The 41,442-nt window shown below is 43.8% G+C and carries 36 protein-coding genes; 21 read left to right on the top strand and 15 right to left on the bottom strand.

The genetic code is table 11. The annotated features are described in order from the left end of the window. Positions 1–170: 170 nt before the first annotated feature. The 3 genes from ACE1CD_RS06290 (at position 171) to ACE1CD_RS06280 (ending at position 2,240) form a co-directional block, all read left to right on the top strand. Entirely contained in the window at positions 171–638 is a 468-nt protein-coding gene (locus tag ACE1CD_RS06290; protein ID WP_374799042.1) for a hypothetical protein, read from the top strand. Between the two features lie 117 nt (positions 639–755). Further along, on the top strand, positions 756–1,667 hold the full coding sequence (locus tag ACE1CD_RS06285; RefSeq protein WP_374799040.1) for a hypothetical protein: 912 nt from the start codon (positions 756–758) through the stop codon (positions 1,665–1,667). Between the two features lie 21 nt (positions 1,668–1,688). Beyond that, a complete protein-coding gene (locus ACE1CD_RS06280; RefSeq protein ID WP_374822448.1) occupies positions 1,689–2,240 on the top strand; it encodes a pentapeptide repeat-containing protein in 552 nt (183 codons plus the stop codon). A gap of 167 nt (positions 2,241–2,407) precedes the next feature. Here the strand turns inward: ACE1CD_RS06280 and ACE1CD_RS06275 are convergent, their stop codons facing one another. The 5 genes from ACE1CD_RS06275 to ACE1CD_RS06255 all read right to left on the bottom strand — a co-directional run bounded on the left by ACE1CD_RS06275 (position 2,408) and on the right by ACE1CD_RS06255 (position 6,811). Continuing rightward, positions 2,408–3,052 carry a hypothetical protein gene (locus ACE1CD_RS06275; RefSeq protein WP_374822445.1) on the bottom strand — a complete coding sequence of 215 codons (645 nt, stop codon included), beginning with the start codon at positions 3,050–3,052 and terminating at the stop codon, positions 2,408–2,410. Between the two features lie 76 nt (positions 3,053–3,128). Continuing rightward, positions 3,129–4,313, bottom strand: a complete 1,185-nt coding sequence (locus tag ACE1CD_RS06270) for an AAA family ATPase (protein WP_374799034.1) — start codon at positions 4,311–4,313, stop codon at positions 3,129–3,131. Between the two features lie 31 nt (positions 4,314–4,344). Continuing rightward, on the bottom strand, positions 4,345–5,436 hold the full coding sequence (gene ychF, locus ACE1CD_RS06265) for a redox-regulated ATPase YchF (protein WP_374799032.1): 1,092 nt from the start codon (positions 5,434–5,436) through the stop codon (positions 4,345–4,347). A gap of 44 nt (positions 5,437–5,480) precedes the next feature. Further along, the gene (locus ACE1CD_RS06260) at positions 5,481–5,714 is read right to left on the bottom strand and encodes a hypothetical protein (RefSeq protein ID WP_374822441.1); all 234 of its coding nucleotides are present in this window, start codon (positions 5,712–5,714) and stop codon (positions 5,481–5,483) included. A gap of 215 nt (positions 5,715–5,929) precedes the next feature. Further along, a complete protein-coding gene (locus ACE1CD_RS06255) occupies positions 5,930–6,811 on the bottom strand; it encodes an RNA-guided endonuclease InsQ/TnpB family protein (protein WP_374799028.1) in 882 nt (293 codons plus the stop codon). Positions 6,812–6,999: 188 nt separating this feature from the next. Between ACE1CD_RS06255 and ACE1CD_RS06250 the strand changes: the two genes are divergently transcribed. Beyond that, positions 7,000–8,475: an aminotransferase class I/II-fold pyridoxal phosphate-dependent enzyme gene (locus tag ACE1CD_RS06250; RefSeq protein ID WP_374799026.1), complete on the top strand. Its 1,476-nt coding sequence runs from the start codon at positions 7,000–7,002 to the stop codon at positions 8,473–8,475. Positions 8,476–8,533: 58 nt separating this feature from the next. On the opposite strand, the gene ACE1CD_RS06245 is transcribed toward ACE1CD_RS06250, so the two are convergent. Next, positions 8,534–9,628 carry a tetratricopeptide repeat protein gene (locus ACE1CD_RS06245; RefSeq protein WP_374799024.1) on the bottom strand — a complete coding sequence of 365 codons (1,095 nt, stop codon included), beginning with the start codon at positions 9,626–9,628 and terminating at the stop codon, positions 8,534–8,536. A gap of 659 nt (positions 9,629–10,287) precedes the next feature. Between ACE1CD_RS06245 and ACE1CD_RS06240 the strand changes: the two genes are divergently transcribed. The 6 genes from ACE1CD_RS06240 to ACE1CD_RS06215 all read left to right on the top strand — a co-directional run bounded on the left by ACE1CD_RS06240 (position 10,288) and on the right by ACE1CD_RS06215 (position 20,739). Then, positions 10,288–10,512, top strand: a complete 225-nt coding sequence (locus ACE1CD_RS06240; protein WP_374799022.1) for a hypothetical protein — start codon at positions 10,288–10,290, stop codon at positions 10,510–10,512. A gap of 97 nt (positions 10,513–10,609) precedes the next feature. Further along, the gene (locus ACE1CD_RS06235; RefSeq protein ID WP_374799020.1) at positions 10,610–11,443 is read left to right on the top strand and encodes a polysaccharide deacetylase family protein; all 834 of its coding nucleotides are present in this window, start codon (positions 10,610–10,612) and stop codon (positions 11,441–11,443) included. Between the two features lie 379 nt (positions 11,444–11,822). Further along, on the top strand, positions 11,823–14,051 hold the full coding sequence (gene pflB, locus ACE1CD_RS06230; RefSeq protein WP_374822438.1) for a formate C-acetyltransferase: 2,229 nt from the start codon (positions 11,823–11,825) through the stop codon (positions 14,049–14,051). 156 nt (positions 14,052–14,207) lie between these two features. After that, positions 14,208–14,945, top strand: a complete 738-nt coding sequence (pflA, locus tag ACE1CD_RS06225; protein WP_374822435.1) for a pyruvate formate-lyase-activating protein — start codon at positions 14,208–14,210, stop codon at positions 14,943–14,945. Between the two features lie 455 nt (positions 14,946–15,400). Continuing rightward, positions 15,401–18,124, top strand: coding sequence for a bifunctional acetaldehyde-CoA/alcohol dehydrogenase (adhE, locus tag ACE1CD_RS06220; RefSeq protein ID WP_374822456.1), 2,724 nt, complete (start codon positions 15,401–15,403; stop codon positions 18,122–18,124). Positions 18,125–18,441: 317 nt separating this feature from the next. After that, positions 18,442–20,739: an ABC transporter substrate-binding protein gene (locus ACE1CD_RS06215; RefSeq protein WP_374822432.1), complete on the top strand. Its 2,298-nt coding sequence runs from the start codon at positions 18,442–18,444 to the stop codon at positions 20,737–20,739. 303 nt (positions 20,740–21,042) lie between these two features. On the opposite strand, the gene ACE1CD_RS06210 is transcribed toward ACE1CD_RS06215, so the two are convergent. The 6 genes from ACE1CD_RS06210 to msrB all read right to left on the bottom strand — a co-directional run bounded on the left by ACE1CD_RS06210 (position 21,043) and on the right by msrB (position 26,847). Continuing rightward, positions 21,043–21,525 carry an adenosine-specific kinase gene (locus ACE1CD_RS06210; protein WP_374799012.1) on the bottom strand — a complete coding sequence of 161 codons (483 nt, stop codon included), beginning with the start codon at positions 21,523–21,525 and terminating at the stop codon, positions 21,043–21,045. A 70-nt stretch (positions 21,526–21,595) separates the two neighbouring features. Continuing rightward, entirely contained in the window at positions 21,596–22,210 is a 615-nt protein-coding gene (locus ACE1CD_RS06205; RefSeq protein WP_374822430.1) for a hypothetical protein, read from the bottom strand. A 100-nt stretch (positions 22,211–22,310) separates the two neighbouring features. Next, on the bottom strand, positions 22,311–25,085 hold the full coding sequence (locus ACE1CD_RS06200; RefSeq protein ID WP_374799008.1) for a bifunctional acetate--CoA ligase family protein/GNAT family N-acetyltransferase: 2,775 nt from the start codon (positions 25,083–25,085) through the stop codon (positions 22,311–22,313). Positions 25,086–25,375: 290 nt separating this feature from the next. After that, on the bottom strand, positions 25,376–25,654 hold the full coding sequence (locus ACE1CD_RS06195; RefSeq protein WP_374799006.1) for a hypothetical protein: 279 nt from the start codon (positions 25,652–25,654) through the stop codon (positions 25,376–25,378). A gap of 310 nt (positions 25,655–25,964) precedes the next feature. Next, complete coding sequence (locus ACE1CD_RS06190; RefSeq protein WP_374822427.1) at positions 25,965–26,420, bottom strand: YihY/virulence factor BrkB family protein; 456 nt, start codon at positions 26,418–26,420, stop codon at positions 25,965–25,967. 25 nt (positions 26,421–26,445) lie between these two features. After that, positions 26,446–26,847, bottom strand: coding sequence for a peptide-methionine (R)-S-oxide reductase MsrB (msrB, locus tag ACE1CD_RS06185; RefSeq protein WP_374822424.1), 402 nt, complete (start codon positions 26,845–26,847; stop codon positions 26,446–26,448). A gap of 819 nt (positions 26,848–27,666) precedes the next feature. Here msrB and gap point away from each other — a divergent pair. From gap to ACE1CD_RS06140, 9 genes are all read left to right on the top strand, one after another. Next, positions 27,667–28,668, top strand: coding sequence for a type I glyceraldehyde-3-phosphate dehydrogenase (gene gap / locus ACE1CD_RS06180; protein WP_374822421.1), 1,002 nt, complete (start codon positions 27,667–27,669; stop codon positions 28,666–28,668). A 366-nt stretch (positions 28,669–29,034) separates the two neighbouring features. After that, positions 29,035–29,904, top strand: a complete 870-nt coding sequence (locus ACE1CD_RS06175) for a hypothetical protein (RefSeq protein WP_374798998.1) — start codon at positions 29,035–29,037, stop codon at positions 29,902–29,904. A gap of 264 nt (positions 29,905–30,168) precedes the next feature. Next, positions 30,169–32,577, top strand: a complete 2,409-nt coding sequence (locus ACE1CD_RS06170) for a CHAT domain-containing protein (protein ID WP_374822418.1) — start codon at positions 30,169–30,171, stop codon at positions 32,575–32,577. Between the two features lie 171 nt (positions 32,578–32,748). After that, the gene (gene ppsA, locus ACE1CD_RS06165) at positions 32,749–35,181 is read left to right on the top strand and encodes a phosphoenolpyruvate synthase (protein ID WP_374822415.1); all 2,433 of its coding nucleotides are present in this window, start codon (positions 32,749–32,751) and stop codon (positions 35,179–35,181) included. Positions 35,182–35,229: 48 nt separating this feature from the next. After that, positions 35,230–35,481: a hypothetical protein gene (locus ACE1CD_RS06160; protein ID WP_374798992.1), complete on the top strand. Its 252-nt coding sequence runs from the start codon at positions 35,230–35,232 to the stop codon at positions 35,479–35,481. A gap of 134 nt (positions 35,482–35,615) precedes the next feature. Then, entirely contained in the window at positions 35,616–36,611 is a 996-nt protein-coding gene (locus ACE1CD_RS06155; protein ID WP_374798990.1) for an L-lactate dehydrogenase, read from the top strand. A 302-nt stretch (positions 36,612–36,913) separates the two neighbouring features. Beyond that, positions 36,914–38,500, top strand: a complete 1,587-nt coding sequence (locus tag ACE1CD_RS06150; RefSeq protein WP_374822411.1) for a BamA/TamA family outer membrane protein — start codon at positions 36,914–36,916, stop codon at positions 38,498–38,500. Between the two features lie 184 nt (positions 38,501–38,684). Then, positions 38,685–39,191: a photosystem I reaction center protein subunit XI gene (locus ACE1CD_RS06145; RefSeq protein ID WP_374798986.1), complete on the top strand. Its 507-nt coding sequence runs from the start codon at positions 38,685–38,687 to the stop codon at positions 39,189–39,191. A gap of 63 nt (positions 39,192–39,254) precedes the next feature. Continuing rightward, positions 39,255–39,374: a photosystem I reaction center subunit VIII gene (locus ACE1CD_RS06140; RefSeq protein WP_374798984.1), complete on the top strand. Its 120-nt coding sequence runs from the start codon at positions 39,255–39,257 to the stop codon at positions 39,372–39,374. A 115-nt stretch (positions 39,375–39,489) separates the two neighbouring features. Here ACE1CD_RS06140 and ACE1CD_RS06135 read toward each other — a convergent pair whose 3' ends face one another. After that, the gene (locus ACE1CD_RS06135; protein WP_374822408.1) at positions 39,490–39,975 is read right to left on the bottom strand and encodes a hypothetical protein; all 486 of its coding nucleotides are present in this window, start codon (positions 39,973–39,975) and stop codon (positions 39,490–39,492) included. A 120-nt stretch (positions 39,976–40,095) separates the two neighbouring features. On the opposite strand from ACE1CD_RS06135, the gene ACE1CD_RS06130 reads away from it, so the two are divergent. Together ACE1CD_RS06130 and ACE1CD_RS06125 are read left to right on the top strand one after the other, a co-directional pair. Then, complete coding sequence (locus ACE1CD_RS06130; RefSeq protein ID WP_374798980.1) at positions 40,096–40,314, top strand: helix-turn-helix domain-containing protein; 219 nt, start codon at positions 40,096–40,098, stop codon at positions 40,312–40,314. 137 nt (positions 40,315–40,451) lie between these two features. Next, positions 40,452–40,646: a hypothetical protein gene (locus ACE1CD_RS06125; protein WP_374798978.1), complete on the top strand. Its 195-nt coding sequence runs from the start codon at positions 40,452–40,454 to the stop codon at positions 40,644–40,646. Here ACE1CD_RS06125 and ACE1CD_RS06120 read toward each other — a convergent pair. Together ACE1CD_RS06120 and ACE1CD_RS06115 are read right to left on the bottom strand one after the other, a co-directional pair. Next, the gene (locus tag ACE1CD_RS06120) at positions 40,643–40,765 is read right to left on the bottom strand and encodes a hypothetical protein (RefSeq protein ID WP_374799178.1); all 123 of its coding nucleotides are present in this window, start codon (positions 40,763–40,765) and stop codon (positions 40,643–40,645) included. The genes ACE1CD_RS06125 and ACE1CD_RS06120 overlap by 4 nt on opposite strands. Positions 40,766–40,800: 35 nt before the next feature. After that, positions 40,801–41,268, bottom strand: a complete 468-nt coding sequence (locus tag ACE1CD_RS06115) for a hypothetical protein (protein WP_374822405.1) — start codon at positions 41,266–41,268, stop codon at positions 40,801–40,803. Between the last annotated feature and the right edge of the window lie 174 nt (positions 41,269–41,442).

Raw genomic sequence — 41,442 nt, 5'->3', positions numbered from 1 at the left:
AAAAACTCAAAAAGCTAACTTATTTTTCTCTTAAATCCTGATTAAATCAATCTTTTTTTACTCAGCTAAAAGCTGAGCTATTTTGCCTTGTATAGGAGTTTAGACTAACCGCGCCCTAAAGCGCGGTTAGTCTAAACTCCAGAAACTAATACAGAACCAGAAACAATTTTATGACAGAACATTCCAACATTCGTAAGCTGCTATGCGACCAGAATCTAGGGCTGTTACCACACATAGATAGGTGGCTTAAGGATATACAAATCCAATTGGGAGATAAGCAAGAAAATTTTCGCTTGGACGCTTATGATTTAGAATTCGGTGAATGCCAAACTCATGTGACACCTAACGATGTTAAACCGATTGTGACGCAGTTAGTTTCCATTAGATTTCCGCTATTTGGGCCAATCAAAGATAAGTTTAAACTGCTGATGTTAGCGGCGGAATTTCAGAATTCGCTTGATGCGGCAATTATCGATTGGAGTACTCGCGAAAGGAGTCAGTACGATAATAAACCTTTACGGCGACCGATCAGCACGATTACGGGTAAGTTAGATTGCGAATCATTGGGAGAACCGACTAATTCTTGTCGGATTACTATCTATCGGGATTTTGAGTTAACTTACGCGGCAAGTTTTTGATTTTTGCAGTTGCGATGGCGTAGCCTAGATAGTAGGTTATAAACGAGCTAAATACAGCGAGGTGTGTTAAGCTGAAAAGCTAACGCACCTATTTATGTATATTGTTTCTAAATTAATATGCGTCGATTTTTAAGCTTATTGATAATCTTGACAATTTTAGTGATATCATTGCCGATCTCCCAGCAAGTGTTTGCACAGGTGTGGCGTCCCGTTAAAGGAGGAATTTTTTTTGGTATTAGCGGGATGGCTTTAGTTAAGCAGCAAAGCAATACGTTGGACTTACTAATTGTTCACGATAACAAAGAAAAAGATCGAGGTCGTCTAGCAATTATTAGAATTCAGGACAAGAATCAACCTGAATATTTTCCGTTGCAATGGCCCAGCAATATAGATTTGCCGATTGATTTAGAAGCTGTCACATCTGTTACAGAAAAAAATAATCTTTCTTTTATGGCTCTCAGCAGTTTCGGTAAGGTCTATCATTTGAAGATAACTAACGATGACAAAAATGTCGAAATTATCAAAGTATTCGATTTGCCGAATGTTCCTCAAGGAAGCAATTTTGAAGGATTTGCTTTGCAGGAAATTGATGGTAAATTATTAGCTGTGTGGGCACATCGGGGTGATGGTAAAGAATCGGCAATAATATACTGGGGGGTGCTTGATTTGGCTGGATATCAAATTGGACAAATTGGTTTTACTAATCTAATAGTGCCGTGGCCCACGAGTAATGTTCGCCATATTTCCGATTTGAAAATAGACTCAGCGGGAATACTTTTTATTTCTTCAACAAGCGATCCGGGAAATGATGGGCCATTCGATTCGGCTGTTTACGTTGCAGGTGCGTTTGGGGTAAGCGGGAATGCGATCGCATTTCGTCAAAATCCCCAACTCGTTCCCTTGTATCGCTATAAGTATCATAAAGTGGAAGCGATCGAACTCGTACCGGGTGCGAATGGTGGTGTTATAGTCGGTACAGATGATGAAAATATGGGTGCGTCTATATATATTTCCGGTAGTAGTGACTAAGACTATAGGAGTTTTAGCAATATGGATGCGGATGAACTTCTGAGTAGATACGCAGCAGGCGAACGGGATTTTCGCAATGCGGATCTTTCTCAAGCGGATTTAAGTAAAGTTAATTTAAGTGATATAAAACTGATTAATGCTAAGTTGGGAAGTGCTTATTTGATGGGTATTAATTTGAGTAATGCTAACTTACGAGATGCAGACTTAAGCGGTGCTTACTTGAATGATGCTAATCTGAGTAATGTTAATCTCAGCGATGCAGATTTACGGATTGTTAATCTTAATGATGCGAACTTGAGTGACGCGGACTTAAGTTGTGCCAATCTTCATAGTGGCAATCTCAATTGTGCTAATTTGAGTGGAGCTAAGTTAAAAAACGCCAACTTGAGTCATGTTGACTTGATTGGTGCTAATGTAAGTAATGCTAACTTGATTGGTGCCGATTTGAGCGGTGCGAATTTGATTGGTGCTGACTTCAGTAATGCAAATGTGAAAGATGCTGTTTTCAAAGATTGTTTAGGAGTAAGTCAAGATATGAAGCATGAATTGCAAGGACGTGGGGCGATTTTTTGAAAGTGCGATCGCCTGAAAAGGGACAAATACAAAATTGGAAAAACGAAGCAAAAAATAAGAAATAAAAAGATGGATTTTGAGAGCGATCGCTCTCTTCATTGGATGCGATGCGTGAGTTCGATCGCACTTTCCCTCGTCACTGCTTACTCCTTAACTTACTAATAGGACTATATCTCTCCGTTGTCTGACTCAGCCAATACCTGTAAACGCCTCGCAAATTCTTCTAAAGACTCGTTTCTCTTAATCGTTTGACTGCTAATTTCTATATACTTCGCGACTTCGGGGGATTTATCCTCACGATACTGACGCTCTTTTAGATTCTGAAGCTTATTTTTAAGTTTCGGATTTATTTTAATTAGAATTTCTTGCGAAAGACTTTCTAGGTATTCTTTTGCATTTTTACCTCCAAGCTCAGCTTCTTCTATCAAATTCGTCTTACCAGGTTGTTTGCGCTTGGCAAATTTTATCCATTCCTCACTACTCCTAGTCTCTGCATTTTTTGTAAAGTAGCAGCAAATACCTAGACAGTCTACTAAAAGCCAAGCTTCCAGTTCTTGAAGCATAAGAATTAATATAGCTTTTCCTGCTGAATTGTTAACTACTGCTTGTATTCGGTTCACTAAAGAATTTCTTTCCCCACGTCGTTGAGCTTGCGATTTGGCGCTGTCTGCATCTATCAAAAATATTACTAAATCATTGCGTTTGAGGTAAGCGTCAACTGCTTTCTTTAATCCATCTGGTTCCCGTGCTGCATCATTAAATCCTTGTTTAGTTCCATATACAATTGTTACATTGCATCCATAGTATTTCACTATCTTTTGAGCAATACAGCAAACCGCATCTCGATCGTAGTCAGATTCCGGAGTCCAGATCCGCACGCTGGGCATACTAACTACCCACAATTTCTTCTATTAAGTGACTGTGATAAATTGCGCTACCTAATCCGAAATCATTCATCCAATCTAAGAGATCGTCACGATTTTCAGCTAGCTTATCCAGTAAACAGGCTTTTGTGCCAGAGTCATCTTTCTTACTCAAAAGAATTACTGATATTTCAGATGATATTTCTTCTGGCATAAAGCAATCCAGTAGTTGAGAACTATGCGTTGTAAAAACTACTTGAGTCCTTTTAGATAGTCTTTTCATTATAGAAGCAACATCTTTTAGAATACCTGGATGAAGGTTTCTTTCAGGTTCCTCAATACCAATGAGAGGGGGTATCTCGGACTGATAAAGCAGTATAAAATAAGCTATCAATCGGAGAGTACCATCTGACATACTGGACAACGGCATTAGTTTACCATGTGGCTCTAAAACTTTTACAATTTGCTCTCCCTCTTCAACTAGGCTTAAGCTTATATTGAGACACTCTTTGAGTTGTTCACTAATCCCTTCAAAAGTATCTCTTTCATTTTGAGCCCAGTAGTTCAAAACTTCTTGAACTTCACCAGCTCGATCGTCCAGACTTGGTATACTCTCACTGGGTTTACTTCGTTGCGAGATACCTTTAATCATGCCCATCAAATGAGGATATTGTCTTATTATATCGGGGTCTATATCATAAAATTTCCATTCTCTAATATAACTGGCTAGTTTTTTTGTAAAAGGTTTATTTCCGAAGTTTCCCGCCGACCTTAATGCCAACCCTTCTATACTTTCCGGGTCTGACTGATATTTTTGAGTGTTATTACCATCTTCATCACTTACTTCTCCTTCACCATTTATAATGTTAATTACCTCGTTTCCGTTTACTTTCAGATTTTCATGAGCTAGCAGAGGTTTTCGTCTATTAGATGCAAGAGATAAACTATATTCTGCTGCCTTACCACCATCCTCTACAGTAACGCTATAACAGATATTGTCATTACCGTATCTTAAAGATCTCTGCATTCCTTCTACTGCCGGAAGAGATTCTCTAACAAGGAGAGTGCTTAGAAAACGTAAGGCTTCTAAGGAATTTGACTTACCGCTAGAATTTGAACCGACAAGAATTGTTAAGTTTCTGAAGCTTAAGTCAATGTCGCCCAAACTCTTAAAATTTTTGATTCTTGCCGATCGAAGTTTCAGGGTCATAAGTCCACAACCTACTGTATGAGCGAAAATTTTACACATTAAAGCGGAACAACATCACATCCCCTTCCTGCACCAAGTACTCTTTTCCTTCACTACGAACCAAACCTTTCTCCTTGGCACCATTCATCGAACCTGTTGCTACCAAATCTTCATAAGCAACTGTTTCAGCGCGAATAAAACCGCGTTCAAAATCGGTGTGAATTACACCCGCAGCTTGCGGTGCGAACATACCCGCTTTAATCGTCCAAGCGCGAGTTTCTTTCGGCCCAGTTGTAAAGTAAGTACGCAATCCCAAAAGTTCGTAAGTAGCGCGAATCAAAGATTTCAATCCGCCTTCTTCTACCCCAAGAGATGCTAAAAATTCAGCCCTTTCTGCTTCTGGCAATTCGACTAATTCCGATTCAACTTGGGCGGAAACAATTACTACTTGCGCTTTTTCTGGCGCGGCTATTTCGCGCACTTGTTCTACATATTTATTGCCAGTTGCCAAATCATCTTCAGATACGTTAGCAGCATAAATGATCGGTTTGCCTGTGAGCAAACCCAAACCTTTAATCGATTCAGCTTCTTCTTCAGTTAAGCTGGCTTGACGAGCTGGTTTACCCTCATTTAATACAACGCTTAATTTTTCCAATGCCGATAATTCAATCTGAGCTTCTTTGCTGGTACGAGCCATTTTGCGCGTGCGATCGATCTTGCGTTCGATTTGGGCCAAATCGGATAAACCCAATTCCAGATTGATGATTTCAATATCTCGCGCTGGGTCAACAGAACCGGCGACGTGAATAATATCATCATTTTCAAAACAGCGTACCACTTGGACGATCGCATCCACTTCCCGAATATGGGATAAAAATTGATTGCCCAGTCCTTCCCCCTGGCTAGCACCTTTCACCAAACCGGCGATATCGACAAACTCGACGCGAGCGGGTACAATTTGTGCGGAATCCGACATTTTAGCCAGAACGTTTAAGCGCTCATCTGGCACTGCGACGACGCCGACATTCGGTTCGATCGTACAAAATGGAAAGTTAGCGGCGTGGGCTTTGGCGTTAGCAACCAAGGCATTGAATAGGGTGGATTTACCAACGTTAGGAAGTCCAACAATTCCGGCTCTTAGCATCTTAGTTCGGGGGTAAAAACTGGGTTAATTTTATTTGAAATTGGTTAGGGAACTGTTTGAGGAATTGGCCCGGGTACTGGCTGGGGAATTGGCGCAGGTACTGGTTCTGGGACAGGTTCGGGAATCGGTTCCGGTACTGGTGCTGGTACTGGTTGAGGTACTGGCCCGGGTACTGGTTCCGGGGATGGCGGTGGCTGAGGAACCGGATTTGGTATGGGTTCTGGCACCGGACTGGGAATTTGCGGTTCGGGAAAAGGAAGAGGGCCGGGATTAATCATGATTATATTTATTCGATCGTGCGACCCTATCAAATTAGATAAAAGCTGATAAAATAACATCCTCCTGAATAGTTACGTCCTGCCAGATTCCCTTTCAAAATATATCCGAATTTAGTGACATCCTCCCACACTAACCGCAAGCGGTATAGTGTAAGCTCTCCAAAACTCACATTTTGGATTTCCTGGTTTTTCCCTTTCGGGGTTTCGACACTTGCCTAGACTAGAGTTTCCCCAGTCCCCGGTAGATCGTCTGCACAGGCTGTTTCCTTTCCCGTCTGCCCAACGGTACTAATGAGAACTATTCCTCGGTTTCTAATGTTTTGACCTGCGGCTACGTCCCTATCGGTTCGATGCTTCTCGTAATTTTTAGACCGTTTCTGTTTTCTCGACAATCTACGTTGCAGCACTTTCAGCCTACCTTGCAGACTTTTAAAGAATTTAGGCGGTTTTACGATCGCACCATCACTGGTTGCCAAAAACTTCTCCAATCCGATGTCCACACCCACAGGATGACCATGAGGGGTTGGATCGGGGATGCTGACATCGCATTGCAGGCAGATAGATGCGTACCATCGGTCAGCTTTCCTCAAGATTCGCACCTGTTTGACCGCAAACCCTGCGGGAATAGGGCGATGCAAGTTGATAGGGATTTTTCCCAGCTTGGGCAGCTTAATATTAAGGTTAGTTACGGGATTCTCCTTGAATTGAGGAAACAGCAACGACTTCAACTGCCCGTACTTTTTGAACCTGGGAAAGCCAAATCCTCTCTCTTGGAAGTATTTCCACGCTACGTGCAATTGTTTAATAGCTTGCTGAAGAACCTGAGAAGGAACTTCACCCAATCTGGGGAATTCCTTCTTGGCTTTAGGCAAGTTGTTAAGTTGTTGAATTTCGTTGGGAAACTTCAGTTCACCAGAGAGAATGTACTCTTTTTCAAGAGAGCATCTATCCACCAAACACTTACGACTATCGCACCAATCTTTTATCTCTCCCCTGGCATAGTTATATGCACCACGACAGATATCCATCCACTCATTCAGTATTTGTTCTTGAGCGGTATTTGGGTAGATTCGGTAGCGGTAGTTTACAGTCAGCATTCCTTAATTATATAGAGTTTACTGAACACAAGTCAAACTTTAAATGTTAATTTGAGGGTTTCAACACCCCTTAAATTAACTTGGGGGAGTCCATGTATCCCACACCAAATTAAAAATTATGGCGTGGGTCTAGAGCTTCCCCCAAACCCCCACGAAAAGATAATTTAGCAGATAAAAGTTATTGAATCATGCCCTTTGCCTCAAATCCTCAAGCGAAAACGCCATTGCTGGACGCTCTCCGGAATTATGTTAACAATCCTCACGCTGCGTTTTACACGCCGGGACACAAGCGGGGAGAGGGAATTTCTCAGTCTCTAGGAGAATTGCTGGGTATAAAGGTTTTTCGATCGGATTTAACTGAGTTACCCGGTTTGGATAATTTGTCCGCGCCAGAGGATACGATTCAGGAAGCGCAAGAACTGGCAGCAGCCGCTTTTGGGGCGGAAAGTACCTGGTTTTTGGTGAATGGTTCCACTGCTGGCGTAATGGCGGCGATTTTAGCGACTTGCGGCACTGGCGACAAAATTATCTTACCTCGGAACGTACACAGTTCGGCGATCGCAGGTTTAATCCTTTCCGGTGCTATCCCGATTTTCGTCAATCCAGAATACGACTCGATTTTAGATATCGCCTACAGCATTACACCACAAGCTGTTGCGGCGGCGTTGGCGAAGCATCCAGATGCAAAGGCGGTGATGATGGTTTACCCAACTTATGATGGCGTGTGTGGGGATGTGGAAGCGATCGCACACCTTGCCCACCAGTACAATATCCCTTTGTTGGTAGACGAAGCCCACGGCCCTCATTTTACCTTTCATCCGGAGTTACCTATTTCTGCGTTATCCGCTGGGGCGGATTTGACGGTGCAATCTACTCACAAAGTACTCAGCGCCTTAACTCAGGCATCGATGTTGCACCTACAGGGTCACAGGATCGATCGCGATCGCCTCACTAAAGCGTTACAGTTAGTGCAATCTACCAGTCCCAGCTATTTGTTATTAGTTTCCCTAGATGCAGCGCGTCAGCAAATGGCATTGTACGGGAAAGAGTTGATGGCGGAAACTTTGCGCTTAGCCGATGAAGCGAGAATTCAAATTAGTGAAATTCCGGGATTATCTATTTTAGAAACAGCACATACTCCTGGTTTTGTCAATCTCGATCGCACGCGCTTAACTGTAACTGTTTCTGATTTAGGTTTGACGGGATTTGCAGCCGATGAAATTCTTACTCAAGGCGGTGTATTGGCAGAGTTCCCATCTATGGAACATCTAACATTTATAATTAGTCTGGGTAATAAACAGGCAGATATTGTGCAATTAGTGCAAGCGTTCGCGACATTAGCCAAACAGTATAAAGCACCAAGTCTGCGAATGAGTCAGCCAAGAGTTACGAATTTGGTTCAAATATATAATTGTGACGAGATGCCCCTGATTTCTCCTCGCGAAGCTTTCTTTGCCGCGACGGAAACATTACCGATCGAAACTGTAAGCGAACGCATTAGTGCTGAACTGATTTGTCCTTATCCACCTGGGATTCCTTTGTTAATGCCTGGTGAACTGATTACCCCAGTCACCCTGGAATATTTATTGAATATCCAAGCAATGGGCGGAAAAATTAGCGGTTGTACAGATCTAACGTTACGAACGTTAAAAGTTGTCAAATAGCGATATATGTCATTTGTCAAAAGTAGTTTGTGATTCTCTCGTGACCGATGACTGATGACTAATGACTGACGTTAGATGCCATAGTCGATCGCACTTCTTGATATTTAAATGCTTTAGCGTAGTCTCCCAGAGCGTAGCAAGCCACTTTCAGGCTGCCCAGCGCCTGCTGTTCAACGCGGTTATCGGGGATCTGTCGTCCGATTGCCAAGCGGCGTTCGTAGCAGTCGATTGCTGCATCGAAGTTTCCCAAAGCTTCGTAAGCGACTCCCAAACTTCCCAAAGCTTGCTCTTCTACCCGCAGGTCTTGAGTTTCTTTTGCTAAAGCCAAGCGCTGCTGATAGAATTCGATCGCTTGAGTGTAATTACCCAAAGCGTAGCAAGCGCTGCCCAGATTTCTCAGCACCTGCCCTTCTCCGCGCAAGTCTTGGATATCCCGCGCTAAAGCTAACCGCTGCTGGTAATATTCTATGGCTGTGGTGTAGTCGCCAAGCGCGTAGAAAGCATTGCCCAAATTTCTCAGCAATTGCCCTTCACCTTTACGGTCTTGTAGTTTCCGCATCAGTTTCAAGCTTTGCTGCTGGTATTCGATCGCTTTGGCATAATCTCCCAATGCTTTGTAGGCAAGTCCCAGGTTATTCAGGGCTGCCACCTCGCCTCGGCAGTCTTGAATTTCTGTGGTAATGATTAAGCTTTGCTGCTGATATTCGATCGCTTTAGCGTGGTCTTCCAGGTGACGGTAAGCGTTGCCCAGATTTCCCAGTGCCAGCCCTTGGGCACGGCGGTCTTGGATATCTGTGGCGATCGTCAACCACTGCTGGTAGTAATTTATCGCTTTGGGATAGTCTCCCAAGGCGTAGTAGGCATTGCCGATATTTCCCAACACCTTGCCTTCTAAGAGGCGGTGTTGTATGTCCCGGTAGATGGGGAGTGCCTGTTGGAAAAACTGTAATGCTGCTTTAAATTGACCGAGCTGATGCTGTTCGATTGCTTGTTCGAGTAGTTTGGTTGCCTGGGCGAGTTTGCTATTGTTGTCCGTTTCTTCAACCGATTTGCCTGACCCGTCTGCATCTAGGGAGAAGGCGATCGTTGTGCGTTCGTGTTCGGAAAGACCTTTAATTGGATTGCGGTCTGGTTGATGACCCTGGCTCTCCATATCTGCTACCTCTCAACAACTTCCTTTCTGGCAGTATCCACATCTTTAGGCTTAGAGGGCATGACCTGGATCACTCAAGAAATGTTAACTTCGTAAGTTTACAGGCATAAATTTAACTCTTTGTTGTATTATTCCCAGGTTTGAGGGCCGATCGCTCAATCGGAGGTAGGAGTTAGGGGTTAGGGGTTAGGAGTTAGGGGTTAGGAGTTAGGGAAGAGGAAAAAGAGGACTTTTGACTTTTCTCAACGATATAATCCCAAGTTCAAACTATACATTTATTAATATTTATTTGAAAATTTTAACTTCCATATTGATGAGTTAAATTCTACTTAAATTAAGCAATAAATTTGGGAAGTTAAATTTACAAAAAAAAGTAAAAAATATTTAACTAAAAAATAAGCTTCCGTAGAAATTTTTATAACATTAGTTATAGATGGAGGATAGGAGCAATTCGTTATGAGTACTATCACTCAACGCCGACCGGAAATTGATATTTTCAAACCGTGGGAAAGGTGTTGCGAGTGGTTGACATCCTCCCCGGCGTGAACGCACGGGGATTCCAGAAATCACTTTCTGAGTTGCCTCACTCCTTGCAGAGGTCGATGTCTCCAGAGGCGTTAGTTCCCGTGTGCCCCACGGTACGAAGTCCCAACTCAAGTATGTCGATCCATCCAGTATCTGAGACAACAATTGCGGAAGAATCTAGCGGTACGAATAGCTTCATCGAGCTTCTCGTACTGCTGTTTTGTCCCCTCAAGTTTTGCCTCAAATACAAGCATATTTACGCCGACATTTCTAGCGTAAGTATATCACAGTTAAAGAAAGCCGTCCTAGAAGGACGGGGCTTTAGACCCAGTTTTTTCGGTAATTTGAAGAAAAATTAAGTTATTCCTGGGTGTCGTAAAAATACTGCGTTAGGCAAATAAGATTTTCTGCCAGAGCGTCCTTATAATAGGGACGTTTTTTTATACAAACTGTAAGATGAAGACTAGATATGCCTTGTTTTGGTATCCCAGGTTGTTTCCAACGCTGGTGACGGTTTTTGGCTTGTTAGGCAGCTATATGGCGCTGCCGGGACGCCTATCTGACTCGCGGCGGCCCAGTTTGGCGATCGCACAACCGGTAAAAGTAACTAATCTGGTTTTTTCCGTACCGACACAATATCAAGGCAAAACGGTTCGGAAAGTGGATTTAGGTACTTCAGAAAAGGTGGTGGCGCTGACTTTTGATGACGGCCCCTGGCCGAAAACTACCTTGCAGGTGCTGGAAATCTTGAGGAAAAACAACATCAAGGCCACGTTTTTCTGGATCGGACGGAATCTGAAAAATTATCCGGATATTGGGCGAAGGGTAGTGCAAGACGGTCACGTTATTGGCAACCATACGTGGCATCACTGGTATTTTCGCATGAATCCGGCGATGGCTGCTGCCGAAATTGAAAATACAGCCGCCCTGATTTACAAGACGACTGGCGTCAAGACATCGCTTTTCCGTCCGCCTGGAGGCTTCCTAAACAACGGCGTAGCAGCTTACGCCCGCTCTCAAAAGTATGCGATCGTGATGTGGTCGGACGATCCGGGGGAGAACCATATCGGCAGATCCGCGCCTGTATTAGCCAATAATGTCCTCAAAGCTGCCCGACCGGGAGAAATTATACTACTGCACGATATTCACCCCAGAACGGTGCAGGCTTTGCCAATAATTATTGCCGGACTCAAACAGCGGGGATATCGATTTGTGACCGTACCGCAACTGTTGGCGATGCAGAAGCAGGCACAGAAGCCGAAGACTGAGCCCCCAAAGGCGGCTAACTAAGAGCGAGAGACTGGGAGAGTGGGGGAGCAAAACTATCTCCCCTCTTTGTCTCTGCTAAAGTGAGAAGCGCGGAACAAGCATAAGAGTTTGGCGATCGCACTGATAAAAATACTGAATTTCTTATTTTTATCTAACAATTAACTACTTAATAATATTCGTATTATAGCTTACTTTTTTATGAAAAGTATCAAAACCCACAATATATTTATAATAGCGGATAAAACAACCTAGAAATTGTTTTAATGAGAAACTAAAACGTCATGGAAGTTGTTTATTAAATAAAGTGATACTTTTTGGCCAACATCCCCCCAAACTTTGTAACATAGTATTAGCGCAGAAAGAAAAGATAACTGTGCAAAGTAACGGGGAGAAAAAAGCCATGTTGGAGCAATGGAAAAATTTTGTTCCAGGAAAATGGACAGAAGAAATAGATGTTCGGGATTTTATCCAAAAAAACTACACTCCTTATGAAGGAGACGAGTCCTTTTTGGCTAGCCCCACCGAAAGAACTCACCAGCTTTGGAATCAAGTACTGGATTTAATGAAGCAAGAACGACAAAAAGGCGTTTTGGATGCCGATACAAAAGTCGTTTCAACTATCACTTCACATCAGCCCGGTTATATTGACAAAGAGCGAGAACAAATTGTCGGTTTGCAAACAGAAAAACCGCTGAAGCGAGCAATTATGCCCTTGGGCGGTATCCGCGTGGTAAAAGCCTCCCTAGAAGCTTACGGCTACAAACTCGACCCAGAAACGGAAGAGATTTTCACCAAATATCGCAAAACTCATAACGATGGAGTTTTCGATACTTACACTCGTGAAATGAAACTGGCGCGGCATTCTGGAATTATCACCGGATTACCGGATGCCTACGGTCGGGGTAGGATTATCGGCGATTATCGCCGCGTAGCTTTGTACGGCGTTGACCGCTTAGTTGCTGACAAAAAAGCACAACTCAAAGAACTGGAACTCGACTCGATTGTAGAATCGGTTATTCAGTTAAGAGAAGAGATTGCCGAACAAATTCGAGCGCTGCAAGAACTCAAACAAATGGCAGCTAGCTACGGATTCGATCTTAGCAAACCCGCAGCGAATGCCAAAGAAGCCGTACAGTGGACATACTTCGCTTACCTGGGTGCCGTGAAAGAACAAAACGGTGCGGCGATGTCCTTGGGGCGAGTTGCCACATTCTTGGATATTTATTTTGAGCGCGATTTGCAAAATGGCGATGTCACAGAAGCGCAATTGCAAGAAATTATCGATCATTTTGTGATGAAGTTACGCATGGTGCGCTTCCTGCGGACACCAGATTACAACGAACTGTTTTCGGGCGACCCAACTTGGGTGACAGAATCGATTGGCGGTATGGGTGAAGATGGGCGCACTCTCGTCAGTAAGAACAGTTTCCGTTTGCTGCACACACTATATAATTTAGGCCCTGCGCCAGAACCGAATTTAACGATACTTTGGTCGGAAAGATTGCCAGAAAGCTTCAAACATTTCTGCACCAAAGTTTCGACCGATACCAGTTCGCTGCAATACGAAAACGACGATTTAATGCGTCCGTATTACGGCGATGATTATGGAATTGCCTGCTGTGTATCCGCGATGCGTATCGGTAAGCAAATGCAATTCTTCGGGGCACGCGCCAACCTTGCCAAAGCTTTACTGTATGCGATTAACGGCGGCAAAGATGAAAAAGCGGGAGATCGAATTGCGCCTGAATTTGAACCGGTGACATCGGAATACCTGGATTATGATGAGGTGAAAGCGAAGTTCGATATCCTGTTAGATTGGTTAGCGAAACTGTACGTTAACACCCTCAACGTCATCCACTATATGCACGACAAATACTGCTACGAACGGCTGGAATTTGCGTTGCACGATCGCGAAATTGTTCGCACTCTAGCTTGTGGCGTTGCAGGTTTATCTGTAGTAGCAGATGCTTTCTCGGCGATGAAATATGCCAAAGTGAAAGTACTGCGAAATGAAAGCGGTTTGGCAGTGGATTATCAAATCGAAGGCGATTTCCCGAAATACGGAAATAACGACGATCGCGTAGATAGCATTGCGGTTAACTTGGTCAAGGATTTTATGGATAAGATCCGCCAAAACAAAACATACCGGAATGCGGTGCCAACTCAGTCTGTGTTGACAATTACTTCTAACGTTGTTTACGGTAAGAAAACGGGAAATACACCCGACGGACGCAAAGCTGGGGAACCGTTTGCACCTGGGGCAAACCCAATGCACGGACGGGATACCAAAGGTGCGATCGCATCTTTAGCCTCAGTTGCCAAACTACCTTACGAACACGCCCAAGACGGCATTTCCTACACCTTCTCAATTGTGCCGAAAGCCTTGGGTAAAACAGAAGACGATCGAGTCAAAAACCTGAGTGGAATGTTAGATGGTTATTTCCACGATGGCGGACATCATATTAATGTCAACGTACTCGATCGCGAAACGTTACTAGATGCCATAGACCATCCAGAAAAATATCCGCAACTCACAATTCGGGTATCGGGATACGCAGTTAACTTCATCAAATTAACTCGCGAACAACAACTCGATGTAATTAAGCGGACATTCCACGATCGGATTTAATTATTAAACGCAAAGGAACGCAAAGGTTTCCGCAGAGGAACGCAAAGAAAGTAAAGAGTACAAAGTACCAAATGAAAAATCCTCTCCTTTCCTCGGCGTCCCTTTGCGATTACCTCGGCGTCCCTTTGCGTTAAAAAACTCTTTCCTGTCTTACTTATGACTATTTGCGGACAAATTCATTCTGTAGAAAGTTGCGGAACAGTTGATGGCCCAGGTATCCGCTTTGTTATTTTTACAAAAGGTTGTCCTCTGCGTTGTTTGTATTGCCACAATCCCGATTGTCGTCCCATGACCGATGGCAAACAAGTCACCGTCGATGAATTAATTGCAGAGATTGAAAAGTACAAATCTTATATGCGCTTTTCTGGTGGTGGCGTTACTGTCAGCGGTGGCGAACCTTTGATGCAGCCTCATTTTGTCGCGGAAATCTTCAAACGCTGTCAAAAACTCGGTATCCACACTGCGTTAGATACTTCCGGTTATGCGGATTTAGAACACGCCGCCAAACCAGTGCTTGTGTACGCTGACTTGGTGTTATTGGATATCAAATCCTTTGAACCGGAAACTTACTTTAAGGTTACCAGCGTTCCCATCGAACCAACCCTAAAATTAGCCAAATATCTGAGTGAAATTAACAAACCAACTTGGATTCGGTTTGTTTTGGTTCCGAATCTCACTGATGACCCCGCTAACGTTGAAGGACTTGCTAGTTTTATCTCCACTTTGGGAAATATAGAAAAGGTGGAGGTACTGCCTTTTCACAAGATGGGTGAGTATAAATGGGAACAGTTGGGTTATGATTACCAACTCAAAGATACTCAACCGCCAACAGCGGAGTTAGTGCAACGCACTGTAGATATCTTTAAAAAACACGGTCTGACAGTTGTATCGTGAAATTCGCACTTAATATCTGGGGAAATCTGGAGAAATTCGTCCTAAAAAAAAGAATGCCAAACCTGGATTGAAGATAAAAGCAAAAAGTAGGCGATCGCAATTACTCCACCCCCTAGCTTTTGACCCGCTGACAGGGAGCGTATACTGCATCAAAAGCTTAAATTTTGCTAAATACGCTCGCCAACTGAAAAATGCCTATAAAAGCGTTTTCAACTATAAATAAATATGGAAGATAATTCCCAGATGTGGAAAAAGTAATATATACTTAGAACAGAAAGATAGATAGGAAACTAAAAAAAGTTCAAGAAAAAGTTAGTCGGATAGTTTCACTGGGTAAAATATAAATAGATAAACAGGCAAGACGTTATCCAGAGAAACAAAGCCAGCCCAAAAAATTTCCATCCTCAACATCAATATAGCCAGAGCGTTCTGGTTGTAAACCCTATCTCCATCACATCCAGCCAGATCCCAAAGGAATCCTCATGACAGTCACAAACATAACCGAACTAGAAGCATTAATTGCACGAGTCAAAACGGCGCAAGAAAAATATGCCACCTACACCCAAGAACAGGTGGATGTTATCTTCAAAAAAGCCGCACTTGCAGCCAATACCCAACGCATCCCGTTAGCCAAGATTGCGGTTTCCGAAACAGGAATGGGAGTGGTAGAAGATAAGGTAATTAAAAACCACTTCGCTTCCGAAATTATCTACAACAAATATAAGCACGAAAAAACCTGCGGCGTTATCGAAGAAGATAAATCATTTGGATTCCAAAAAATTGCGGAACCAGTGGGAATCCTGGCAGGTATTGTGCCGACAACAAACCCAACTTCGACGGCAATTTTCAAAGCCCTTCTCGCCCTAAAAACGCGCAACGCGATTATCTTTTCTCCTCACCCACGGGCGAAGAAATGCACGATCGAAGCCGCCAAAATCGTCCTGAAAGCAGCAGTAGAAGCTGGTGCGCCGGCAGATATCATCGGTTGGATTGACGAACCCACCGTACCACTTTCCCAAGCTTTAATGCAGCATCACGATATCAAACTGATTCTCGCTACAGGTGGTCCAGGGATGGTGAAAGCTGCCTATTCTTCAGGACACCCATCTTTGGGAGTAGGCGCGGGAAATACCCCGGCGGTAATTGATGAAACTGCCCATATTAAAATGGCCGTATCTTCAATTTTGTTGAGTAAAACTTTCGATAACGGCATGATTTGCGCCAGCGAACAATCGGTGGTGGTTGTCGATTCAGTTTACGAAACAGTGAAAGAAGAATTTCTGGAAAGGGGCGCTTATTTCCTCAATCCAGAAGAACGAGAAAAAGTCGCCAGCAAAATTAGCGTCAACGGACGTTTGAATGCGGAAATCGTCGGACAATCGGTAGAAACTCTCGCTAAATTAGCTGGAATTACCGTTCCGCCAGAAACCAGAGTGCTGATTGGGGAAGTAGAAGAAATCGGTCAAAACGAACCTTTCTCGTTTGAAAAACTATCGCCAATTTTGGCAATGTATCGGGCGAAAAATTACCAAGAAGCGGTAGAAAAAGCCGATGCTTTAATTACTTTTGGCGGACACGGACATACTTCCGTATTGTATACAGCGCCATCCAATCAAGAACACATCAAATATTTTGAATCGAAGATGGAAACAGCGCGGGTGCTGATTAATACGCCATCTTCGCAAGGTGCGATCGGCGACCTCTACAACTTCCGCCTCGATCCTTCTTTGACCCTCGGTTGCGGTAGCTGGGGCGACAATTCGGTATCGGAAAACGTTGGCCCTCAACACTTACTGAATATCAAAACCGTCACCGAACGTCGGGAAAATATGCTGTGGTTCCGCATCCCGCCCAAGGTGTATTTCAAATACGGTTGTTTGCCAGTGGCGTTGCGGGAATTAGCGGGGAAAAAACGGGCATTTATCGTTACCGATAAACCGCTATTTGACTTGGGCCTAACTGATAAAGTTACTGACATCCTGGATGAAATCGGCATCAAACATCAAGTTTTCTTTGATGTGGAACCCGATCCCTCTTTGGAAACAGTCAATAAAGGATTGCATGAAATCAAAATCTTCCAACCCGATATCATCATTGCGATCGGTGGCGGTTCGCCGATGGATGCTGCCAAAGTTATGTGGTTGATGTACGAACAACCGGATACCGAATTTGAAGGTTTGGCGATGCGGTTCATGGATATCCGCAAGCGGGTTTACGAACTGCCAAGTTTGGGTAATCAAGCCATCTTTATTGCTATTCCTACTACTTCGGGAACAGGTTCGGAAGTAACGCCTTTTGCAGTAGTGACAGATAACAAAACAGGAATTAAGTATCCTTTGGCAGATTATTCGCTAACTCCTACTATGGCGATCGTCGATCCCGAATTAGTGATGAATATGCCGAAGAAGCTGACAGCTTACGGCGGTATCGACGCACTAACTCACGCGCTGGAAGCTTACGTTTCCGTATTAGCTTCGGAGTTCACCAACGGACAAGCATTAGAAGCAATTCGCTTGCTGATGAAATATCTGCCTTCTGCTTATAAGAATGGTGCTAACGATCCGAAAGCGCGGGAAAAAGTTCACTATGCGGCGACGATGGCAGGGATGGCATTTGCTAACGCTTTCCTGGGAGTTTGTCACTCAATGGCGCACAAATTGGGTTCTACTTTCCACGTACCCCACGGTTTAGCAAATGCGTTGATGATTTCTCACGTCATTCGCTACAATGCTACCGACGTGCCCTTCAAGCAAGCGATTTTCCCGCAGTACAAGTATCCGAATGCCAAATGGCGTTATGCCCGAATTGCGGATTACTTAGGTTTGGGTGGCAAGACGGAAGAAGAAAAAGTTGAAAAGCTGATCGAAGCGATCGAAAATCTCAAGAAGGAATTGGATATTCCGCTGACGATTAAGGAAGCTTTGCCGGAACAAGAAAAAGCTTTCTACGAACAAGTAGAAGAAATGGCAGACCAAGCTTTCGACGATCAATGTACTGGTGCTAACCCACGCTATCCGCTGATTCGCGATTTGAAGGAATTGTACATTTTAGCTTACCGTGGTTGTCAAGTTGGTGCAACTCTATATCATCAAGATGATGAAGTTGTGACGGCGAACGGTAACGGTAAATCTGATGAAAACGATGAAAAAACGGATTTGCCTGTGCTGTTAAATGTGTAGTTTTGGATTTGGTTGATTGCGTTAAACTCTCCAATAGGTAAACAACTGTAGGGTGGGCAATGCCCACCTTTTTTTTACCGCAAATATTTACAGATAAACGCTAATTAAAATGGGGGATTATTTATGATGGAAAAAGATAGTGCGATCGCTCAGTGAGAAAAAATGATAAAAAATCCGTATCTACTGCTCTCTTTATTATAAAGTGCTTTTTTATACTAAAGGTGCAAAATTGGCAGGCAACCAAAAGTAAACAATAAAGGTAATGTTATAATTCGGTTTATGTTTACCTACCCTACCTTTTGGCTGCTTGGATAAGTATGCGTCGGAGAAAGACGATCGTCTGGTTAACTCTTGTCCTGTTAGGAATAGTGGCGAGTATAGGTATTGCTATATTCAACGCGCAAAACCAAGAAAATATAACTATAGCGATCGCCGTTCCCTTAACCAATACGGGCGAAGCAACGCAAGCCGCAGGCAAATCAATGCTTCAGGGTGTAGAACTATACATCAACAAAGTAAACCAGGCTGGCGGTATTCAAGGTAAACCGCTGAAGTTACAAGTCTATGACGACCAAGCCAAGCCGGAGGTAGCGGAGAAAATAGCTGGAGACATTGTGCGATCGAAAGCAGTCGCCCTCATCGGTCACTATTCCAGTAGCACATCCAAAGCAGGGGGAAAAATTTATCAAGCCGCCGGTATTCCAGCGATCAGCGGTTCGGCGACTGCTGATTCAGTAACCGAAGGAAATGAGTGGTATTTTCGCACCATTTTTGCCGACAGCTTTCAAGGGAGATTTATTGCTTATTACCTGAAAAAGGTGCTGGGATATTCAAAAATTTTCCTCATCCACGGCTACGATGCTTATGGTTTAGGTTTAGGCCAAACCATTGAAGCTGAATTCCGACAATTGGGGGGAAACATCGTAGCAAAGTGGCAGTTAGAACCAAATCAAACGAAAGCCACAGACGAGATTATTATACAGGATTTACAAAAACTCAAAGATAGCGGTCAACCTCCCGATGCGGTTGTCTTGGCGACTAATCGCGATCAAGTGACGAATTTGATGGTGGAAATGAAAAAGCGCAATCTGGATTTTCCCCTATTTGGTGGTGATGATTTAGGTGATGTGGCTATTGATGAAAGCCTTGCTAACCTTCCTGAAGAAAAGGAAAGTCCCGGCTTTTTTACAAACGGTCTTTACGCTACAGTCCCACTGATTTATGATGTTGCGGACGATCGAACTCAACAATTTAGGACAACATTTGAACAAACTTACGGAACTCCTCCAGGTTGGTCTGCGGCTTCTTACTATGATGCTGTCAGTGCGATTGTAGAAGCAATCAATCGGACTTTATTGACGAAGAAAGACTTACCGAAAACGGCTTTTACGGGGAAAGATGTCAAAGCAGACCGTTACTTGATTAAAGAGGGTTTGGCTGCTATTAATAGCCCAGAAACAGCTATCCAAACAGGAACAAGAACGTTTTACTTGAATGACCAACGAAATGCGGTTGTCCCTATAGCTGTAGGGCTGTTTGATAAAGGGAATCTTGTCTCGGCTTTTACGCAATTGCAAACAATACGCAATATCAAGAAAATTGCCGATTTTGAGGAACAAATCAAGAAAGGCGAGATTTTGCAAGTTGGCGATCGATATCTACGCAAGACCGACATCGTTTACGTGGGTATCGATATCAATAAAGTTAGTTACCTAGATGAAAAGACATCAAGCTATTTGGTTGATTCTTATCTGTGGTTTAGATATAAAACAACCCTAGATGCCGATAATATTGAGTTTATTAACTATGGGATAAATCGTCTGGATTCAGGGGAAAGATTAAAACTTGGCGAGCCGATCAAATCAGGACAAGAAGCTGGTGTAAAGTATAAAGTATATCGGATTAAAGCCGATTTTCATGAGGAGTTTGATTTTCACAATTACCCGTTCGACACTCAGCTTTTATCGGTGAGATTTCGACACGCCAACCTCACAAGAGACAAGTTGATTTACGCGATAGACTTTGTAGGAATGCGGGATAAGTCCTCTACCACTAAAGAATTACCTAAACAATGGAAACAGGAGGTTTTTAAGGAAATCAGCGCTTGGACTCCTGAAAAGGTTACCTTCTACCAAGATACCTTGGTTAATAAATCTACTTTAGGCGATCGCAGAGTTATTGATACCAACTCGGATTTAGAATATTCCCAGTTCAATACTGTCATCTCCATCACAAGAGACTTACTCGGTTTCAGCATCAAAAATTTGCTGCCCCTCTGGTTCTTTGTGGTTGTGGCATACTTATTATTGTTTCTTCCCTTCGAGAATCTCTCCGCTGAGGTATTGAGCGGTTTGTTGCTAGCAGTGGTATTTTACCATCTCAGCTTGCTAGAGTCCCTACCAGATGGGGTGGGTTATGTTGTTGCTCTCGACTATGCTTTTTACTTAGTTTACTTGCTACTTGGTTTAGAACTGCTGCTAGTCATAGTGGGGCATAAAGAGCGTTTCCAAAAGGATAAAATCAAACTCGATCGATTAATTACGTTTGGAAGAATCTCTTTTCCTGCGATTATTTTGATTTTCTTTGCTACGTTTTACTCCCTGTATTTAAGGTGAATAACTACCTCAGTAGGGTGTGCGAGCGATAAATGGTAGCCGAATCGAGCAAACTAAGCTAAAAATAGATAGGGCTTGCTGAATAAGTTGGCGATCGCACCTGATTTAAATTTTGGGATTTAGTGCGATCGCAATTAGGTACGTTGTTGCGCTTCAGTGCTAAAATGTAATGCGATCGCTTTAAAGTTTCTTACTTTTTCATTCTTCACGATCGCAGCAATAAACCATTAACCATTACCTATTAACCATGAACAAACCTTTTCTTATTCTACCGCCACTAGCTCCGTACCAATGGAACTTTTTTCAAAGTTTATAACCTATCTTCCGTAAAAATTCCTGACGCGCTTTCACATCATCGGCAGTTTCCACACCTTTGGGCGAAAATCCATCCACAACGCCCAAAATACCGCGTCCTTGGTCTGTTTCCGCGACAATTACTTGCACGGGATTGGCTGTAGCGCAATGAATTCGGCAAACTTCTTGGCACTGTTTTATAGCATTCAAAAAATTGATCGGAAAGGCTTCTTTTAGTAGAATAACAAATGTGTGTCCGGCTGCAATATTCTCTGCATTCTTCGTCGCTACTTGTTGTAAATTCCCATCATTTCCCGCTACTCTAATCAAGCATGGCCCAGATGCTTCGGAAAAGGCAATGCCAAATTTCACTTGCGGCGAACTTCCGACCATAATTTCATATAAATCTTCCACTGTTTTGATAAAATGGCTGTGACCTATGATAATATTACTTCCCTCTGGAATTTCCACTTGGACTAATTTTAGTTCCATAGTTTCCTCCTTTATCTGCATAACAGTATGAACTGACTATGCGCCCAAATTGTCAGTTTGGTAATAAAAATTAATCTGCGCTTAAATTAGCCTTTATTGGTTCTAAAAGGATACCCAAAATTTTATCTATTTCTTTAACATAATACTCAACTCGATCGATAAATAGCGTTTTATCTTCTAACTTTAAAAATTTCCAAACTGTTCCTGTTGTGACCGTTCCGTAAATAGTTTTAATCTCATTATTTGCCCGTTGGTTAAATAATTGCGCTCCTACCATACTCGCTACGCATTGACCTAAACCACCAGTGATATTTTCATTTTTTGCTTCAGCAATAGTAATCACTGGAACCGTAATAAAATATTGTTCTGGAGAGCAACTAATCAGAAAATCGCAATAACCGTTAAGTCCCAATTTTTCATCCACATTAAAATCAGTTCCAGAAAATAAACTAATTCGGTAATTTAATTGTCGTCTGACATCTGCTAATACTTGAGAAATCAGTAATTCTGAGCGGGCTTTTTCGGTATTAATTGCTGTGGCTAAAGGAATATACTCTTGTAAAATTATCGATAAAATCTCGGAGGGTTTAACAGCCTCAACTTCGCTAAACAGGTTTTGATTTTCCTCTATAGTTAAATCAAAGGCTTGTTTGACGTTAGATAAAGTAAAATTACTGTATGCCATATTTTGACAAAAAGGTGGGCGATGCCCACCCTACTTTTTACTTTGTAGTATTGCACCCCCTCCCCGTGGACGGGGAGGGGGCTGGGGGGTGGGGTGATTTTTACAACTCAAAAATTGCTTTCACCATCGGTTCGCCGATAATGCGTTCCAGCCGGAAACCCAACTTTTCAGAAATGCGCTGCATCGCCATATTATTGCTGAGAATATCAGCAGTAATGCGATCCAATTTTTCATCGCGAGCAATTTGCACCAAGCGGCGCAGCAACTCAGTTCCCAGACCTTGACGTTGGAAGCGATCGCTCACTAACATAGAGAACTCAGCCTCAGACGTACCGTGCAATTTACTTAACCTACCGATACCGATAATCTGCGCTTGTCCGGTTTCGGGATTGACGTACTCGGTCACTAACGCCATTTCGCGATCGTAATCAATAAAGCACAGACGCGACAACCGTTCGTGTGCAGTCCGCTGACTTAGTTTTACCAAATGAGCGTACCGCAAATAAACAGTTTCTTCCGATAGCGTTTGATGGAATTTAACCGATAACGGCTCATCTTCCGGACGAATTGGGCGGATAGTCACCTCCGCGCCATTTTTCATCTGCCAAGCGGCGACATATTGCGTCGGATAAGGACGAATGGCAGGTTTCGGTAACTCCGAAGCGCTGATATTCGGTTCGTGCAATACCACACGCGCATCTAGCGCAATTAACCTTTGCGGGGAAGCGAGTAACGGGTTAATATCAATTTCCTTGATCCAAGGTTGTTCGACAACTAGCTGGCTGAATTGCACTAACAGCTGTTCGAGTGCGGCAATATCCACAGGGTCGCGTCCGCGCACACCTTTAAGAGCGGTGTAAATTTTGGTTTGTTCCATCATTCGCCGCGCTAGAGTGCTGTTAAGCGGCGGTAGTGCGAGCGCTCGGTCTTTAAATACTTCTACCAGTTGTCCGCCAGTACCGAATAACAGCACTGGGCCAAATTGCGGATCGACACTGCTACCCAGGATAATTTCGTAGCCTTCCAGTTTCAGCATTGGCTGAACTGTGACGCCTAAGAAATGTTCTTCACCAACCTTTTCGATGACAGAATGTTTGATACCGTTATAAGCACCTGTGACTGCGATCGCATCTTGTAACAACAAGCGCACACCGCCGACATCTGTTTTATGGGTGATGGTTTCGGAATAAAGTTTGAGAACAACCGGATAGCCAATTATTTCTGCTAACTCTACAGCTTCTTCTGGAGTCTTGGCTATTTTGGTTTCTACGGTGGGGATGCCGTAGGCGCTCAAAAGTTGTTTGGATTCGTACTCAGTTAGAATTGTGCGACCGGCAGAGTGTGCCATCCTAATAATTGTTTCTGCCAAAACGCGATCGCACGCCTTGTCTCCACAATTGTCCGGCAGCAGTGGAGTTTCGTAAATCCCGCGCAAGTTATAACTGTAGCGCCACATCAAATTAAATACATGAGCTGCTGTATCCGGATAGGGAAAAGTAAAGATACTAGCACGGTTGAGAATTTCTTCCCCAGGCGCAACTTCTGCACCTCCCATCCAGCTAGCCAGCACAGGTTTGCTTTGTACAGACTTGGACTTTAACTTTTCTGCTTCCAAAGTCTTGACAAGTTGTTCCGCAGTCTGGGTAGGATCGCTCATCGCTTGTGGAGTCAGGATTGCCAGCAAACCATCGCTGTTGGGATCTTTAGCCACAATTTCCAGCGTTTTGGCATATCGCTCTGGTTCCGCATCTCCTAGAATATCGATCGGGTTGTGCGTACTCGCCGCCGGTGGCAGAATTGCTTTCAGCTTTTCGACTGTATCTGGCGATAATTCTGCCAATTCTCCGCCTTCGGTAATTAAGGCGTCGGTCGCCAGTACGCCTGGGCCACCCGCGTTGGTGACAATGGTGAGGCGTTTTCCTTTGGGACGCGGTTGCTTTGCCAGCACCTCTGCCATATTGAACAAGTCATCGATACTGTTGACGCGCAACACGCCAGTACGTCGGAATGCGGCATTGAGTACTTCATCGCTACCGGTCAGCGAACCGGTGTGAGAAGCTGCTGCTTTTGCTGCTGCCTCGGTTTGTCCTACTTTAATGACAATAATCGGTTTGGTGAGGGCAACTTCTCGTGCGGCGGAAAGGAACGATCGCGCATCGCCGATCGACTCCATATATATAACGATACTTTCCGTGCGGGGGTCGTCTCCCAAATAGTAAATCAAGTCGCCCCACCCCACATCCAGCATAGAACCAATGGAAACAAAGGCGCTGAAACCGACGTTTTCGCGGAAACTCCAATCTAAAATTGCTGTGCAAAGTGCGCCGCTTTGACTGATGAAGCCGACATTGCCGGGACGCGCCATTGCGCTGGCAAATGTGGCGTTCAGTCCCGATATCGGACTCATGACGCCCAGGCAGTTGGGGCCAATTAGTCTCATTCTGCCGCGACGCGCTTGTTCTAGCACTTGTCGCTCTAATTCGATCCCCGATGGGCCTGCTTCTTTGAAACCGGCGGAGATAATAATTGCTCCTTTCACACCGGCATCGACGCATTCACTAATTACTCCCGGCACTGTTGAGGCGGGTGTGACCACAACGGCGAGGTCTACTTGTTCGGGTACGGCGGCGATGTTGGCGTAAGCTTTAATTCCCAATACGCTGGGGCGTTTGGGGTTAACTGGAAAAACTGTACCGCCGAAGGGATTGCTAATTAAGTTCCACAGGATGGTGCGTCCGACGCTGCCTGCTTTTTCAGTTGCGCCAATGACAGCAACGTTTTTTGGTGCAAAGATGGCATCGAGGGGTTGATGTTCGTAACGCAGTACGTCATGGGCGGGGTCGGTGGTTTGTTTAGTTGGCGTTGGCGTTTGCATCGCTCGCTCCTGTCGATCTATCTATTTAATTAATCGCTATTTCTGTTACAGGTTAGCGAAATTGCTCGATTGCTGTCCGTTGACTGCGATACCTGTTGTGCCAGAAATTAGCTCAGCAGAGTTTGTGTAGCTAAACAAACTCTCAACTGCTTGTCGTCTCAGAAATCGATTTTATTCGGGGTTGTCGTCGGAAAGAAACCCGGTTTTTGCGAAACCGGGTTTCTTAAAGCCCTCAAAAGTAGGGACTGCGGGCTATTTCGCTTGCAGTTGAGTGCGATCGCAATCTTAATTCAGCTAACTACTAGATCGGCTGTATCGTAACTTTTTATTTGTAATTCTGGTAATTCCTGGACGTGTGTTTGGGAGTTTTTGTGTATTAGATTACTGTTTTCTTCTACATTTTCGTAGATCTCGCATTTTTTCATAAATTGCGGTATCCCTAAATGGCAACCTTTCCATCCACCTTGCACCGATACGCCCAGCATTTCGCAAGAACCACCCCGTCTTCCCACTGGTTTGTAATATTGACAATATTTACATACTGAAACTGGAGTAGTTAAGGTTTTCATAATATCGTTTCCCTTTCCAACCATTTCCACGGCGAAATCGGTCTTCCTTTAATTAAGTATGCGGCAAAATTTTACAACTCTGCGTAAATTTTAGTATTTGCAATCAAAACATTGCAAATCATTACAAAACGTCATAAAGACAATTTACACAAGCCTTAGCGTCAACTTTACTTATGTTAAACAAGCACAACATTAACTGAAATAACCTGTATTTTGTGATCTGTGACACAGCAAAAGCAGATGCGCTCGCTTAGAAATTTAGATTAAATCTGCAATTATATTTTGTGGAGGTTTGACGTGAGCGATCGCGTTAAAGTTCCCGGACGTAGGGTTTAGCTACGGCTACGATGCGATCGGCTGATATAATTTCTCTGGTGTAGGTTTTGACGTAAACTTGCGTGAATTCTGCCCCCAGAAACAAAATTTCCGCAGAATAAACAACCCAAGTCAGAATGCTAACTAGGGAACCAGCTGCACCGTAAGCAGAAGTTAAACCAGTCTTGCCCAAATAGAAACTTAACAGGAACTTGCCTAGATCAAATAGTACTGCGGCGATCCCCGCTCCGATCCAAACATCCCTCCAGCCAATTTTGGCATCAGGCAGAATTTTGTAAATCATCCCAAATAGCAGGGTGACAATCGCAAATGAGAAGAGAAAATTAAGAATTTGCCATAAGTAGGTAAAACCTGGTATTAAACCTCGCAAGTAATTATGCCAAATGACGAGGGACGACTGCGCTTTGTCGTCCCAAACGAGAAAAAACAAACCAGCTTTGTGAAGTTTAAAGCTACTATTCAGGCTTTTTCTCGAACTTAAGAGCGGCAGAATTCATACAGTAGCGCAGACCTGTCGGACGAGGGCCATCGTTAAATACGTGACCCAGGTGAGCGTCACACGTAGCGCAAAGTACTTCTGTGCGACGCATAAACAAGCTGTTATCTTGTTCAACCGCTATGTTATCTTGTGCGATCGGAGCCCAAAAACTAGGCCAACCCGTTCCAGAATCGTACTTGGTTTCTGAGCTAAACAAGTCATTACCGCAACAAACACATTTGTAAATCCCTTTTTGTTTGTTATTGTAATATTCGCCCGTAAATGCTCTTTCCGTTCCCTTCTTTCTGGTGACTTTGAACTGTTCGGGCGTTAGCTGCTGTTTCCATTCTGACTCAGACTTTTGTACCTTGTCAATCATGCTCCGAGACTCTTTTTTGATATGTTTGTATGGGATTTTAGCGGCTCGACGCAAAGGTGTATACCTTCGCTAATCCAACCCACAGTTAGATTGTAAGTGTCGCGCCATACTTGTGGGGGTGCGGATTACCGGAATCCGATACATACTAGGCAAAGCTCCTAGTTTTTAGTCTTCCATCCCGCACAATCCCAAAATTCAAACGTTTTCAACATAAGATCGTATTATATCGAGCCCGCAGCCAAAGCTATGGCTTGAATCGCGATTAACTCAAGGATAATGATAATTGCGATCGTTAAAGTTTTCGATCTCTTTCATAATTTTAGCAAAAACAGCTACATCAATTTCATTCTCATATTTTTTAATGCCAAAGCTAAGCATGGCTCATTCCTAGATGAAAGCCGGATATAAAATGTTACAATTCGTTGACAAACTTTGGCGGGCGCGTAATAGCTGACAACGCCAATCGCTGGCAATTACCCAACACAAATTTAACCAGCACGCACTGGGATCGGCGAATGTTTTTAAACTTCTAAAAATTTCCTAAAAATATTTTCCCACCCAAACCGTTTCAAATAGCCTTGTATATTCAGAACCGCGTCCTTTTTTTAGCCCCTAAAGTTAATTAGAGCGTCGCCTTAATATATTTAAGGGTTGAGCAAGCTTTAGTTCTATTTGAACTCAGCCACAGCAGAGCCACTTAATCCCACAAAAGTGCCTATTTCCTGAATATGTACTTATTCTGCAAATAAACCGTATCCTGCGTAACAGCTTTTGGAAATTTCTGGCCTACGAAGTTTAGATAGCACAACAGTAACTAACATGAAACGAGTAGCAATTAATGGATTTGGACGGATCGGACGGGCTTTTATGCGGATAGCGCATCAAAACCCAGATATTGAAGTCGTCGCCGTCAACGACGTGGCATTAAAAACCGATTTAGCAGCATATTTGTTGCTATATGACTCCATATACGGTCGCTTCCCAGGTGAGGAAGTGACTCCTACAGAAAAAGGTCTTAAAGTTGCCGATCGCGAAATCCCCCTTTTGGCAGAAAAAGACCCCGCCGCCCTTCCCTGGAAAGACATGGGAATTGATGTGGTAATTGAATCTACCGGAGTTTTTCGCAGCGCCGAAAAAGCTGGTTTGCACTTGCAAGCAGGTGCCAAAAAAGTGATTATCAGTGCGCCTGCCAAAGGTTCATCAGTCCCCACCTTTGTCTATGGCGTCAATCACGAAAAATACGACAAAGAAAGAGATAACGTCATCTCAGCCGCTTCCTGTACCACCAACTGCTTATCGCCAATTGCCAAAATTCTCAACGATGAATTCGGCATCGAAAAAGGTTGGATGACTACCGTACACGCCTACACTGCCGATCAGCGTTTAGTTGATATGGGACATCCGGAAGAATGGGCACGCGGACGCGGTGCAGCTCAAAATATTGTACCGACTACCACTGGTGCGGCTGTAGCGGTTGGCTTAGTTTTACCGGAATTGAAAGGACGTTTTGATGGCATCGCCTTGCGCGTACCCACCCCCACCGGTTCTGTTACCGACTTGAATGCGATATTGCAAAAATCGGTCACGAAAGAGGAAATTAACGACGCCTTCCGCAAGTATGCCGAAAATGGTATGAAACCAATTCTGAAAGTGAGCGATTTGCCTTTGGTTTCTAGCGACTGTGTGGGCGATCCTCACTCGGCAATTGTGAATCTGAAATCGACTAGCGTGCTTGATGGCAACTTTGTCAAAGTTCTCGCTTACTACGATAACGAGTGGGGCTACTCAAACCGATTGGTTGATTTAACTTTGTATATTTAGCCATTTCTTTGTAGGTTGGGTTTCGCTTCTCTCAACCCAACCAACGAAACTACTTATAAACCCGGTTTCTTTAAGAAACCGGGTTTATGGATATTTGCTGGTACAGTGATTGAGGTGGGTATCGATGTCCCAAATGCCACTGTCATGCTAATTGAACACGCCGAACGATTATCGCTTAACAGTAAGCTGCCACTCACCAGAGGGAAATGTGATCGCATCCTTATCCAGCCGACCTTTGGGGCGATTTACTCCCAATAGGTAATCTGTTTTAAGCTGGTGTTGTAAAATTGCTTATAGTTGTTATTGCTATCATTGTACATCTTTAGCCCAAGCGATATGCCCATAAGTCTAGAACTCTACCGAAGTATGTTAAGCAAGAAAAAAAGCTTCTTAGTTAAACAAATATTTACTTGGCTATTAGTGTTGTTACTCTTGCTTGGTTACGCTGGGCAAGCACAGGCTGCAAATAGAGATCAGTACATACATATGACAGGTGAAAAAAAGTTCACCGAGATAAAAAAACAGGTGACTCGTTCATCTGAGAATGTGTTGCAATATAAGGCATCAGATGCCTACCAAGAGATAGTCAAGGCATTAAAAGATTTGCGGCAACTTCATACTCGAATACAGAAAGCCGATCATATTGACGATGTTATCGAGGAAGTGGCCAGCGGTCTCGATCAGATTGCTTCTACTTACGAAAGAGTAGCTAATTTTAGCACGAGCATGACCCAGTATCGGAAAAGTGAGTTTACTTACTTGGGGGCTATTAATCAAGACACTTGGAAGACCGAGCAGAAATTAAAGGAACAGATAACTAAACTTGAATCACAGAACAGGTTACTTCAGCAGATGCTCAGCAGAGCCATAGATAAAATCGAAGCGCAGAAACTTGAAATTAGTCTTAAGGGAAATGCTTCTATTATCCATTCCCTAGAAGCACAACTTATTATTTGGGATAAGTTTTATCTGGCACAGAAGAAGCTGCTAGAATCGCTAGATCGGAGCGGAAAGAATATTGACTTATTACTTCATATCTTAGAAGTCAATGCCAAGGTGTACCGAGAAGCGGCAAATCTTGCCCGACTTAGGCATAGCGCCAAGGATGCGTTGGAGAACCTCAGTTCGATGGCAGATATTCAAGACATAATCAGCGATCTGGAGGACAGCTGGTTGCAAGTGAATGACATTGTAGATGAGATCAGCAAACCAGATTTCACGATCAATATTGAATGACATTGAGGAGAGATGATCGTCATGCGTCGCTTAATTATATTCAGTTTCGCACTTTGTATGCTTTTTTTTGTCGTATTACTCTCAGGGTGTTCCCCAAAAACCCATATAACATGGGTTGATGTCAACCAGAAGTTCATTGAACTAGAACAGGAGAGAGTGGGTACCCTGGAAGCACTTAAAGATAAGCCTTCAATTTCTGCTACCAAGCCAAGTAAGCCTGTGCAAGGAAGAATCTAAGTTCACCTATTTGACAATCAAAAAGCTATGAAAGTAAGCACTATTGGTAACGCGCTACTCCTGACTGCTATTTTATCAGCCTCTCCTGCGATCGCACTCAATCCAGTTCCCATAAATAAATGCAATAGCTATTCCTCCGCCTGCCGCAACACGCTTATATCTAGGTTAAGTAGCGAGCAGTTGAACCCCTTTTTGCGACTAATTCAATCGGGAACAGACGATCGAGAAGCCAAAAATTACGATCGAGCAATCCAAACATTTCAAGCCGCTTTGCAACTAGCACAACAGCTTAATTACGCCGATGGTCAATGGTCGGCTAGATATAACATGGCACAGACCTATCTAGAATCGGATAATTTTCCGAAAGCACTCGAACTTCACCAACAAAATTTAGCGTTTTTCCTGCAACGTCAAGAAGATTTCGACGATAAAACTAAAGCTCCTTACACCTTAATTTATATAAGCGATATCTACACCGCTCAGAAAAACTATGCAAAAGCAATAGAAGCTCTCAATCAAGCTCTCGCATTTATAGAAAAGCTAGATCTACTTTCTTCTTCCGATAGCAAAGCCAGAGTTTTACAACATTTGGGAATGAATTATTTTCTAGCTGGCAATATTCCCGCCGCTGACACCAACTTAGCAGCATCACTAGCCGCTTATCAAAATATACGCAAGCAAAGAGTAGGCGAACAGTTACCTCAGCAAGTTGATTATACTTACGAAATCGAAGTAAATCGCTGGCGACAGCAAGTTTTAGTCGCCCAAAACCGATTTAACGAAGCATTAGAATTAGCGGAACAAAATCGCGCCCGCGTTTTTGTGGGGCTTTTAGCGTCTCGCCTAAATTCTAGTTCTGGATTTCCGGCGACAGATGAAGCACCTAACATTCAGCAAATCAAGCAAATCGCCAAAGCAGAAAATGCTACTTTAGTGACTTATAGTGTGATTTACGATTTCAGTCCACAGGGAGCTTTTTGGGCAGAAAATTATCAAAAATTTCGGGCAACAAAATTGCTGATTTGGGTAATTAAACCTACAGGAGAGGTGGCATTTCGGCGCAGCAATATAGTCAGCGGCAATGCTTCTTTGCAGGAAATTGTCCGTCAAGCGCGAGCATCGATCGGTGCGAGAGGAATCGGGATTTCAGTCACAGCAGCACGAGTTGTTAATAATAACAGACCAAATACCGGACAAACAGCAGAACTGAAGCAACTTTATCAACTCCTCATCCAACCGATCGCCAATTTGTTGCCAACTAACCAAAACGATCGCATTATTTTTATCCCGCAAGACTTTCTGTTTCTAGTTCCTTTTCCAGCACTGCAAGACAGCGCTGGCAAATACTTAATCGAAAAGCATACTATGCTCACATCGCCATCAATTCAAGTATTACAACTGACGCGATCGCAACAGCAACGCATTCAGCAAGAAGCCAAAGGAATATTAATTGTCGGCAATCCTACAATGCCGAGTATTAGAGTTAATCCCAACCAACCGCCTCAGCAGTTACCCAGCTTACCGGGAGCCGAAAAAGAAGCGATCGCGATCGCCAAAATGTTTGCTACCCAACCTTTACTGGGTGCAAACGCTACCAAAGCTACTGTGTTGGAATACCTGTCAAAAGCGCGAATTGTTCACTTAGCAACCCACGGATTATTAGATGACATTGGCGGCTTTTTCAGTTCCCTCGCCTTAGCACCAACAGATCGAGATAATGGCTTTCTGACAGCACGAGAAATTATCAGTTTGAAATTAAGTGCCGAACTCGTAGTGCTGAGCGCTTGTGACACTGGGAGAGGACAAATTTCGGGCGATGGAGTTGTCGGACTTTCTCGTTCTTTAATTGGTGCAGGCGTACCGAGCGTCATCGTTTCTTTGTGGTCTGTTCCCGATGCTCCCACCGCTAGCTTGATGACAGCATTCTATCAGAATATTAAATCTGGTTCCGATAAAGCGCAAGCACTGCGAAACGCAATGCTGAAAACAATGAAAGAGTACCCAAATCCGATTAATTGGGCAGCATTTACCCTCATCGGTGCAGCTAATTCTTCTGGTACTCTGCAAGCAGTAACGGGTGGAGTTGCTGTTGCTAATAACAGCAATACCAACAGCACTCAAGCAGTAGTCCGCTACTACACAGTTTTCCCAGTTCCCGATAACGTCACCGACTACCGCGAGTCGCCTTCATTACGAGTACCGGGCGAAGTCGATATATTTTTCCATAGCACTCTCAGCTTTGAACAACTAATCGATTTTTATCGCCAAGCTTACCGCCAAAGAGGTTTAACTGAAAATTCTGGCAATACCAGACTCACCAAAGATAGCGCTCAGCTAGTCTTTTTCGGTTCCCCAAATGGCAAACGCATCATCATTCAAGCTAGCGAAGACTATTTGGGGCGCGGTTTTCGCAGCGTTAGCGTTCGTTTTGAATAACCCGGGTCGGGTCGCCCACCCCAGTTCGCGCAAGTTTGTATACCATTATACCAAAAAACGCGCCCGTCAAGGCGATCCCAAAGAAATTGTAAATTAAATTACAAAGTGATGAAATTTACCCATTCCTCTGCTGTCGATCGCTAGACTGAGGCTAGATAGCAGGAAATACTTATGGTTATAGCAACAGAAGAAAAATCTCCCAGGTTCTCCAAAGAACAATCTCTCATTCTCTGGTTCGATGAAGTTGGAATTATCGATGTACCCTTAGTTGGAGGCAAAAATGCTTCCCTGGGAGAGATGATCCGGCAATTAACTCGGAAGGGAGTTAACGTTCCCAACGGATTTGCAACCACAGCTTACGCCTATCGTTATTTCATCCAAGCAGCAGGTTTAGAAGAAAAGCTGCGCGAATTATTTGCGGACTTGGATGTGGAAGATATTAACAATTTACAAGAACGGGGAAAGAAGGCGAGGTCATTGCTGTTGCACACACCTTTTCCCAAAGAATTGCGGGGTGCGATCGCACTAGCTTACCAAAAGATGTGCGATCGCTACGGTGCAGAAACAGAAGTAGCAGTGCGTTCCTCCGCCACCGCCGAAGACTTACCCGATGCGAGTTTCGCCGGTCAGCAGGAAACTTATCTCAACATCCAAAGCGTAGAAAGCGTCATCGGCGCTTGTCACAAGTGCTTTGCATCGTTATTTACCGATCGCGCTATTTCCTATCGCCATGCAAGGGGATTCGATCACTTCAGCGTCGCCCTTTCCGTCGGCATTCAAAAAATGGTACGTTCCGACTTAGCTTCATCTGGTGTGATGTTTTCGATCGATACCGAATCGGGGTTTAAAAATGCCGCATTAATTACAGCCGCCTTCGGATTGGGAGAAAATGTCGTTCAAGGTGCAGTCAACCCAGACGAATACTTAGTTTTCAAACCCACTTTAAAAGATGGCTACCGCCCGATTATCGACAAAAGATTAGGCAGCAAAGAATACAGACTCGTTTGCGATGTCGGTGGCTGCAAGCAAATGAAAAACGAGCGAGTTCCATCCACATTACAAAACCAATTTGCACTAGAAGATGATGAAATCTTACAACTAGCACGTTGGGCTTGCATAATTGAAGACCACTACACCGATGTGCGCGGTACTTACTCGCCAATGGATATCGAGTGGGCGAAAGACGGTTTGAGTAACGAACTGTTTATCGTGCAAGCGCGTCCGGAAACGGTACAATCTCAGAAATCGCAAAATATCATTCGCAGCTATCAGCTGCAACAAAGCAGTAAAATATTGGTAACTGGTCGCAGCGTTGGGGAAGCGATCGGTCAGGGAAAAGTCCGCGTTATGTTGGATGTTCGCAAAATCGATTTGTTCCAACAGGGAGAAGTTTTAGTAACAGATAAAACCGACCCCGACTGGGAACCGATTATGAAAAAAGCCAGCGCCATTATTACTAACAAAGGCGGGCGCACCTGTCACGCCGCAATTATCGCTCGCGAAATGGGTATTCCCGCCATTGTCGGTTGCGGCGATGCTACAGATCTCCTCAGAACCGGTCAAGAGGTAACCGTTTCTTGTGCGGAAGGCGAAGAAGGAAAAGTTTATCAAGGATTGCTACCTTTTGAAGTCAAAGAAGTTGCGCTGGAAAACTTGCCTCGCACCCACACAAAAATTATGATGAATGTGGGCAATCCAGAAGAAGCATTTCGTTTGTCCGCACTTCCGAATGATGGTGTCGGATTAGCGCGATTGGAATTTATCATTGCCAATCATATCAAAGCGCATCCTTTGGCTTTGATTAATTTCGACGAATTGGAAAATGACGAAGTTAAAGTGCCATTGGCCAAACTAACCGCAAGTTACGAAAATAAACCTCAATACTTTGTCGATAAGTTAGCCCAAGGTGTAGCGAGAATTGCCGCCGCATTTTATCCCAAACCGGTAGTAGTGCGGATGAGCGATTTCAAGAGTAACGAATACGCCAATCTTTTGGGCGGTCGGCAATTTGAACCAAAAGAAGAAAACCCAATGCTGAGTTGGCGCGGTGCTTCTCGCTATTACGATCCGAAATATCGGGATGCTTATGCTTTGGAATGTCAGGCTTTGAAGCGAGTGCGAGATGAAATGGGTTTGACGAATGTTATCCCGATGATTCCTTTTTGTCGCACGCCAGAAGAAGGTCGGAAGGTGTTAGCTGAAATGGCGAAACACGGTTTGGAACGCGGCGTTAATGGGTTGCAAGTTTACGTGATGTGCGAGTTACCCAGTAACGTCATTATGGCGGATGAATTTAGCGAAGTGTTTGATGGTTTTTCGATCGGCTCTAACGATCTTACTCAACTTACTCTAGGATTAGACCGAGATTCGGCGTTAGTTGCACACATCTTTGACGAAAGGAATCCGGCGGTGAAGCGGATGGTGAAAATGGCGATCGAATCTGCCAAAAGGAACGATCGCAAAATCGGTATCTGCGGTCAAGGGCCCAGCGATTATCCGGAATTCGCCCGCTTCTTAGTCGAGTTGGGAATCGATTCGATGAGTTTGAATCCCGATTCCGTTCTCAAAACACTTTTGATGGTAGCTGAAGTCGAAGGCATTTAATTTGTAGGGTGGGCATTGCCCACCCTATTTTATTGATAGATAAGTTCAATGAGCAGAGACATAACCGCCCTACGAAGCATTGTCAACCACCTACCAACAAATATTAGAGAGGCTTTGGAGGCTGACGCTGCGGATACTGGAATGCCTCTAGAATTCATAATTGAAATGGCGATCGCATCTTTTCTTGATGTAGATAGCACCACCTTTGCAGATTGCCGTACCGATTCACCAGGGCGGTTAAGGGAGCGAATTGAAATGTTAGAAATTCAATTAGCAGCTGCCAAAGGGCAGCTACCATGACATGACGTTGGGTGTAAAAGTATTTTCCTCGTTGCTTTGTAGGGAACGAGCGAAGATTACAAGGCTTTAATGGTTATTCTTTATTACAATACTTGTTTCAAGACAAATACTAAAGTGAAACCACAACACAGATTATGTTTGAACAATTCTTTACACCCTCACCTGAAATAAATCAAGAGTCAACTACCATTCGGCGTCCCCGCAAAGGTGTGATTATTGGCGCGGGTCAAGTTGGTATGGCTTGCGCTTACTCGATGCTGATTCAACACACCTTGGATGAAATGGTCATCGTCGATGTCAATCGCGACAAGCTAGAAGGCGAGGTGATGGACTTAGTACACGGTCTGCCCTTTGTTGAACCTAGTATAGTGCGATCGGGTACTTTAGCAGATGGTCACGATGCTGATATCGTGATTATCACTGCTGGCGCAAAGCAAAGACCGGGAGAAACTCGTTTAGACTTGGTACAGCGCAATGTGCAACTATTCAAAGGCTTGATTTCCGATGTGGTAAAGTGTTGTGCCAACGCTATTTTGCTGATAGTCACCAATCCAGTCGATATCATGACTTATGTGAGTTGGCGGCTATCTGGGTTACCCAGTTCTAGTGTCATCGGTTCGGGTACAGTGTTAGATACAGCTCGTTTTCGCTATCTTTTGGCCGAAAAGTTACAGCTAGATCCCCGCAGTCTCCACGCCTACATTATCGGGGAACACGGCGATAGCGAAGTTCCGGTTTGGAGTAAGGTGAATGTGTCTGGAATGCCACTGTTTGATGGAGATTTGGATAACGCATCTGAGGATAATCAGCAACTGGAAGAAGTTTTTGCACAGGTAAAAAATGCTGCTTACGAGATTATCCAACGCAAAGGTGCGACTAGCTATGCGATCGGTCTTGGTGTCACCCAGATTGTACAGGCTATCCTACGCAACCAAAATCGCGTTTTGACTGTGAGCAGTTTGATTAATGGTTTGCATGGGATTGAAGATGTCTGCTTGAGTTTGCCTGCGGTGGTTAATCGTCAGGGAGTTACTAGGCTTTTGAATATGTCTCTTACCCCGAAGGAGGAACAGCACCTGTTACACTCTAGCCAAGTTCTGCGCGAAACAATTGGGAAACTCAATCTATAATATCGTTGGATTTATTTCTGTGACTCTCTCTAGTGTAGAGTCAATTCATGAATTGACTCTACAGATGTAGCGAAGATTTGGGTAATCCATATATTTTTAGTTGGTTTTATAATGTGCTATCTCATTTCCGGTAGCATCGTTAGTGTAAGATTCATATCCTCAAATTGTTTGTTGTCATTGAGGGTTAAATTTTTACCGCAGATGACAGCAGATGAACGCGGATGAACGCAGATGAATGGGATGAAGTATATTGACTTTGGCAATCTTGTCTATTGTTTTTCATTCACTGCGAACCATCTATTATGCGCGTTCCCACTGTAGCAATTTTGACTTTGGCTACTCTTGTCGTCTGGGAATCTCCGGAGGCTCAAGCTATTTCCCCATCACCTGTCCCGCACCTGGCTGACCTTATTGTAGAGCCAACGCCTGCGGAAACAGGTATTCGATCGACTGCGATCGCACAGATACCATTAGCCGATACAGTTGAATTTCCCGACATTATCTCTACAAATGCCAAGGATTTACTGTATACCACAAATGTGGATTCTCAATTGGCGATCGCGGAAAAAAATGATTCTTCCCCCATCCCCAATTCCCAATCTCCACTTGTCACAGATATCCAAATCCGGTTTGTCAACAACAAAGGAGAAACAGTCGAGGGTCGCACGCGCAAAGATTTTCTTTTGGGGGAATTGCGACTCAAACCGGGTCAGGTGTTCCGCCAAGAGGCGCTGGAGTCGGATTTGCGGCGGCTGAGGCGATTTGAGTTTGTTGATAAAGTCAATGTTTCTGTAAATTCAGATAGTACTGGCGTCATTATTATCTATGACATCAAAGAGAGTCGCTTCCCTTCTCTAAGTTTCGGTGGCGGCTATAACGAAGATATCGGAATTTACGGTACGTTTGGCTATCGGGATGCCAATATAGGCGGTCTCAACCAGCAACTGCGCGGTAGACTACAGGTGAGCGCTAAAGACGCTCAGTTTGATGTCCAGTTTACCGATCCTTATCGCGCCAGCGAACCAAATCGTTTGGGTTACAGTCTAAGAGCTTTTCGCCGTCGCACTTTTTCCCGTACTTTCGGGGATGAAATCGATCTGCCTAACGACGATGATGCTAGGGAAGGAAGATTTGGCGGTTCTGTGTCGGTTTTGCGGTCTTTTCACGATTGGGATGCGGCGCTGGGTTTGAATTACACGCGCATCAGCATTCGCGATGACAACTGGCGTGTTTCGCCGGTGGATGAGTTGGGTAATCCTTTATCTCTTAGCGGTCAGGGTATTGACGATTTGGTAACGGTGTCTTTTGCTGTAACTAGAGATAGACGCGATCGGCGCTTATATCCCAGTACAGGTTCGATTTTCTCTCTCAGCACCGAACAGTCGATTCCTATCGGACTTGGCGATGTTTTAATCAACCGATTGCGGGCTAACTATATCCAGTATGTTCCGGTCAGCTTGGTGAGCAGGGGTAGACTGACTCAATATCCGGAATTGACAGAAATGCTGGCTTTTAATTTGCAGGCCGGTACTATACTGGGGGAATTTCCACCCGCTGAGGCGTTTAATCTGGGCGGCGCACAGAATGTGCGCGGCTACGGTGGGGGTGGGGTAGGTAGCGGTCGCAGTTATGGTTTGGCTTCTTTTGAATATCGTTTCCCGATCGTTTGGCGTGTGGGAGGCGTTGTGTTTGCCGATTTCGCGTCGGATTTCGGTTCTGGTGATACGGTGCTGGGGGAACCCGGGCCAATCCGCGACAAACCTGGAAGCGGTTTTGGCTACGGACTGGGATTGCGAGTGCGATCGCCTTTTGGCCTAATTCGGGCTGACTTCGGCATTAGCGATCGTGGCGAAAACAGTTTGGAAATCTCTTTCGGTCAGCGCTTTTAATGAAAATGGCAGGAAATGGGAAATGCTTTATATTTTATCTCATTCCCATTCCCGATTGCTCATTCACCACAAACATGAACTTTTCTAAAGCTCGTCACTCATTCTGCGATTTGGCAACCCCTAGTTGCTTAGAATATGAGCTTAAGTTCTTCTGTAGATTTTCAGAGAAACAGGAATAATAAGTATGGCCGATCCTAGAGACGCAGAGCTTGTAAAAGCTTATAATGGAGACCCATTTGTTGGAAATCTCTCCACCCCTATTAGCGATTCCGCTTTTACCAGAGCTTTCATCGGTAATCTCCCAGCTTACCGCAAAGGCATATCTCCACTCCAGCGGGGACTGGAAATTGGCTTGGCTCACGGCTATTTCATAATTGGCCCCTGGGTTAAGTTCGGTGCATTACGCGATTATGGAGAGGCTGCCAATCTAGGCGGATTGATTTGCGGTCTAGCTTTGATTCTGATCGCCACTGCCTGTATGTCCGTTTACGGCATCGCCTCTTTCCAAGATCAAAAGAACATTCCCAACTCCAATCCTCAAGCACCCGACCAATGGAAAACTGCGGAAGGCTGGAGCCAAGTTACAACCGGTTTCTTTGTGGGTGCTATGGGTGGCGCTTTCGTTGCCTACTTCCTGCTGGAAAACTTCACTGTCGTGGATGCGATTTTCCGGGGTATAGTCCATCACTAAACCCTATTTATCGCGTTCCGATCACTTTGAATCCAATAGTTTACTCTCTTTGGAGATTTTGACATGACAGGTTCATACGCAGCTTCATACTTGCCCTGGATTCTCATCCCCGTAATTACCTGGCTGATGCCTGCGGTGCTGATGGGTTTACTGTTTATCTACATTGAAAGCGATGCTGCTTAATAGCAGTTTCATGAGATTGCCGATTTCACTAAAGTGAAATTCTCAACAATCCCTTGCCTGCGGGTAGGGGATTTTTTGATTAAGTTTTCATACAATTTTGAGCCGATCGCTCAAATTATAGCCAACTTTTCTTTTGTATATAAATGTCTTGTAGATTTTGCCACCCTGTTTCAGACAGCAATGATTTCACTAAATTGACTATTTTGCCCCACTCCAACAGTTCGCTCTCCCAAACAGCTTGTTGAAACTGGTGAGTGTAGAAATTTTGCCAGAATTCTGTTGCCGATTTCTTTAGCCAGCGTTTGTGCCAAAATACGAAATCCGTTACTGTGGGTGGGTTTACTGCCGAAATTGGCGGAAAATCCGCATAACTGACAAATCTACTCACGCCTTTGCCGTGTACGTGAACTACATACCGCAAGCAGGTGATTCGATAAATATCCTCAACATCAATACCGAACATCATCGCAGCGGTTTCTTCTGTGATAAATCTGGCTAATGGATGAAGTATCGGCGACTTATGAACTATTTTTGATTCTCGGATTTGATAACGTGGCAAATCGATCGCACTTGGCAATTCTGGCTCTGAAATTGATACCATAGTGGTTAGCTCCCTTTATTTTTGGGGATTTCAGCGATCGCTCTGGAGTTTGTTATACTATGGAGAGCGATCGCTTTTAAACATATAACTATTAAATCCAAAAATTTGTAAATTGTCAATATGAGTGCAGGCTTGGTAAGGTTGCGAGTCCGAGAGTTAGCAGAAGAAAAGGGTTGGACACTGAAGGAAGTTGCTCAGCGATCGGGAGTTGGCTACACTACCATTAGTAACTACGCCCGTTCGCGTGGTATGGCAATGGTTGACTTTGCTGCCGTACACAAATTGGCACGGGCTTTTGATGTGATGATTGAGGACTTAGTGGAAATTTTGGAGGAGTAAGCGATCGCTTACTCTTTGCATCTTTCATTACTATATCTTTTTCGCTTAAGCGCGTATATACCCGATTGGGCGAATTACTTAACCTTAACGAAGAGATGCTAAGATTTAGGCGATGTAGTTCGTAAACGATTATTTTTGTGCCTAGAGCTAGTACAGCGATCGGCGTTAGTCCGATAATCAAAGATATGGTTCAGAAGAAAGCGCGATCGACTAGATTGACGCTCAAAGAAGTTATCCTTATGGGAATGTTAGCGATCGATGAATTAGATGATAAACGTCGTCAAGAACTAGCTGATAAGGTGCATCAGATGCAAGTTAATGGAGAAATTTAGAAGTAATTAGTTAAAAGGTGCGTGAGATGCGATCGCTCTGAGGTTCTAATTCCATACACTGATAAATACTCCATTTGCGAAGGAATAAGCACGTATTGGGCTGCATATAATCCATTAATAGCAACTGTTGTCGCACTGGGAGGAGTGTCAATGATTACATAGTCAGCATTTTAACCTTGTCCAAAAAATTTATTAAAAAATTTGCTATTGGTTGAACTTTGTTTGGGTTTTCTATCTCGTATTTACACCTTAAGTTTGGTTGCCATTCAGTGTATTCATATATTTCAACTAAAAACGGGTCAACCAGTACTCCAAACCTTGTATGTGAGTATTTGAGGTAAGTTTGTAACTGTAGGCGGGCATCATCATCTATTCTAGTTTCAGCAGTTTTTATCTCAATAAGAAAGTTAATATATCTACTTAAATCCTCTATTAGAAAATCAACCTCTTTTTGCGTACACTCTATATGACCTGTTAAGGCTAGCTTAGGTACTTTTACTTTAAATTCTGGAATCCAATGAGAATAACCACTCTTACGAGGCAAACCAGCTTTCTCTAGCATTGTTTGAACCAGATGCAGAGACACATAAGCTTCATTATTCCACTCTGAAGATAGTTCCACTGCACTTAAAACTCCGACTTTCTCTTTATTATACCCAGCAATCGAGGCTGACTAACACACCTAAGAAGAATTTTAGTTTTCTGATAGATGATTAATTGACTAGATAAAACACTGTATTCGTTTTAATTTACTAAACATATACAAAAATCCCCCGCCCGGAGGCAGGGGATTTTC

It is taken from the genome of Aerosakkonema sp. BLCC-F183 (genome assembly GCF_041929145.1).
In the GTDB taxonomy this organism is placed as follows: domain Bacteria; phylum Cyanobacteriota; class Cyanobacteriia; order Cyanobacteriales; family Aerosakkonemataceae; genus Aerosakkonema.
Note: the sequence above shows the minus strand (reverse complement) of the source record. Positions and strands in the feature narration are given on the sequence as shown.

Bases quoted from the DNA above. Each gene is read 5' to 3' on its own strand.
- ACE1CD_RS06290 (WP_374799042.1), top strand. From the start codon at position 171: ATGACAGAACATTCCAACATTCGTAAGCTGCTATGCGACCAGAATCTA.
- ACE1CD_RS06285 (WP_374799040.1), top strand. From the start codon at position 756: ATGCGTCGATTTTTAAGCTTATTGATAATCTTGACAATTTTAGTGATA.
- ACE1CD_RS06280 (WP_374822448.1), top strand. From the start codon at position 1,689: ATGGATGCGGATGAACTTCTGAGTAGATACGCAGCAGGCGAACGGGAT.
- ACE1CD_RS06270 (WP_374799034.1), bottom strand. From the start codon at position 4,313: ATGACCCTGAAACTTCGATCGGCAAGAATCAAAAATTTTAAGAGTTTG.
- ychF (WP_374799032.1), bottom strand. From the start codon at position 5,436: ATGCTAAGAGCCGGAATTGTTGGACTTCCTAACGTTGGTAAATCCACC.
- ACE1CD_RS06260 (WP_374822441.1), bottom strand. From the start codon at position 5,714: ATGATTAATCCCGGCCCTCTTCCTTTTCCCGAACCGCAAATTCCCAGT.
- ACE1CD_RS06255 (WP_374799028.1), bottom strand. From the start codon at position 6,811: ATGCTGACTGTAAACTACCGCTACCGAATCTACCCAAATACCGCTCAA.
- ACE1CD_RS06250 (WP_374799026.1), top strand. From the start codon at position 7,000: ATGCCCTTTGCCTCAAATCCTCAAGCGAAAACGCCATTGCTGGACGCT.
- ACE1CD_RS06245 (WP_374799024.1), bottom strand. From the start codon at position 9,628: ATGGAGAGCCAGGGTCATCAACCAGACCGCAATCCAATTAAAGGTCTT.
- ACE1CD_RS06240 (WP_374799022.1), top strand. From the start codon at position 10,288: ATGTCGATCCATCCAGTATCTGAGACAACAATTGCGGAAGAATCTAGC.
- ACE1CD_RS06235 (WP_374799020.1), top strand. From the start codon at position 10,610: ATGAAGACTAGATATGCCTTGTTTTGGTATCCCAGGTTGTTTCCAACG.
- pflB (WP_374822438.1), top strand. From the start codon at position 11,823: ATGTTGGAGCAATGGAAAAATTTTGTTCCAGGAAAATGGACAGAAGAA.
- pflA (WP_374822435.1), top strand. From the start codon at position 14,208: ATGACTATTTGCGGACAAATTCATTCTGTAGAAAGTTGCGGAACAGTT.
- ACE1CD_RS06215 (WP_374822432.1), top strand. From the start codon at position 18,442: ATGCGTCGGAGAAAGACGATCGTCTGGTTAACTCTTGTCCTGTTAGGA.
- ACE1CD_RS06210 (WP_374799012.1), bottom strand. From the start codon at position 21,525: ATGGAACTAAAATTAGTCCAAGTGGAAATTCCAGAGGGAAGTAATATT.
- ACE1CD_RS06205 (WP_374822430.1), bottom strand. From the start codon at position 22,210: ATGGCATACAGTAATTTTACTTTATCTAACGTCAAACAAGCCTTTGAT.
- ACE1CD_RS06200 (WP_374799008.1), bottom strand. From the start codon at position 25,085: ATGCAAACGCCAACGCCAACTAAACAAACCACCGACCCCGCCCATGAC.
- ACE1CD_RS06195 (WP_374799006.1), bottom strand. From the start codon at position 25,654: ATGAAAACCTTAACTACTCCAGTTTCAGTATGTAAATATTGTCAATAT.
- msrB (WP_374822424.1), bottom strand. From the start codon at position 26,847: ATGATTGACAAGGTACAAAAGTCTGAGTCAGAATGGAAACAGCAGCTA.
- gap (WP_374822421.1), top strand. From the start codon at position 27,667: ATGAAACGAGTAGCAATTAATGGATTTGGACGGATCGGACGGGCTTTT.
- ACE1CD_RS06175 (WP_374798998.1), top strand. From the start codon at position 29,035: ATGTTAAGCAAGAAAAAAAGCTTCTTAGTTAAACAAATATTTACTTGG.
- ACE1CD_RS06170 (WP_374822418.1), top strand. From the start codon at position 30,169: ATGAAAGTAAGCACTATTGGTAACGCGCTACTCCTGACTGCTATTTTA.
- ppsA (WP_374822415.1), top strand. From the start codon at position 32,749: ATGGTTATAGCAACAGAAGAAAAATCTCCCAGGTTCTCCAAAGAACAA.
- ACE1CD_RS06160 (WP_374798992.1), top strand. From the start codon at position 35,230: ATGAGCAGAGACATAACCGCCCTACGAAGCATTGTCAACCACCTACCA.
- ACE1CD_RS06155 (WP_374798990.1), top strand. From the start codon at position 35,616: ATGTTTGAACAATTCTTTACACCCTCACCTGAAATAAATCAAGAGTCA.
- ACE1CD_RS06150 (WP_374822411.1), top strand. From the start codon at position 36,914: ATGCGCGTTCCCACTGTAGCAATTTTGACTTTGGCTACTCTTGTCGTC.
- ACE1CD_RS06145 (WP_374798986.1), top strand. From the start codon at position 38,685: ATGGCCGATCCTAGAGACGCAGAGCTTGTAAAAGCTTATAATGGAGAC.
- ACE1CD_RS06140 (WP_374798984.1), top strand. From the start codon at position 39,255: ATGACAGGTTCATACGCAGCTTCATACTTGCCCTGGATTCTCATCCCC.
- ACE1CD_RS06135 (WP_374822408.1), bottom strand. From the start codon at position 39,975: ATGGTATCAATTTCAGAGCCAGAATTGCCAAGTGCGATCGATTTGCCA.
- ACE1CD_RS06130 (WP_374798980.1), top strand. From the start codon at position 40,096: ATGAGTGCAGGCTTGGTAAGGTTGCGAGTCCGAGAGTTAGCAGAAGAA.